This is a genomic window from Psychrobacter nivimaris, assembly GCF_043419765.1.
In the GTDB taxonomy this organism is placed as follows: domain Bacteria; phylum Pseudomonadota; class Gammaproteobacteria; order Pseudomonadales; family Moraxellaceae; genus Psychrobacter.
Genome location: NZ_JBHOFX010000001.1, coordinates 844,414 through 895,936 on the forward strand (window position 1 = coordinate 844,414; position 51,523 = coordinate 895,936).

41 protein-coding genes and 1 pseudogene (1 of these 42 cut by a window edge) are annotated in these 51,523 nt (G+C 42.5%); 18 read left to right on the forward strand and 24 right to left on the reverse strand.

The features are described from left to right. Both ACHEVO_RS03190 and ACHEVO_RS03195 read right to left on the reverse strand, forming a co-directional pair. On the reverse strand, nt 1-1,144 hold the 5' portion of the coding sequence (locus ACHEVO_RS03190; RefSeq protein WP_394123868.1) for an iron ABC transporter permease. The gene continues 539 nt to the left of window position 1, outside the view; only the first 1,144 of its 1,683 coding nucleotides appear in the window; its start codon is at nt 1,142-1,144; the stop codon falls past the left edge of the window. Nucleotides 1,145-1,200: 56 nt separating this feature from the next. Beyond that, nucleotides 1,201-2,079: an ABC transporter ATP-binding protein gene (locus tag ACHEVO_RS03195; protein WP_394123869.1), complete on the reverse strand. Its 879-nt coding sequence runs from the start codon at nt 2,077-2,079 to the stop codon at nt 1,201-1,203. Between the two features lie 251 nt (nt 2,080-2,330). On the opposite strand from ACHEVO_RS03195, the gene ACHEVO_RS03200 reads away from it, so the two are divergent. Continuing rightward, nucleotides 2,331-3,206, forward strand: a complete 876-nt coding sequence (locus ACHEVO_RS03200) for a LysR family transcriptional regulator (protein ID WP_394123870.1) — start codon at nt 2,331-2,333, stop codon at nt 3,204-3,206. Nucleotides 3,207-3,408: 202 nt separating this feature from the next. Here ACHEVO_RS03200 and ACHEVO_RS03205 read toward each other — a convergent pair whose 3' ends face one another. Further along, nucleotides 3,409-3,555, reverse strand: a complete 147-nt coding sequence (locus tag ACHEVO_RS03205; protein WP_394123871.1) for a hypothetical protein — start codon at nt 3,553-3,555, stop codon at nt 3,409-3,411. A 224-nt stretch (nt 3,556-3,779) separates the two neighbouring features. Then, complete coding sequence (locus ACHEVO_RS03210) at nt 3,780-5,972, reverse strand: heavy metal translocating P-type ATPase (protein WP_394123872.1); 2,193 nt, start codon at nt 5,970-5,972, stop codon at nt 3,780-3,782. A gap of 166 nt (nt 5,973-6,138) precedes the next feature. On the opposite strand from ACHEVO_RS03210, the gene cadR reads away from it, so the two are divergent. Then, nucleotides 6,139-6,570, forward strand: coding sequence for a Cd(II)/Pb(II)-responsive transcriptional regulator (gene cadR / locus ACHEVO_RS03215; RefSeq protein ID WP_341609737.1), 432 nt, complete (start codon nt 6,139-6,141; stop codon nt 6,568-6,570). Nucleotides 6,571-6,694: 124 nt separating this feature from the next. Here cadR and ACHEVO_RS03220 read toward each other — a convergent pair whose 3' ends face one another. Beyond that, a complete protein-coding gene (locus ACHEVO_RS03220; RefSeq protein WP_394123873.1) occupies nt 6,695-7,498 on the reverse strand; it encodes a PaaX family transcriptional regulator in 804 nt (267 codons plus the stop codon). 107 nt (nt 7,499-7,605) lie between these two features. Between ACHEVO_RS03220 and ACHEVO_RS03225 the strand changes: the two genes are divergently transcribed. After that, nucleotides 7,606-9,264 carry an isovaleryl-CoA dehydrogenase gene (locus ACHEVO_RS03225; protein WP_394123874.1) on the forward strand — a complete coding sequence of 553 codons (1,659 nt, stop codon included), beginning with the start codon at nt 7,606-7,608 and terminating at the stop codon, nt 9,262-9,264. 187 nt (nt 9,265-9,451) lie between these two features. Here ACHEVO_RS03225 and map read toward each other — a convergent pair whose 3' ends face one another. The 5 genes from map to ACHEVO_RS03250 all read right to left on the reverse strand — a co-directional run bounded on the left by map (nt 9,452) and on the right by ACHEVO_RS03250 (nt 14,274). Beyond that, nucleotides 9,452-10,225: a type I methionyl aminopeptidase gene (gene map / locus ACHEVO_RS03230; RefSeq protein WP_394123875.1), complete on the reverse strand. Its 774-nt coding sequence runs from the start codon at nt 10,223-10,225 to the stop codon at nt 9,452-9,454. Then, a complete protein-coding gene (locus tag ACHEVO_RS03235; protein WP_191113989.1) occupies nt 10,218-10,424 on the reverse strand; it encodes a ParD-like family protein in 207 nt (68 codons plus the stop codon). The genes map and ACHEVO_RS03235 overlap by 8 nt, the downstream gene beginning before the upstream one ends. Nucleotides 10,425-10,633: 209 nt before the next feature. After that, nucleotides 10,634-12,037: a YjiH family protein gene (locus ACHEVO_RS03240; protein ID WP_394123876.1), complete on the reverse strand. Its 1,404-nt coding sequence runs from the start codon at nt 12,035-12,037 to the stop codon at nt 10,634-10,636. 96 nt (nt 12,038-12,133) lie between these two features. Next, entirely contained in the window at nt 12,134-13,150 is a 1,017-nt protein-coding gene (locus tag ACHEVO_RS03245; protein WP_394123877.1) for an arginase, read from the reverse strand. 29 nt (nt 13,151-13,179) lie between these two features. Further along, nucleotides 13,180-14,274 carry an ornithine cyclodeaminase gene (locus tag ACHEVO_RS03250; RefSeq protein WP_394123878.1) on the reverse strand — a complete coding sequence of 365 codons (1,095 nt, stop codon included), beginning with the start codon at nt 14,272-14,274 and terminating at the stop codon, nt 13,180-13,182. Between the two features lie 168 nt (nt 14,275-14,442). Between ACHEVO_RS03250 and ACHEVO_RS03255 the strand changes: the two genes are divergently transcribed. Next, nucleotides 14,443-14,874, forward strand: coding sequence for an Lrp/AsnC family transcriptional regulator (locus tag ACHEVO_RS03255; RefSeq protein WP_057761040.1), 432 nt, complete (start codon nt 14,443-14,445; stop codon nt 14,872-14,874). Nucleotides 14,875-15,197: 323 nt separating this feature from the next. Here ACHEVO_RS03255 and ACHEVO_RS03260 read toward each other — a convergent pair whose 3' ends face one another. From ACHEVO_RS03260 to rutA, 9 genes and pseudogenes are all read right to left on the reverse strand, one after another. After that, nucleotides 15,198-15,794: a malonic semialdehyde reductase gene (locus ACHEVO_RS03260; RefSeq protein ID WP_394123879.1), complete on the reverse strand. Its 597-nt coding sequence runs from the start codon at nt 15,792-15,794 to the stop codon at nt 15,198-15,200. A gap of 18 nt (nt 15,795-15,812) precedes the next feature. Beyond that, nucleotides 15,813-16,589: a pyrimidine utilization protein D gene (rutD, locus tag ACHEVO_RS03265; RefSeq protein WP_394123880.1), complete on the reverse strand. Its 777-nt coding sequence runs from the start codon at nt 16,587-16,589 to the stop codon at nt 15,813-15,815. 97 nt (nt 16,590-16,686) lie between these two features. Continuing rightward, nucleotides 16,687-17,364 (reverse strand): annotated as a pseudogene (gene ribB, locus ACHEVO_RS03270) (3,4-dihydroxy-2-butanone-4-phosphate synthase); the annotation flags it as partial. A 109-nt stretch (nt 17,365-17,473) separates the two neighbouring features. Further along, on the reverse strand, nt 17,474-18,973 hold the full coding sequence (locus tag ACHEVO_RS03275; RefSeq protein ID WP_394123881.1) for a CoA-acylating methylmalonate-semialdehyde dehydrogenase: 1,500 nt from the start codon (nt 18,971-18,973) through the stop codon (nt 17,474-17,476). Between the two features lie 40 nt (nt 18,974-19,013). Beyond that, entirely contained in the window at nt 19,014-20,372 is a 1,359-nt protein-coding gene (locus ACHEVO_RS03280) for a solute carrier family 23 protein (RefSeq protein ID WP_394123882.1), read from the reverse strand. A gap of 35 nt (nt 20,373-20,407) precedes the next feature. Next, nucleotides 20,408-20,989 carry an NADH-dependent FMN reductase RutF gene (gene rutF / locus ACHEVO_RS03285; protein ID WP_191114002.1) on the reverse strand — a complete coding sequence of 194 codons (582 nt, stop codon included), beginning with the start codon at nt 20,987-20,989 and terminating at the stop codon, nt 20,408-20,410. Between the two features lie 132 nt (nt 20,990-21,121). Next, nucleotides 21,122-21,505, reverse strand: coding sequence for a pyrimidine utilization protein C (gene rutC / locus ACHEVO_RS03290; RefSeq protein ID WP_057761062.1), 384 nt, complete (start codon nt 21,503-21,505; stop codon nt 21,122-21,124). A 75-nt stretch (nt 21,506-21,580) separates the two neighbouring features. Beyond that, a complete protein-coding gene (gene rutB, locus ACHEVO_RS03295) occupies nt 21,581-22,300 on the reverse strand; it encodes a pyrimidine utilization protein B (RefSeq protein ID WP_379544848.1) in 720 nt (239 codons plus the stop codon). Nucleotides 22,301-22,314: 14 nt separating this feature from the next. Next, entirely contained in the window at nt 22,315-23,418 is a 1,104-nt protein-coding gene (gene rutA / locus ACHEVO_RS03300) for a pyrimidine utilization protein A (RefSeq protein WP_057761066.1), read from the reverse strand. 487 nt (nt 23,419-23,905) lie between these two features. On the opposite strand from rutA, the gene ACHEVO_RS03305 reads away from it, so the two are divergent. Both ACHEVO_RS03305 and ACHEVO_RS03310 read left to right on the forward strand, forming a co-directional pair. Next, nucleotides 23,906-24,541 (forward strand): TetR family transcriptional regulator C-terminal domain-containing protein, encoded by a 636-nt coding sequence (locus ACHEVO_RS03305; protein ID WP_296211356.1) that lies wholly within the window; start codon nt 23,906-23,908, stop codon nt 24,539-24,541. 273 nt (nt 24,542-24,814) lie between these two features. Beyond that, nucleotides 24,815-25,093, forward strand: coding sequence for a peptidylprolyl isomerase (locus tag ACHEVO_RS03310; protein WP_394123883.1), 279 nt, complete (start codon nt 24,815-24,817; stop codon nt 25,091-25,093). A gap of 227 nt (nt 25,094-25,320) precedes the next feature. On the opposite strand, the gene ACHEVO_RS03315 is transcribed toward ACHEVO_RS03310, so the two are convergent. Continuing rightward, nucleotides 25,321-26,259: a pirin family protein gene (locus ACHEVO_RS03315; RefSeq protein ID WP_394123884.1), complete on the reverse strand. Its 939-nt coding sequence runs from the start codon at nt 26,257-26,259 to the stop codon at nt 25,321-25,323. 268 nt (nt 26,260-26,527) lie between these two features. On the opposite strand from ACHEVO_RS03315, the gene truC reads away from it, so the two are divergent. After that, on the forward strand, nt 26,528-27,301 hold the full coding sequence (gene truC / locus ACHEVO_RS03320; protein ID WP_394123885.1) for a tRNA pseudouridine(65) synthase TruC: 774 nt from the start codon (nt 26,528-26,530) through the stop codon (nt 27,299-27,301). 157 nt (nt 27,302-27,458) lie between these two features. Continuing rightward, nucleotides 27,459-28,145 carry a hypothetical protein gene (locus tag ACHEVO_RS03325; RefSeq protein ID WP_296211351.1) on the forward strand — a complete coding sequence of 229 codons (687 nt, stop codon included), beginning with the start codon at nt 27,459-27,461 and terminating at the stop codon, nt 28,143-28,145. Nucleotides 28,146-28,286: 141 nt separating this feature from the next. On the opposite strand, the gene ACHEVO_RS03330 is transcribed toward ACHEVO_RS03325, so the two are convergent. The 3 genes from ACHEVO_RS03330 to ACHEVO_RS03340 form a co-directional block, all read right to left on the reverse strand. Continuing rightward, nucleotides 28,287-28,940: a hypothetical protein gene (locus ACHEVO_RS03330; protein ID WP_394123886.1), complete on the reverse strand. Its 654-nt coding sequence runs from the start codon at nt 28,938-28,940 to the stop codon at nt 28,287-28,289. Nucleotides 28,941-30,183: 1,243 nt separating this feature from the next. After that, a complete protein-coding gene (locus ACHEVO_RS03335) occupies nt 30,184-31,056 on the reverse strand; it encodes an alpha/beta fold hydrolase (protein WP_394123887.1) in 873 nt (290 codons plus the stop codon). Between the two features lie 7 nt (nt 31,057-31,063). Beyond that, complete coding sequence (locus tag ACHEVO_RS03340; protein WP_298809503.1) at nt 31,064-31,855, reverse strand: class II aldolase/adducin family protein; 792 nt, start codon at nt 31,853-31,855, stop codon at nt 31,064-31,066. Nucleotides 31,856-31,940: 85 nt separating this feature from the next. Between ACHEVO_RS03340 and ACHEVO_RS03345 the strand changes: the two genes are divergently transcribed. The 10 genes from ACHEVO_RS03345 (at nt 31,941) to ACHEVO_RS03390 (ending at nt 42,990) form a co-directional block, all read left to right on the forward strand. Then, a complete protein-coding gene (locus ACHEVO_RS03345) occupies nt 31,941-32,630 on the forward strand; it encodes a Crp/Fnr family transcriptional regulator (protein WP_394123888.1) in 690 nt (229 codons plus the stop codon). 141 nt (nt 32,631-32,771) lie between these two features. After that, complete coding sequence (locus tag ACHEVO_RS03350) at nt 32,772-34,484, forward strand: phosphoethanolamine transferase (protein ID WP_394123889.1); 1,713 nt, start codon at nt 32,772-32,774, stop codon at nt 34,482-34,484. 49 nt (nt 34,485-34,533) lie between these two features. Continuing rightward, nucleotides 34,534-35,229: a response regulator transcription factor gene (locus ACHEVO_RS03355; RefSeq protein WP_319051637.1), complete on the forward strand. Its 696-nt coding sequence runs from the start codon at nt 34,534-34,536 to the stop codon at nt 35,227-35,229. 112 nt (nt 35,230-35,341) lie between these two features. Continuing rightward, on the forward strand, nt 35,342-36,682 hold the full coding sequence (locus ACHEVO_RS03360) for a sensor histidine kinase (protein ID WP_394123890.1): 1,341 nt from the start codon (nt 35,342-35,344) through the stop codon (nt 36,680-36,682). A 148-nt stretch (nt 36,683-36,830) separates the two neighbouring features. Beyond that, a complete protein-coding gene (locus ACHEVO_RS03365) occupies nt 36,831-37,304 on the forward strand; it encodes a diacylglycerol kinase (RefSeq protein WP_394123891.1) in 474 nt (157 codons plus the stop codon). A gap of 114 nt (nt 37,305-37,418) precedes the next feature. Next, nucleotides 37,419-38,228: a PAP2 family lipid A phosphatase gene (locus tag ACHEVO_RS03370; protein ID WP_394123892.1), complete on the forward strand. Its 810-nt coding sequence runs from the start codon at nt 37,419-37,421 to the stop codon at nt 38,226-38,228. A 217-nt stretch (nt 38,229-38,445) separates the two neighbouring features. Then, nucleotides 38,446-39,060 carry a YceI family protein gene (locus tag ACHEVO_RS03375; protein ID WP_394123893.1) on the forward strand — a complete coding sequence of 205 codons (615 nt, stop codon included), beginning with the start codon at nt 38,446-38,448 and terminating at the stop codon, nt 39,058-39,060. Nucleotides 39,061-39,181: 121 nt separating this feature from the next. Next, nucleotides 39,182-40,555, forward strand: a complete 1,374-nt coding sequence (locus tag ACHEVO_RS03380) for a c-type cytochrome (protein WP_394123921.1) — start codon at nt 39,182-39,184, stop codon at nt 40,553-40,555. A 56-nt stretch (nt 40,556-40,611) separates the two neighbouring features. After that, nucleotides 40,612-42,213, forward strand: a complete 1,602-nt coding sequence (locus ACHEVO_RS03385; protein ID WP_394123894.1) for a flavin monoamine oxidase family protein — start codon at nt 40,612-40,614, stop codon at nt 42,211-42,213. An 87-nt stretch (nt 42,214-42,300) separates the two neighbouring features. Then, nucleotides 42,301-42,990: a c-type cytochrome gene (locus tag ACHEVO_RS03390; RefSeq protein WP_394123895.1), complete on the forward strand. Its 690-nt coding sequence runs from the start codon at nt 42,301-42,303 to the stop codon at nt 42,988-42,990. Between the two features lie 147 nt (nt 42,991-43,137). Here ACHEVO_RS03390 and ACHEVO_RS03395 read toward each other — a convergent pair whose 3' ends face one another. Next, complete coding sequence (locus ACHEVO_RS03395) at nt 43,138-51,444, reverse strand: beta strand repeat-containing protein (protein ID WP_394123896.1); 8,307 nt, start codon at nt 51,442-51,444, stop codon at nt 43,138-43,140. Nucleotides 51,445-51,523: the final 79 nt, after the last annotated feature.

The following is a 51,523-nucleotide window of genomic DNA, read 5'->3' on the forward strand; positions in this document are numbered from 1 at the left end:
TTTCTATCGTCAGCTTTCCTATCTTGAATAGCCCTGAACGCTCGTATATCAACGCGGCAACATAGGTAATAATAGTGCCAAAAACAGCCGTTAAGGTCGCGACAATAAGTGAGTTTTTATAAACTCGCATTAGGTTCGAGGACTCGATCACCTTAGTAAATGCGTCTGTACTAAACGCCATCTCGTAAGGCCATGTCTTAATCCATGGAATGATGAAGATCACAGCAAATACAAATAGCAGTGAAATTAAAATGCCGCTGGACAACACACCCAGAATCCTGTCTTTGACTTTAGAAGTGGGCAAGTCAAAATGCTCTACTGAGTCATACCTGACATTAAATCGAGCCACATACCAAAGCAGTAGAATGCTCAAAACAGAGGGGATTAGCATAAACAAAGCAACCACAGAGCCCTTTTCAAACGAGGGAGATGCACCCAGTATTTGGGTATAAAGCTCAGTGGCGATAACCTTGTACTGACCACCAATAGAGGCTGGAATACCAAAGTCAGTAAAGGCCAAAAAGAAGCATTGAATGATAGCGGCTGCAAAAGTACCAATTAAGGGACGAATAACCGTCATATCTATCTGGCGTAAGCGTGAATCGCCCATCAGTTCTGATACGATTACGAACTTCTTATCCAAATACTGAAAGGTATTGTTAAGCAGTAAAAAGGCTATTGGCAAGGTATAGATGGTGTAGCCAAGCCACATACCATAGAAACCATATATATCTTCAAACAACTGAAAGCCAATCATCTTAGTGAGCAGACCTTGCTTACCAAAGGTGTAAATAATGGCAAATCCATAAGTCACTGTTGGCAATAGCATAGGGAACAGTGATGCAAGCTTAATGGTTTGTTTAAAACCCTTTGGTAAGTTAGTCCAGTGCACCGTATAGGCAAGAATAAATGCCAAAAAGGTGGCACTCATCGCACTAACAATGGCGACAAAAAAACTATTTAACATCACTTGTCTGAAGTCATTACTGCTGATGATATCGACGTAATGGCTGAGACCTAATCCATCAGCCACATTAAATGACAGCACCAACATTTTACCCAAAGGCACAAACATAAAGACGAGAAATAGCGCACCAATGAAAAGCCACGAAGCTTTCATTAGCGGTGAGTTATTAAGTTTCATAATGACCTACGCGCGAAATAAGTAAGTTTTGAGAGACCAGCGTTGGCCTAGTGCGATTAACCTTTGGAGGTGTCTTTAGTTGATTTAGTAGCTGTGCGCTGGATTATGGAATTGATATCTTCAGTGACTGAGCTGCCATCTAGCACAGGTCTCATTTGAGTGTATTTTTCTAAAGGGTCAGTTGGCGCATTGTCCGCTTCAAATAGGCTCAAGATATTACGGCGTTTGATATTTAGCTGGTTCAAGATAAAGCTTTTAACAAAGTCATTGGCAGGATTTTGGATGATTTCTGATGGCTTAGCATATTGAGCTACTTTGCCGTCTGATAACAACAAAATGCGATCAGAGAGTGTCATTGCTTCTTCAGGATCATGTGTCACAATCAAAGTGGTTAGCTCATAACGCTCTGCAATCTCGCGAATACGTGTCTTAATGGTCTCTTTAATAACCCCGTCTAAGGCAGATAAAGGCTCATCTAATAATAAAATCTTAGGCTTCATCACTAAAGTACGTGCTAATGCAACACGCTGCTTCTGCCCACCAGAGAGCTGGCTGATTCGCTTGTTCAAATGCGGCTTAATCTCCAAAAGGTCAACTAGCTCATCAACCTCCGCTTGTGTGCTGACGTTAGGTCTATTACGTAGCCCATATTCAATATTCTGCTTTACATTCAAGTTAGGAAACAACGCATAGTCTTGGAATACAATATTGAAACCTCTGTGCTTCATAGGCACACGTGTGATGTCTTCCTTATCATAGGCAAGTCGACCAGAACTAATATCGGTTAGACCTAAAATAATATGTAGCAACGTGGTTTTCCCACAGCCAGATGGGCCCAATATTGAAACAATCTCACCCTTATTCATTTTTAGGGAGATATCCTCAAAAATAACTTTGCCATCATACTTCTTAGTCACATTTCTTAGTTCTAACATAATTCAAGCCCAAACTTATATTTTGGCATTAGCAGTGAGTGATAGCTCAAGCAAATACATTTAGGTAAATTGTTCAATGCTTTAATCGTTTACACGTAACTAATATAAGAGATGAGTATGACAATTTGGTGTCATATATAAGGTTAGCTTATATATTTAATCATTCAGTCTTATTCATCGTGTATAACTTCTCGTACTTCCCAGAGATATGCCTGACAATCTCTGAAACCGATACGAAAAACGGCGGTCATATGACGAAGAAACCTTACACCTATAATCAGCTAAACATCTTAAACTCTGTGCTTGAGGAAGGTAATTACACGCAGGCGGCTAAACGTTTGGGTGTGTCTCAACCTGCCATTAGCCAAGCATTATCTACGCTTGAAAACAATCTTGGGTTTAAGCTATTTATGCAGCGTGGCAGGCACTTTGTGCCAACAGATTACTGCTTAGAGCTTGGAACGTTAACGAGTAAAGTGCAAGCAGTTGAAGACGAACTAGATCAGCTGATTCAAAGAAGTAAAGTTTTTGAATCAGCTATATTGAAGGTAGGTCTATGCAGCCCGCTGCCGGGCACTGAAATTATTAAGCAGTTTAGTAAACGCTATCCCAAGCTACAGACTGAAATCTATTTTGGTAATTTCCATGAAACGTTTAGTAGAGTGGTTAACGGTCAGGTAGATGTTGGTATTCTTGCAAATGTTCCAAAAAGTGCCAAGTTACAGTTTAAGAAATGTGCTACCCAAAGGCTTGTTGCTTTGTGCTCACCGAACCATCCTTTTGCATCAAGAGAATCTATAAGCTTAACTGAATTAGCGACCGAAACCGTTATATTCCGCACGCACGGCTCTACCACTCAAAAACTTATAAATGAGGCACTAGCAAAAATTAATTTAGAGATAACCCCTACGTATATCGTAAACACCCAAGAAAGTGTTTACGATGCGGTTTACCAGAACTTAGGTGTCGGATTTGCATGGAGCGAAAGCGCAATCAGAAAAGGTGGTTTTGTGAAGGTGCCCATTGCGGAGCTACCTTCAGACTATGATGAGGTGGTCTTTTCACTCAAAAATGTAAACAATTTAGTGGTGACTGCTTTGATGAACTCTTTAGATACCTCTGGTTAGACTAGGTCAAAAGAGTATTTTAGTGTTTTAATATACACGCATCTTGCGAATTGGGTTTTTTGCATCAAATACATTTATTATAATTGCTCTCTTGGGAACAGTGAATGTGGTTGTGGAGTAAGTGTTTATTTCATTTGAGTACCTATCACTCTTGTTTTTACCTGTATGATTAGTGATAAGCAATAAAGGATTATTGCTAAGGCTAAAAAATAAAAGTCAGAGGTAAAAACAAGCTTTCTTGAAGCACGCCATCAGAACCAATGCCACCGTAAAACAAGCTTTCCATCAGTCCAGAAAGCGTAGCGAGGGCTAGCATAATTGAGCCACTAATAAATAATTTAGACGTCATAAAAGCTCCGTTAGATGAGAATTAGCAATAATAATTTATTTTTATTCGAAAATTATTGCAGTATTATCGGTGGCGTATGGTCGCTATGAGATTGCTATTATATTATCAATAGTTGGTTTTTTAATCTTACAGTTCTCAAAACCTTTTAAACCAAAATCTTAATGATGCCACTCTTAGTCATTAGAATAGAGAATCAAACCGCCATTTTAACAAGAACTTCATACTTACTTTGCTTTGGACAAAGTTGTTAGTGGTTGAGCTCCTTTGAACCTTAGCAAGCGTAAAGCATTGAGAGTCACTAGTACCGTTGCACCAGTGTCCGCTATCACAGCAATCCATAGTCCGGTAATACCTAGTAAAGTAGTGATTAGAAACACGGCCTTTAGTCCTAGAGCAAAAATTACATTTTGATGTATGTTGGCCATGGTTGCACGCGATAAGGCAATGAGATGAGCAACATCTGTAACACGACTTTTTAATAATGCTATATCGGCTGTTTCGATAGCGACATCCGTGCCGCCACCCATGGCGATGCCCACATCTGCGGTTGCTAGTGCTGGCGCATCGTTAATACCATCACCAATCATTGCTATCTTGCTATTATCCTTCATCTCATTGAGCAAACGTAGCTTATCTTCGGGCAATAGCTCAGCTTGCCATTCTATCTCTAAATGACTAGCAAGTGCCTGAGCGGTCAGACGGTTGTCACCTGTAAGCATCACAGAGCGCACACCCATCGCTTTGAGCTGTGCCACTCCTGCCTGAGCATCATCTCGCAACTCATCTCGTAATGCTATCAATCCAAGCACTTCACTACTTTGCTCATCATACAAAACTGAGACAGTCTTGCCTTCCTTTTGCAATACTTCAATGTCTGCCTGTTGGGCCATTGACATCAAGCTTTTTTTAGTTGCATAGACAGGTGATCCAATGGCTAAAGGGTGCCCGGCTACCGTTGCATGTACTGCTTTTCCCGCAGTAGCATAGGCATTTGAAGCTATCGGTATAGAGATATTAGCGGCTTTGGCATGATCAATGATCGCTTTTGCCAGTGGATGACTAGAGGCGGACTCGACACTAGCAAACAGCGCTAGTATCTCATTCTGACCTTCAGGCCCTATATGCTCTTGTACTGATTGCTTCTGTGTAAAGGCTATCACATCGGTCACCTGTGGCTTGCCTTTAGTCAACGTACCTGTCTTGTCAAAAGCCACGACATTCACGCGACCAATGGTTTCTAAAGCGCTGCCCCTTTTGATAAGTAAGCCGTGGCGTGTACCGACAGCCAATCCTGATGCAATGGCAGCTGGAGTAGATAGTACAAGCGCGCAAGGACAGGCGATTAGCAACAGTGCAAAACCACGATATAACCAAGTCGCCCATTCTCCTCCCATCGCTAGCGGCGGCACAACAATAACCAGTGCAGCGATAGCCATCACCGCTGGGGTATAATAACGACTAAATTTTTCAATGAAACGAGCCGTAGGGGCTTTAGAGGTTTGCGCTTGCTCTACCAAATTGATAATGCGTGCAATGGTGTTGTCAGCAGCTGTCTTTTGTACACGGATTTGCAGCGCCCCATCCATATTGATTGATCCTGCAAATACTGCATCGCCCATGTCTTTAGCAACGGGTATGGATTCGCCAGTGACAGGTGAGTCATCAAGACTAGAGCTACCTTGAACAATGACACCATCAGCAGATACTTTATCGCCAGGACGTACCAATACCAGATCATCGATCTGCAACGAAGCTGCAGGAACGTCACGCTGTCCGCCTTGTGCATCAAGCAAAATCGCATTCTTTGGCACCAATGATGCCAATGCCCTGATACCAGCACGGGCACGATCTGCTGCCACACCTTCTAACAATTCACCGACAGAGAACAAAAAGACAACCGCCGCCGCCTCTTCAGCCTCACCAATGACAAGCGCACCAATTGCCGCGATAGACATCAGCATTTCAATTGAAAACGGGGTGCCTGTCATTGCCAAGGTCATAGATTTTCGAGTGAAGGGGAAAACACCCACAATGACAGCAATAGCAAATGCCCACATGCCATAATCAGGAAAAACTAGTGCCAACGCGTAGGCGACACTCATCAAGATACCGAGACTAACGACTTGCTTACCTTTTCTGGTTTGCCACCAATACTGTTGCTGCGTCTTCAATTGATTATCACTAATGCTGTCTGCTGCGTTTGCTTGATCAGTAGTGGCAGATATGCCAAAACCCAGACGCTTGATGGTCTTTTCAATATCGCTGCACTGAGTATCTGAATCAGGGGCAAGCGATAGCTCTAACTTTTCAGTCGCAAAATTAAGCTGTATGTCAGAGACACCAGGCATACGTTCTAATGCAGTTTCAATCTTTCTGACGCAACTGGCACAGTCCATACCTTCAATACGATATTGCATAATAAATTGCCTCATTATAAGAATTCATTTAATAACGCTATTTTGAACCCTCTAGTGGCTTCAGGGTCAAGGCTATTTATATGCAATTGTATAAACTTGATTTCCTTAGGGTTAAACCTTATAGTTACTTTAATGATTTCAGTTTTGAAATGACTTTGAGATAACCATGCTAATAAAAATTGGAGAGCTCGCTAAGCGTACAGGCGCTACAGTAGAAACCATTCGCTATTATGAAAAAGAAAAGCTATTACCAGAGCCTGCGCGTAGTGAAGGGAATTATCGCTTATATCGCGAAAGTCATATCGAGCGTCTACAGTTCGTTCTGCACTGTCGTACACTAGATATGACGTTGGATGAAGTACGGACTTTACTTAAGTACTGGGAAGAACCTAGCAGAGATTGCGCTGATGTCGATACCTTGTTGGATGAACATATTCACGCTGTGGAAACACGTATAGAAGAGCTAAAGCAGTTGAAAAAACACCTAAGTGTTTTGCGGCAGAAATGCGTCAGTAGCGCACCAGCAAAGTCATGTGGCATATTGAATGCACTTGCTGATCATTCTTGTCATAAAAATTCGCCATATGGCTCACATTAAATACTATCCGAATAGATGCAAATAATTAATACTTATTCATCGCTATAGATAGCACCTCTGCTATCTGATAATTCCTGTACCGCAATTTCACTTTATTCTGTTTAAGCGCATTCTAATGACTTGATTAACTAGACTCTGATGATTTGGCCTCTTCGAAAAAGGCAAACCATAAACGCCTACCCTCCTCATTAATACGCCGCACCGTCTCAAAATACTTTTGCCGTGCTTCCTCATCTACTAAGGGAGCAGGAAGCAGAGGATCGAAAACAACACTGCGAATACCTGCATCTCCAAGGATGAATATTTCTCGCAGCGCCACATGGGACGGCAAGTCAGCCAAACCACTTAACCAGTCGGTGAGCTGCTGCGACTTTTCTTTATAATGCTTTTCAAGATGCATGTCTGACCAGAGTGCTCGTGCTTTTTTCTGCCTAACCTCATCAAAATCATTGGCTTTAAAAACCGCGGCTTCCTCTTCTAACCCCAAGTCCAATAGACGCTTACGGACGACATCAATACCACCTAATAAATTATTAGGACGCAGATAAAGCCCTTTATCTAGTTCACGAAACCCCAATAATGACAAAGCGCGATCACGAGCACGCAGCGCTTTACGGTCACTGCGAGGTAATCCACCGGTCGCTACCGCTATCCATGAGCCATCGGATTTTATCGTTCTTTTATCCGCTGTTTGCCATAAGGCCACATCGGCGCCTAATTTTTGAGCTTTCGGTCCAAGTTTGTAGATGGCAGGACCAATCGACTCAGCAAGATCCGCTTGGATCAAACGAGCAAGCGTCACACGTATACTATTTTCTGTCATACCAAAGATAGAGCCTGCCAGCACCGCTTCGGAGGCACTAAGTGTGTTTGCCTCTGCCACCATAAGTAAGCGTAAAAGCAATAAACGAGGCGTTGGTTTGTTCATATTACACCTATTGACGTAATTATTTTTTTTATGTAATACTGGTCGTGTAAGTTACTGAACTACTGTAACTTAGGGAATGACATACAAAATCAAGGAAGACAATCATCATGTCAATTGTAAATCAATTTAAGACCCACGAGGTGCAGAATCAACCCTTTGCCTTAGCCAATTATAATGCATGGGAAACAGATACAGCGCTCAAAGAAGCTGTAGCACGAGAGGGCGCTGCTTGGGCAGCAAGTCACTTGAAAGAATTTGGAGCACTGACTGGTGGAGAGCTGATCACCAGCGGGTTCTTGGCCAATGAAAACAAGCCTAAATTGCGCAGCTTTGATACCTATGGTCGGCGTATAGATGAAGTAGAGTTTCATCCGGCTTACCATGATCTGATGCATGCAGGAATGAAATACGGCATGAGCAATTTTGCTTGGCGCAATGAAGAGCGTGATAGTGCTCACGTGGCTCGGGCGGCAGTCATGTATCTCGGCTCACAGCCTGAGGCTGGGTTTGGTTGCCCTATGTCTATGAGCTATGCTGCTATCCCTGCCCTACGTCATTCGCCTGTACTGGCTGAAAAATGGCTGCCCAAGCTATTATCTGAACACTATGATCCGCGCAGCTTGCCCATGGAAGAAAAACTAGGCTGTACGATGGGCATGGGCATGACAGAAAAACAAGGTGGATCAGATTTACGTCGCAATACGACTAGGGCTATACGACAAGAAGATGGCTCTTATGAAATCATTGGGCATAAATGGTTTTTCTCAGCGCCAATGTGCGATGCTCATCTCGTCTTGGCCCAATCTGACAGTGGTCCTAGTTGCTTTTTAGTACCACGTTTCCGGCCTGATGGGACACGCAATGCAGTACAAATTCAACGCTTAAAAGACAAATTAGGAGATTGGGCAAACGCTTCCTCCGAGGTAGAGTTTCAAGGTGCATTTGGTGAGCTAGTAGGCATTGAAGGTCGCGGTATCCCTACTATTATCGAGATGGTCGCGTTAACCCGACTTGACTGTATGATTGGCTCCTCAGCTCAAATGCGCCAAGCTATCGTTCAAGCGATTCATCACACCAGTCAGCGTGAGGCCTTTGGTAAATTATTAGTCAACCAACCTATTATGCGTAATGTGTTGGCAGACTTAGCCTTAGAGTCAGAAGCGGCTTTGGCCCTAACAATGCGAATTGCGCGCGCTGTTGATAGGATAGAAACAGACCTTCATGAAGCCGCGCTTGCTCGTATTGCTACTGCGATTGGAAAGTATTGGATATGCAAACGCGCGCCCGTTTTTATTAATGAGGCACAAGAATGTTTGGGCGGTAATGGCTATGTCGAAGAGACTATTATGCCGCGTCTGTACAGGCAAGCGCCGCTAAACTCAATCTGGGAAGGCAGTGGCAATGTGCAATGTCTAGATGTGCTGCGTGCCTTAAAAAAAGAACCAGAAACTCAGCAAGCTTTATTTAAGGAATTGCAGCAGGCAGTAGGGAAAAATGCTGATTATGATGCAGAGTTAAACCTGCTGATAGAGCGATTTGAGGACACGCAAACCTTGGAGTTCCGTAGTCGCTATGTGATTGAGCGCCTAGCATTGATGCTACAGGCTTCGATACTACTGCAGACTGAACATACGGAGATCGCTCAGGCATTCTGTCGTTCTAGGATTGGGAATGAGCATGGACTGGCCTTTGGTACACTAAGTCCTGATGCTCCCGTGGATTTATTGATCGAACGGGCGGCTGGCGCGACCAAAGCAGTTCTGTAGGTATCTTTATATGTGTTAAATAGTCTTCTGCTACTGATTGGTGTCGCAGCAGAGGCTTTTGCCCTTTATCTCAGTCACTTTCTTCTCAGCCATAACTGGCTAAATAACAGTCACATAAAATCCTAAAAAAAGGCGCTTCTGAATTATAGAAACGCCTTACCAAATAGCCGTTCAAATATTAAATCTCTTAAATAAGCTCATCGTTACGCAGAGTGAGAACCTCATAGCCGTCAGAAGTAACCGCAATCGTATGCTCCCACTGAGCAGATAGCTTTTTATCATTGGTGATTACAGTCCAGCCATCTCTTTTGACTTTAACTTTGGCTTTACCTTGATTGACCATCGGTTCAATGGTAAATGTCATACCTTCTTGTAGGACTAGACCTTTTCCTTGATGTCCGTAGTGTAGCACTTGCGGTCCCTCATGCATTTCGCGTCCAATACCGTGGCCGCAATACTCTCGCACTACAGAGTAGCCGTGCTGCTCAGCGTAACTTTGGATGGCATGACCAACATCACCCAGCGTTGCTCCAGGTTTCACCACTCGTATTCCTTCCCACATGGCTTCATAGGTCTGATCAACCAAGCGTTTTGCAAGTGGTGCCACCTCACCTATCAGATACATTTTGCTAGAATCAGCGATAAAACCCCCTTGTTCTAGGGTAATATCCACATTCACAATATCACCTGATTTGAGTATTTTCTGCTCTGAAGGAATGCCATGACATACCACGTTATTCACCGAGGTATTTAATGCATATTGGTAACCATACTGACCCTTACTGGCTGGACGTGCACCTAACTGATCGACAATATAGTGCTCAGCAAGGTTATTGATGTCCATCGTAGAAGTACCAACTGTAATTTTCTCATCAAGATAATCAAAGACAGAGGCGAGAAGTCTTCCAGACTCACGCATGATTTCCAATTCTGCTGCGCTTTTAAGTATGACCTTATCCATCTATAAGGTTCCTTATATTGACATCAGCCTGTCTCATTTGCTCATTGATAATTTGGTTGTAAGACATATTTGGGTTGGCTTCAGCGAGCATACCTATCTTCATCCAATATTCAGCTTGTGCGTTGATGGAGCGCACCATGACGGCACTTGCTTTACGAATATCTTCATGCAGTTCATCATCAATTTTCACAATACCCATAAAAACACCTTAATATACGAAACGTATATGAATCGTATATCTATTTTTGTATGGTTGCAAGGCATAATATATCGCTTGAACTCGATTTCCTTATATCGAAATTATGTGAATTCAACTATGGCTTGAGACTGATAGCAAAAAACCACCTATTAAGGTGTTTCTTGCTCAGATGTGGTGACGTAGTGTAGCCAACTTTTAGAAAGTTCTATTTAAAAAATCATATGAGCACACACCGCAATGATTGGTAATGAGATGATGGTTCTCAATAGAAAAATCACTAATAGCTGAAAAAAGCTTACTGGAATTTTTGTCCCTAAAATCAATCCGCCTACTTCTGACATATAGATCAATTGAGACACTGACAAGCAAGCGATGACAAATCGCGTTAACTCTGACTCTATTGAAGAACCGATAATAGCCGGTAAGAACATATCTGCAAAACCTACCATAATCGTTTTTGACATTTCTGCAGCAAAAGGTATGTTCAATAACTCTAAGAATGGAATAAACGGCATACCTAAATAATCAAATATAGGTGTTTCTTCTGCAACGATTAAACCCATAGTGCCGATTGCCATAACGACAGGCAATATCCCAATCCACATATCCAAAATATTTTTTAGACCATCTCTTAAGAAAGTAAGAAAACTTGGACTCTTATCTGCTTTTTGAACGGCTTTATGTAAACTATGGGTAAATAATGTTTTCCCTTCGGGAATGGTTTCATGATCTCTATCACTGTTTTCGATAGTATAAGTATCTTCAATTCTAGATAAAGGCAATAACCTTGGGACTATTAGCGCACAAACAATGCCGCATAGAGCAACGACGCCAATCATATTAATAAAGTAGCTCTCAAGCTTAACCTGAGAGATGACAACCAAACAGAATGTAATCGACACTGCTGAAAAGCTTGTAGCGATAATTGCCGCTTCTTTTTTGGTATAGAACCCACCTTCCAATTGTTTATCGGTTAATAACACACCGATAGTGCCATCGCCCAACCATGACGTTAAACAATCTACAGATGACCTACCTGGTAAGCCAAATAAAGGTCTCATCACTTTGCTTAGTAGAACTCCAAAAAATTCTAATAAGCCAAAATCAAGCAATAACGGTAGCAGCAATCCAGCCAAGAAAAACACGATAAAAAGTATTGGCATTAACTCATATAATATTAAGCCGCCAATATTGTCTGAATATATTGCTTCAAACCCAAATTTAAAATAGGTCACGACAACAAAGAACGCACCAAGCATCCTAATAACAAGCCAAGGCGTTGTAACGTTTAATAAGTTATTCAAAAACGCATTATTCAGAATAAATGCAGGTTTCATGATTTTAGTATATAAGGTACAACACAAGGTAATCATGATTGAGGTGACAACCAATAACGGCAAAAGGTCACCGATATAACCCTGTATGTAATCCTTCAATACAGATATAGGAATGGTAAATCCTTCTGCATAGGTGACAAACTTACCATCCACATAGGGAATTGGAAATACGAAAAGCATCAAACCTATAATAGAGGGGATAAAGAACTTCAAAAACTGTCTGATATTGATACCGCTAATATCTCGACTTGCAGCGCTGGCTTTAATAATGTCCATATTATTTTTACTCGCAGTCCCTTTTTAACCAACCTAAAGAAGGTTTTAACAACCCCCTTTAGGCTAGATTCTGTTACTCATTTTAAATATTTAATGCTAATAGTTACTCAAAAGTGTGTGGGTCACTTTTTCTAAAATCTTAAATATTCTGGTCGAGTCATCTTTTGAGTTGTTGTACAAAGGATTTATCTCTGCCATTTCCCAGCAGCATACCTTCTTATTCTTAATTAACTCTATGTTAAGTTGCATCGCTTGTTCGTATGACAGACCATTCATTGCAGGCGTACCGGTTCCTGGCACATATAAAGGATCGACACTATCAACATCAAACGACACATAGATATGATCGCAATATTCTAGTTTTTTGAAGATTTCCTCTACGGTAGAACTGATGCCTTTTTGGGTTATCTCAGCCACGCTATATAAAGGGATTTTATGTCTTCTAATTAGATCCATCTCTTCTTCTTGATAGTCTCTAACGGCACAAAACACCACGTTTTCTGGCTTAATTGATGGCTCGCTCGATGCCATAAACTTCAACTTTTCCCAATACTCTTTTTCTTTTTCAGAAAGCTCGTTACGCTGACATTCCAAATTATCAATGGCACAAGCCATCGCCAAAGGCATGCCATGCATATTTCCTGATCCACTGGTATATGGTGAGTGAAAGTCAGCGTGTGCGTCTATATAAACCACGCCGATTTCAGCATCAGGATGTGCCATTTTTAGACCGTGCATGGTGCCTGCGCAGCTAGAATGATCGCCTGCGATAACAATCGGAAACTGATTCTCATTTCTTATATCTTTGATTTTATGAGCCAATTTAGAAATAACAGGCTCAATGACATCGGCGTATTTTGCATGCTTAAATGGCGACTCTTCTTCATGTATATATTCATTTTTTATACTATCAAGTTGCAATTTTTCATAGTAGTCTGCGTTCATTTCTTTTGATGACGCGCGCAATGCATCGATTCCTAGTGACGCGCCTTTTTTATGCCCTGCGACATCTGAATACACTTCTACTATTCGCACGTTTTTCATTAAATCATTCATTATTTTGTCTCTATTAAATAAAACAATTTTTTCATCATTTGAGTCCAAATCTGGCATTGAACTTCTATTTTCTATATTCAAATGACTTATGATGCGGCCATCGCTTCATCCGTCTCTAGGCTAAAATCTTTGCTATGAGCTTTGACTACCGAATAGAGGTTTTTAGGGTCTTGTTGCTGAGGAATCAAGTCAAGCAGCTCATATGCATCCTGCTTTTTGATCAAATCACGCAAAAATACCAAAGCCGTAAAGTCTTCTGAGGCAAAACCAACACCATCAAATACAACCAAGTTATTTTCGTTGGTGCGTACTTCTTTTTCACCGTTGACGATGCGGTGAAACTCTGTCACAGGGAAATCTTGAGAGAGCTGTTGAATATCGCCTTCAATACGGGTTTGTGGTTCAAACTCTACAATGACATGATCGGCTCTTAACAAAATGTTGGCATCTAGCTCGGTTTTACCAGGACAGTCACCGCCAATGGCGTTGATATAAACGCCTTTTTTGACCATATCATCACGAAGAATGGTGGCGTTTTTCTTATCTGCGGTACAGGTAGTGATGATATCTGCACCTTCAACCGCCTCTTCTACCGTTTTGCAAATAGTAATCTCTAGACCTGAATCGGCAAGGTTATGCGCTACTTTTTCAGATGCGGCTGGGTCGACATCATATAAACGCACTTTTGAGATACCTACGACTGCCTTCATACCCATTGCTTGGAACTCACCCTGAGCACCATTACCGATGAGCGCTAAAGTCTGGGCGTTTTTAGGCGCACAATGTTTGGCAACCAGTGCTGAAGTCGCTGCCGTGCGTAAGGCCGTTAAAATACACATTTCTGTTAATAAAATCGGATAGCCTGTATCGACATCAGACAATAAGCCAAAAGCGGCTACCGTCTGCAAATCGCGCTTGGTGTTGATCGGATGGCCATTGACATATTTGCACGCAAACATTTCACCATCGCTGACAGGCATCAACTCTATGACACCGTCTTTGGAATGAGAAGCAAAACGACTGGATTTTTCAAAACTATCCCAACGAGAAAAATCTTGTTCTAAAGCATCTACCAATTCTTTTATGGTCTGTTCTATACCATAATTACTAATGATTTCAGCCATCGCCTGTACGCTAACAAATGGCACACCCTGCTTCTGTGATACGATAAATTTAGACATTAATTTTACTCCATTCCTTGAATATTATTTGTTTAACCGACAATTAATATGCTACCAATTATAATTGTCAGTTAAAATGTTAATAATTTACCAAATATGGACATTTTTTTGACACATTGTTAGGTGCTACTTAGCATAATGTCAAAATCTAATGAAGGAAGCATTTTTATGGCGTATTACACTTATGACTCTTTAGATAGCGAACTGATATCTGAACTTCGACAAGATGGTCGAGCAACCATCTCCAACCTTGCTAAAAAACTCAAAGTCTCTCGTGCCACTGTCCAAAACAGATTGGATAGACTGATTCACAACGGTGCTATTTTAGGATTTACGATTCGAGTGCATGAGGCACTAGATAAAGAAACAGTTAAAGCGATGATGATGATTGAAGTAACAGGAAAATCTACTTCACAAGTGATTAGGAAACTACGGGGTATCCCTCAATTGATTAAGCTACATACAACCAATGGTGCATGGGACTTGGTAGGAGAGATACATACCACAAGCTTGAGGGAATTTGATGAAGTGCTGCGTCAAGTCAGAGAAATTGATGGTATTTTGAATAGTGAAACAAGTGTTTTGCTTTCGAGTTTGTAGTGTGACCTTATCCAAAGAAATATGTTCAGTACAGTCTAAGAATGCAACGCCCTATTTGGACTGTGATCTAGTGATATCAATGTTGTTGATTCATTAAAATAGTCACATTTACCATCAGCACTGAGTCTGCTTATACTTCCCAAATGTAGAAAGCCCCAATCTCAAGATTGGGGCTTTCTTAGTGCTTATAGTATAAAGGCTGTAGCGGAAAACCTTTAGTTTCAGAGATCTTTAATCAAAAATGGTTATTAAGCGTCATCATGGTTCACTTAATAACCCAGTCGAAAGCAGCTACCCTTCCACATGGTTGAATGACTTGTTTCTTATAAAATCTGACAAGCCTCATCAAAGTCCAATCTTGGAAGACGGCTATACAATTGATCTTCTTGGCCATAACCTATATTAATGAGTAGATTTGAAGTCCATTTGCTATCTTTAAGAAAGGTGTCATCCACTAATTCATTATTAAACCCAGACATTGGGCCTGTGTCCAAACCCAAGGCTCTACAAGCCAAAATCAGATAAGCGGCTTGCATAGAACTGTTTCTAAATGCTGTTTCTTTTATGAGTTCAGGGCTAGAGTTAAACCATGATCTGGCATCAGTATGTGGGAATAATTTGGGAAGTTGTTCATAAAACTCTTCATCATAAGCGACAATCACTGTGACAGGTGCTGTCATTGTTTTTTCGATATTACCTGATGATAGGGCTGGCTCTAATTTCGCTTTAGCGTCATCAGATTTAAGAAATACAAACCGCGCCGGTGAACAGTTGGCCGAGGTAGGTGCCATTTTAACTAAATGGTAGATTTCTTCAAGTAGTGCATCTGGTACGTCTTTTTTTTGCCAAGCATTAAAGGATCTGGCCTTACCAAACAGTTGGTCAAGACCTTCTGAGGTTAACGATAGGGAATCAGTCATAGTACGTCCTAATTGATATTAATTTTTGGATAAGAATTGAAGGATTTTGCTATTGGTTGAGCAGGTTTCTGTGATTGTACTGGCATGGCCACCTGTTACCATCAACTCAAATTGAGCATTTTGTATATTATCGGCTAAAGCCAGACCGCGTTGCCATGGCACCAAAACATCATCAAGATTGCTTAAAACTAGTGTTTTGTTTTTGATATGCTTGGCATTTATCAGGGGTTGATAAGCCTGCAAGGCTTTTAGTCTCGTTGAGACGTTCTCGACTGGCGCAAAGTGAGCGATGGCTTTATTTTCTTTTTGCGTGAGTGTATCTATGTTGTCTGAGATCCAGATCGGTGGGTATAAAAATATCGCTTGGGCACGTACAAATGCCTCTACCCCTGTGTCTTGTAGCAAACTGGTTCGCATGCTAAAACATTTAATAGTGTGAGGATCTAGGCTTTCCCATCCATTTAAGATGACCAGTTTATCTAACAATTCTGGCGCTTTATAAGCGACTTCCATACCGATAAATCCGCCAAGTGCGTGACCGACGAAATGACAGTTAGACAGCTCTTCTTGTTTTAAAATTTTGATTAATTGTTCTGCTAAATCTTGCATAGAATAGTTATCAGGTAAGAGAGCACTATCAGGCGATACCCCCTCTTGTTCGTAGCAAATCACATTGTAATGCTCGGTAAAACACTCAATTTGAGGTAACCAAAAATCAGCATGCCCGCCTAAACCTGAACTAAATACGATCGTTTCTGTCGTGTCGTTCTTACAAGGATATTTTTTAACTAACATAGGGTTTCATCCAATTTCAGTAAAATTCAAATTGCGGTAAAAGTATCTAATAGCTTATAAAATCAAGTTAAATCAATTCAACGGTACGCTCATCGCTTTCATCATATTCATACGCTACGGTTTCTTCGAAGTTTTCGACTTCGCTTTCACCTTTGCTTTCGATGGCCTCTTGAGACTTGATATATTTAATTAACGCGTCTATGGTGCCGACCTTTAGCTTATGAGTATCAGCGAATTTCATCAGATCATTTCTACGAGCCATTTCACCATCTTGGTTAATAATTTCTACAATAACCGCAGCAGGTTCTAAACCAGCCAGCTTCGTTAAATCGCAACCTGCCTCAGTATGCCCAGCCCGTTCTAAGACACCGCCGTCCTTAGCTACTAATGGAAAAATATGACCTGGGGTTACGACGTCATCAAAGGTAACGTCTTGAGACACGGCAGTTCTAATGGTCTGAGCTCTGTCTGCCGTTGATATACCTGTACTTACGCCTTTTGCTGCATCAATGGAAACGGTGAAATTTGTACTATAAGGTGCTTGGTTGTCTTTGCACATGAGAGGTAGTTTTAATTTTTTGCAACGCTCGGCGGTCAAGGTCAAACAAACCAAACCTCTGGCATGGGTGATCATAAAATTGATATCATCAGGTTTGGCCAAACTGGCTGCCATAATCAGGTCACCTTCATTTTCCCGATCCTCATCATCCATGATTATGACCATCTTGCCTGCTTTAATATCTTCAATGATTTCTGGTATTGTATTGATATTCATAAAATCCACCATTTGCATTTATATTTGCTTTTGTATGTTGTTATGTAGAGCCTATTGTCAATTAATCACACGCTCTACATAACGTCCTACGTTTGATACGGCCGTATAGCTACTTCATAGAAATAGTAGTATTTACGCCTTCACTAGCATCTTCATCAAACCAACGTGATATCACGGTTTTAGTCTGTGTATAAAACTGCACCGCTTGCTTACCATACGGACCTAAGTCACCGAGCTTACTGGCTCTAGACCCTGTAAACGAAAACATCGGTAGCGGTACTGGAATTGGCAAGTTAATACCGACTTGTCCAACATCGATATCTTGTTGGAACTTGTGTGCATGGGCGCCAGACTGGGTGAAAATTGCAGTGCCATTACCATTTGGATTGGTATTGATAATCTCAATGGCTTCCTCAAGCGTGTCGGCATACATAATGCATAAGACAGGACCAAAGATCTCTTCGGTATAGCAGCTCATATCAGCTGTTACGTGATCTAAGATGGTTGGGCCAACAAAGTTACCTTCTTCGTAACCTGCTACCTGACAACCACGGCCATCTAGTCTGAGGGTTGCGCCTTCATCGACTCCCGCTTGGATTAAGCGCTCAACACGGGCTTTGGCTTGCTTAGATATTAGCGGACCTAAATCTTTATCATCCTTGCCAGCAGACACTACTAGCTGTGCTGATTTTTCTACAATCTCATCAACCCACTGTTTAGACTCTCCAACCAATACCACGACAGACAGTGCCATGCATCGCTGCCCTGCTGCACCAAATGCCGCCCCTGCTAACTGATTCAGACTTTGTTCTTTATTGGCATCAGGCATGATAACGGCATGGTTTTTCGCACCCATCATACATTGCACACGTTTGCCAGCCTGACCGGCTCGATCATAGACATGCTTACCAACTGCTGTTGAACCAACGAAAGATATCGCTTTTATGTCAGGGTGATCGCACAGCGCATCCACTGTATCTTTACCACCATGAACGACACTTAATACTCCTTTCGGTATACCTGCTTCAAGGGCCAACTCGACCAACCTCATGGTAACGATTGGATTTTGCTCAGAAGGTTTTAGGATGAATGTGTTGCCTGTGGCGATGGCCATTGGAAACATCCATAGCGGTATCATGGCAGGGAAATTAAAGGGGGTAATACCTGCACAGACGCCTATTGGCTGCTGAACGGTATACATATCAACACTACTAGCGACGTTTTCAATGTAGCCCCCTTGTTGCAAGTTACCGATACCTGATGCGTGTTCTACGACCTCAAGACCTCTAAACACATCGCCTCTAGCATCTGCCAGTGTCTTACCTTGTTCTTCCGTCAGTAGCGCCGCCAGTTCATCCATATGCTCACGTATCAGTTGTTGATACTTTAGAAAAACACGCGCTCTTTTGCTAATTGGTGTGATACGCCAGCTCTTAAAAGCCTCAGCGGCCATTTTGATGGCTTGATCAATTTCCTCAGGTGTTGATTGTGGTACCTTGGCGATAACTTCTTGAGTGGCTGGATTGGTGATATCAATCCATTCTGTGGTAGTCGATTCAGTAAATTCGCCGTTTATCAATTGTTGTACGTTGCGTAGTTCTGCAGTCATGACACGATTCCTTAAGGTAATATCAAATAGGGATTAAAATTTATGGATTGAGTTTTAAGAGCGGCTCTGATGTAGCAATTTCTCTCTCAGTAGTCACGCTCATCTCTTTTTGTTTGTTTTTAAAATTGAAAACGAGGTTCATAAGAATGGCTAAGAAAGTAGCGGTACCGATACCGCCTAAATCAAAGCCTGCAATGTTTAGTGAATAGTTGCCAGTACCTAAGATTACTGGGACGGCGGCTACCAACATATTGCCATTCTTACTGAAATCAATTTTTGCATTCATCCAAATGCGCGCACCAGCGATCGTGATTAAACCAAAGACAACGATTGAAGCACCGGTCAAAATAGGCACAGGAATGGTACTTACCAAGGTTCCAAACTTAGGGGATAAACCCAATAAGATTGCAAAGACACCTGCTATGACAAAGACGACTGTAGAGTAAATTTTGGTCGCGGCCATCACGCCGATGTTTTCTGCATAAGTCGTCATACCAGTGCCGCCTACCGAGGCTGAAAGCGTGGTACAAAGGCCATCAGCGAAGAACGCTCTACCCATATAAGGCGAGATGCTTTTGCCAGTCATGGCTTCTACCGCTTTGAAATGCCCAAGGTTTTCAGCGATCAAGATGATAAAGACGGGTGCAATGACTAATATGGCACTGGTCTCAAAGACAGGAGAATAAAGGGTTGGAATACCGAACCAAGCGGCATTTGCAATTGGACTAAAATCAATAGGCGTGCCCATGCCAAATACATTGGTTAATAGGAAATAAATAAAATACGCAGCGACCAGTCCTATTAACAGTAACAGGCGTCTGATCATGCCTTTGGTAAATACGGCGACTGAACAAATACATAACACGGTGACCAACGCCATCCAAGAATCAAAGCTACTGCCGATGACGCTTTGTATGGTGACCGGCGCTAAGTTCAACCCGATAATCATAACGATGGACCCAGTGACTACAGGTGGCATCAAGTTCTCAATCCACTCTGTCCCTGTTTTCATCACCAGCAGACCCATCAATGCGTATAAAACCCCGCAGACAACGGTACCTCCCAGCGCAATACCAATATTTGGATTGATACCAGTACCACTATAGCCAGTTACTGCTGCTACCGCCCCGATAAATGCAAAACTAGAGCCCAAATAGCTTGGTACGTGACCCCCAGTAATCAGAAAGAAAAGTATCGTGCCTATACCAGTAATTAGCATGGTTAAGCTAGGATCAAAGCCCATCAGTAAGGGAGCTAAGATTGTCGCACCAAACATTGCGAATGAGTGCTGTGCGCCTAACACCACACTTTTACCCATTGGTAAGTATTCATTGATACCTACCGGTGTCGTTTCTAGGTTCCCAGTGTAGGGACGCCATTTCACAAACCATTTATCCATTTTGAATATCCTTAAAAAAAGTAGAGGTGTGATACTTAGTTTTTGCACTTACTTAATTGATGGTAGTCTCGATTGAAATAGATGAGACTTTCACAATCAGGCTTGTGTTTGATATCCAATACTTCACAAATAAGAATATCGTGGGTCCCCACCGAGCTGATGAGTTTGATTTTGCAATCAAAAGAGATGCTGGCGTCCTCTAATACAGGCGATCCGGTTGACAGCGTGGACCAGTTGCCTTGCTCAAATCTTTCTTCCAGTGCCTTTTTACCACCGAACACACCGCTTAAATCTTTATGTTCAAGACCAAGCGTGTTGACGCATAGCACCATATTTTCTTTAAAAAACTTGTATACAGAAGCGCTTCGGTTTAGACACACTAATAGGGTTGGCGGTTCGTCAGTGACACTGCATACCGCTGAGGCTGTAAATCCTGCGCGCCCTGCCGGACCCTCAGTGGTAATAATGTTCACGGCAGCCGCCAACTTGCTCATTGCATCTCTAAAAGACTGCTGCATGTCGGTTAAGTTTCCTGCCGTAGAGGTGAATGATTCTTTAGACTTATGTTTCATTAATGAGGATTGCGTTACTTGGCTTTCTTTAATTACTGTATTCATCTGTCATTTCCTTTTAAACAATATTCCGCCATATGTGTAGTCAACTAAAGCGCCCTACTACAGTCCAATGCTAGTGGGTTCAATGTCAGGTAACTTTAAATTCACTAACTGCAGTTATTTTTAAACAGGTTTTTATCCAATGTGCGCTATGGATGCGATTTCGACCAAAGCATCTGGTTTAACCAATCCACATTGAATACAAAATCTTGCTGGCTTTTCATTGGGAAAAAATTCTGCATAGACTTGATTGACCGCGTCATAATCTGCCCAATCTTTTACAAAGATCGAATTAAAGGTCACATCATCCATATCGCCACCAGCAGTTTGAATAACGTTTTGAATCGTTGTTAACACATGGCGGGTTTGAGCAGCGGCATCACCCACATGTACGACATCGTTGTTTTCATCAAAGGGCAAGGTGCCCGAGACATAAACGATGTTGTCGGCCTTGGTAGCGGGTACATAAGGGGCTAATGGTTTGCTAGTACCTTCAGGGATAATCACTTGTTTAGACATATCTACATTCCTATTGCGGTTAGGTTAAGTATGAAAATCGTGGTTTAGGTTGCTAAAAACTGGCTAGGTAAAATATTAGCTATCTGAAAAACACTGCTGCATGCTGGCAACATCAGAGACCCAACCAAAAAAGGTTTTTACGTTATATAGTGTGGCGTCATGAGCCTCTACTGGCCCTGCTTGATAACAAGCGTCATCTAATAACACCCCAAAATACTCAAGAAAAAATCCATCTCGAAGCGTAGATTCAACACAGACGTTAGTCGCGATACCTGTGAGCAATAAATTACGTATGCCACGTGACCGCAATACACTATCGAAGTTGGTGTTCGCAAAGCCGCTATATCGAGGTTTATCTATAACGATGTCTTGAGGCGCAGGGCTAAGCTCGTCGACCAACTCATAATCCCAGCCACCTTTTGCCAATAGCGTTCCTTCAATTTCAGGATTCTTACGCATGGTTTTTAGGGCATTTGACTTGTGATAATTGGGCGATCCACTACCACCAGCCTCTACATATTTATTGTCCCAGCCATTTCTAAAGTAGATAACTTGTATGCCAGATTGATGGGCAATAGCCACGGCTTGCTTGATTTTATCGATGACAGGTTTGGTCGCTGTGACATCAAACCCAGCCAAATCTAGATAACCACCTTGGCTGGCATACGCGTTTTGCATGTCCACGACGATCAATGCCGTCTGGGATGGATCTAACTTGATAGGTTCAGGCAACGACTCTAAAACAGGAGAGGATTCCTTGGTAAAGTCTGCACAAATTGTATTAACCGAATTCATATTTGCTCCTTTTATTAGGCTTCGCTGACAGCTTGGCTGGCAACTGGTGTATCAACATTGATGCGGCTCTGCATCAGCGGTTGAATTCTGCTACCAAAATCTTCCACGCCTTGCACGAAATCATCAAAGGTCAGTAGAACGCCATCCGTACCTTGTACTTCAGCGACTTCGTCTAACATACTGGCGACATTTTCAAAAGAGCCGACAAGCGTACCCATATTGATATTGACTGGTGAAACGCTTGAGGCCATATGGCGAACGTTGGTATCTTTGCCTGAGGTTTTGTCCTTACCGCCTTGCGACTGCAACCAATCAATGGCTTCGAAATCCGCACCATCATTGTATGATTGCCACTTTGCTTGGGCTTTTTCATCGGTCTCATCTGCAATGACCATAAAGAGGACATAGGTCGGAACATTACGACCCGTCTTATCCGTGTGTACCTTTAAGCGATCATTGATACCGGCATAGGCAGTTGGCGTGTTCAGACCTTTACCAAAGACAAAGTTATAGTCAGCGTATTTTGCAGAGAACGCCAAGCCTGTATCTGATTGGCCCGCACAGATAATCTTCATATCCGCTTTTGGAATAGGCTTCACCTGACAATCATTCATCTGAAAGAACTCACCCTTCAAATCAGATTGGCCTGTCGCCCAAAGATCTCTTAAAATTTGTACATATTCAGATAGGTAGTCATAGCGCTTACCAAAATAATCATCACCTGGCCACATGCCCATCTGTCCATATTCTGCTTCTTGCCAGCCAGTCACGACATTCAATCCAAAACGCCCGTTTGAGATGCTATCAAGCGTTGATGCCATTCTCGCTACGATTGCCGGTGGCATGACCAACGTTGCCGATGTGGCATAGATTTTTATCTTGGACGTAACTGCGGCCAATCCCGCCATCAAGGTAAAGCTCTCGAGGTTGTAATCCCAAAACTCAGTTTCCCCGCCAAAGCCGCGCAGCTTGATCATCGAGAGCGCAAAATCAAAACCATAGTGCTCGGCACGTTGCACAATCTGTTTATTTAGCTCAAATGTTGGCTTGTATTGCGGCGCGTTTTTCGAGATTAACCAACCGTTATTACCAATCGGACAAAAAATACCTATTTCCATGATTTCACCTATACGTTTGAGGAAAAAAAGAGCGATAAAAGAAATAAAGATTATTTCATATTTTTTATGTAGCATAATTTATGCCAAATTAATTAGTTTTTATTTATCAATAACTTATATTATTTTCATACAAAAATTATTAAACCATATGGTCTAAAAATATGCAGAAAAATAGTGCGGGCTGTTATAAATTGGTGCAAAGTGTTATAAAATAGTGCACAAATGTATAAATTGTTTATAAGTACATTTTGATGATGGTTTGAATGAAGATAAGGTGGAATAAGCAGCAGAAAATACTGGTCAACAGCAGGTTGCTTTAGTCGGTGAACCTGTAAACCGATATGGTATTGCTCGCTGTTGGAGTAGTTGGCATACCTGTTTTGACTAACCAGTAGCATCTGCCTTTGGTTGCTTCGACCCTTTTTTAAATTGAATCAACTATCATTTAAAATTAGGTTCATATGGCTTTACGATGAGGGAAAATATAGTGAAAGAATACGCACTAAAAGAAGAGACAGAGACGAGTGCAAAGATATTAAAAAAGAAAGAACATATCATTAATGCTGCATTGATCGTATTTTCCCAAGAGGGATTGAATGGCGCGCGCATGGAGCAAATTGCCGAAGAGGCTGATATATCTAAATCGAATATATTTTATTACTTCCAAAGTAAAGAAGTTCTGTATGTTGCTGTTTTAGAAAAGGTGCTGAGTAAGTGGTTATCGCCTTTAAGTGAGATTAACGCCAACCAAGACCCAAGGGTTGCCCTTAAGACCTATATTGAAGAAAAGTATAAAATCTCAAAAAAATCACCTGCAGCATCGAGACTGTATGCGTTAGAGATTATACAAGGGGCACCTCATTTGATGGCTGTATTAAAAGGCCCTTTGAAATCTTTGGTTCGTGAAAAGGTGGCAGTGATTGATGGCTGGATTGCAGATAACAAGATTAAGTCCGTGTCTGCCATCCATTTGATTTTCCATATTTGGGCAGTCACTCAGCACTATTCTGATTTTTCTACGCAAACTGAAGCGGTGTGTAATCATAGCTTGAGAAATAAGAAGTTCGCTAATGAGGCATTAAATACTAGCATTCAACTTCTGGTAGATAGTTTGATTCCGTGATTTGACATGAGTAAAGTACAGATCCCCAATTCGAAAAGCCCCAATCTAAAGATTGAGGCTTTTTTTATGTCCGTCATTTAAGGGCTGTAGTTTAAATAAAGACTGTAGTTTAAATAAAGCATTACATGACTAAAACTTCTTTTCTTCAACCCCTATAGTCACGATTGTATAAGGATGACTTGGGAGAAATCAGCACCTGCAAGTGAGGTTAGCAACCAAGGTAAGTAGTGATATAATGTCCTGATAATCGATATTTTATAAAAGGGTTACATTATGGCTCGTACCGCTAGCGCATTGCACATTTTAGTAAAACATAAAGAACAAGCTGAGGACATTATTGCCAAGCTTAAAAAAGGCGCTAAGTTTGATGTACTGGCCAAGCGATACTCAACCTGCCCATCAGGTAAAAAAGGTGGCAGCTTAGGTGAGTTTGGCAAAGGTGATATGGTAGGGCCATTCGATAAGGTTTGCTTTACCGGCGAACTATTTATCCCGCATTTAGTAAAGACCAAATTTGGCTGGCATGTCGTAAAAGTCCTTTATAGAACTTAAGCGTTGAAGCTCTGATTGTAAGCCACCTGAGCTATATCTCAAATATCGTCCTGATTCGCATATGCTTTAATATCGTGGTAATTATGTGCGAATCAGGATTTGATGTTTGGTCGACCTCCCCCTTCTAATCCTTACGTCAAACGCCCCTTGTTTTATTTAAGCAGTATTTTACTTAAGCAGTTTTCTACGAGTTAAGGTCAAATAGTGAGGGGCGAGATAGGTTGTAATCAACCTTTAAAACCTTTAGGTAATTCAGGCGCGGGCAAGCGCTTCATATCAGAGTCAACATTACCGAAACGCTCATGGCCATTATTCCAATCAATAATAGACTGCTCAATCTCAGCTTTGTTATCAGCAACGAAGTTCCACCACATTAGCACTTGGTTATTCAGCGGTTCGCCGCCGATGAACATGATACGTGTGCCCTTTTTGGCAACCAGCTTAATACTTTTGTTATTAGCGACATCGCTATCATGAAAACGGAATAACTGGTCTTGCTGACAAACCTTGCCTTCGGACGCTACCTCTCCTTCTGAAACCAAAATACCGTACTCAAAGTCTGGCTCTAAATTCAATGTCGCTTCGCCATCTTGCTTGAAGTACACATCTATACCGACCAGTTTAGAATACTGAATGGTAGGCGCTTCAAATATCTCACCTGATGTATTGGTATAGCTACCTGTCGTCAGTATCATCTCTACGTTGCCCTCGCTCCATGTCGGTAGTTCAGGATAATGATGAAAACTGCGCTCGATTTTCTGATCGGTGGGAAGCGCAATCCATAGCTGTACCATACTGATACCACGTGCGGCATTTTCTGAACCACCCGTATCTGGAAAGACACTTTGTTCTGTATGACTGATGCCTTGGTGCAGACCCGTACCTGCGGTCATGACATTGACTTGGTTTTTGGTAATGACCTGATGATTGCCCAAACTGTCTTTGTGTAGCACCTCACCATTTAGCATCCAGCTGAAAGTCTGCAAGTTAGTATGCGGATGGCGACCCACTTGCATCCCTGCATCATCTACACCAAAATCAGCAGGACCTGCATGATCTAAAAAGCACCACGCACCGATAGGTTTTTTGCCTTTGTTAGGTAGTAAACGTGCGATTGGAATACCGCCGACAGTAGCCAGTTTTGGCTCAAACGTTTGAATACTCATGAATCTACTCCTTTCTTGATACTTTATATATTACAAATAATGAGCGTAGAAAAGTATTGAATGGTTGTTGGTACTTCCATGCTCAATACATCTGCAGCTGACGTCTTATCATTTAGCGTTTTACCATTTGTATTAACGCTGCTGCTAATGGCAAAGATATAAATAACGGTGCGGTAGTTTTACTGCTTACTTTCTCTGCAGTACTATCTAAATTTATTATGCCACTACAGGTACAATAAAAAGTATATATAATTGACGCATCTAAAATATGAGCAATGAAAACATGGATATCGAAAGCAATACTGCTGATCAAATAGAAATTATCTATGAAGATGAGTATATAGTAGCGATTAATAAAGAAGCTGGTCTGTTGGTGCATCGCAGTTGGTTGGACAAAGGTGAGACACGCTTTGCCATGCAGCTCACCCGTGATGCGGTAGGCTGCCATGTGTTTCCAGTACATAGGTTAGACAAACCTACATCAGGTGTGTTGTTATTTGCCAAGAGCTCAGCCGTGGCACGTAGCCTTACCGAAGCGTTTACTGAACGCAAAGTGACTAAGCAATATTTGGCCGTGGTGCGTGGCTTTATGTCTGAGCAAGGTACTGTTGACTATGCGTTGAGCTTTAAGCCTGACGCCATTGCCAATAAATTTGCCAACTTAGATAAACCTGCTCAAGAAGCGGTCACCCACTGGCAGAGTTTGGCACAAGTTGAACTGCCATTTGCAGTATCAAAAAAGCATACCACTAGCCGCTATAGTCTGGTGCGCTTAACGCCTGAAACTGGCCGCAAACATCAGCTGCGTCGGCATATGAGACATGTATTCCATCACATCGTGGGTGATACCAGTCACGGCGATATACGTCATACACGATTTTTTCGTACTCACTATGATTGCACGCGTATGTTGCTGCATGCTCAGACTTTGGCGCTCAGCCACCCCATCACTGGTGAGCCACTAGTACTAAAAGCTGGATTAGACGATCAATGGATGCGTATCTTAGAAGAGTTCTCTTGGACAGATAGTGTTAAGGTTTAAGTTCCTAGTGGGGACTTGAATTTTCGGCTTTAGATTAATGATAGCAATAATTTGAGTTATTGAAATAACATCGGTGTACTTCGTTGTGTACACGCAGTCAGCTTTTCGTGGGCACATAAAATTACCCTTAATAGTTGTGACAACCAGGACAGCTGCAATGACATTTTATTTAAAAGATAGCGACCAAGAGTATTTCAGCAAGTTTTGGGTGCAAGAAAGACAATATCTAAGCGAAGTTGGGGGAAGGTTATTAACCGTAGATGAAGCAAATGCTCACCCATTTAATGATCTATTAATTACAGGGTCTAAAGGAATCATGGGGAGTGATGCTATGAAGCCTAGGCTAACTCATAGCTACCATTACTTTTGTATTCCCTATGAGCTAGGGGAAGAAATAGAAGAAGGTTTAGTAACTGAAACTATAATATCTCAATTAATTAATGATAATTTAAAGAGTGCTATTTTTATAGCATCAACCGATGCCAGTTTTGGTTGTTTTTGTGAGTGCTTTCACACAAACGAGGAAGTAATTTGGAATTTTTCATCATCACACCTAAATACACCGTTTCTTATATTTGATAATGAAAAGAAAGTGTTTGCGCTAATAGACTATGACTTACCCTTACAAATCATTGGCTATAAAACCCATGTTTTAGACAGCAAGGACTATATTAAAAGTGAAGTAGGTCAAAATGGATGGGATACTGTATTTGAAAGGTATTCCCATTATACGAACATACCACACCTCTTTAATGAGTATTTTAAGTTTCTATTGCCCGATAAAGTAGTTAATTTTTTAGATTCTATGGTGATACCTCCTCCAACGAACTGCACTCAAAAATAGAGTTTTATGGACACTATCATAGTCAGATATAACTCCTAGAGTGGATATTCAAAGAATTGTGTTTGGTGCGCTATACAGGAATCGAACTGGCAGATGTATGCAGCACCTCGGAATTTCCATACTCTCTCAGATTGTTGAATATTAGACAATCCCAATGTGGCTCAGCATGCGCATACGCATCAACCATACAGCGTCAAAGAAATACTTTTTGTGGTATTCATCGGCCCAATAGTGATATTGATAATATCGCAAACCTAGGGAGCACAAGAAGCTTACTACCAATGCCAATATAAACCATGAAACATGCGGTGTTCTTTTAACAAAGAAACGATAAAGTATTAAAAAAGACATGGCACACAAACTAAAATACCAAGCAAAAGCACCATATCCCCATGCCACTATATGCCCGTTTGAAGTGTAGTTGACAGGAAAAACATCATAAAAACTTAAAGCTATCGAACATAATAACAAGATGGCTAAAACGACTGAAAATTTGGTCGAATAGTTTGGTATGGTAAGTAATCGAATAACAAGGTAGAAGAATATATAGTTTCCACAAACAGCTAATATCCCATAGTCTCCATACATCAGACCAAAAGGTAAGTATAACGTACCCAGTATTAAAGTACCCATACCTCCGCCATCTTCACCACTCCCTACCATTATACTTAGCTTATAAGCAGGCAATAATAAACAAAGAACATAAGTTATTATTAGAAATGAAGTTACTAACTTGAGGTTTTGGTCTGATACAAGCAGATCTGGTCTTTTATTCATAATATTTATGGCTTGCATACGATTTTGTAAGTGGATGAGGAACAGTACAATTCGAGCTTTCTAAATAGTCAGTGATAGCTTTTGATTCAAGGCTGTTCAATAAAGAGTATACCCAAATTACTATTACCTTTTAAAAAAGCCACTCTCCGATATATTTGGGGTAGTTCATAATCTCTTTGTGGCAAACCTAATATTATTCAGTGGTCATCGTAAATGTCATTCGATGACAATGTGAGATAATAATGACTGGCAGTTCTGATGTAATTCTTTGGCAAAACTAATGCAATTATCCATAAGTTGCTGATTCGCTTGCCTACCAATTATTCATTTTTGAAAATTCAGATTAAGTAGAACATTTCATTACATTATTCACGCTAGTATTTAACTAAGTTACAACCAATATAATTAGCTTGATATGCGTTAAGCGACATTGAATACATGTAAATTAATGGATTAGATATGACCGAAAGAGTAACCAACAAAGCAATTTTCAGTAGTAGAATTTTTTCAATTAATTATGTTACCTACCCTACTAGCCACAGCGTTATGAAGCACTGTGACCCTGTGCAAAAAGGCCGTTATTACAAATTAAACTTTGTTTTAATTCAGCCTAAAGTTGGTGGTGTGTTCGAGTGTTCAAACTGCATTATAAACCTGTTCGACAGAGTTTATTTATTTCGTCCCGATAAATATGAGCACAGTGTTTCACGAATTCAGTCTGGTAAACGCGTGTTATTGAGTTTTGCTTTGAATATTTAGCCAAAGCTTACTAAAGCTGGGCAAACTGTCGAGTTATTTTCCTTTGATTGGTTTGCCCTAGGTATATCCCCCAACGGAACTAGCTATTTCACCCTTTAAGTCTATTAACAGACTACTTAAGACAGACTGATATAATAGAACCACTTATAACAGTTTTTAAGAATAGTTATATCTGTTAGGCTTTATTCGAGTACTTTATATTCTCATAATACACTTAAAAGATAATCTCTTATACTACGCTCCAAAACCTCAAACTTTTCAAAATATCTTTTTTATCAAATCATCAGTATCTTGTAGCACCACGAATATAGACCACTCAATCATAATTAGCCATTTATTAGTGATCATCTTATCAAAAACCTTTTCCACAGCTACGTGACTACGCTCACGGATGTTAGTCTCATTTAAACTTACACATTTTTCTTGAAAGCTAAAAGATAACAAGAGAATAAAAAACGCAGAGCACCATTTGATGCTCTGCGTTTGTTAAATTGAACTGTATTTACAGAATACTGCGTCTAAATTGTAGATAGGCCGCTGTGATCGCTGCCGCATCCTCTATCTGCGGATAATGTCCTAACATAGGCATATTGGTTATATCAGCATTGGGTATCAGTTGACGATAACGATCAATCATATGCTGACCTGAGATAGGATCTTTGGCACCTGCGATCAATTTCACCGGTACAGTACTGTCGATAATCGCACCTACCCATCGCTCGCGGTATTGCTGACGCTGTGGTATATAGTTAATCAGCTTATGCATCACACCCAATCCATCATTGTGATTTAACAGCTGCCATAGCGTATCTATCACCTCTACTGTGGGCTGCGTGTCGGGGCCAAATATCCGTTGTAGACTGCCCGCAAATTTCTGCTTATTAATTAGCTTTGATACCAGAGGACCCAATGGCGATAGCAGTAGCTTCTGTACCAAGATAGGTTTGTGCGTCTCAGGAAACAGACCACCGTTTAAAAAGCATACGCTAGCAATGTGTCGCTCAGCGCTACCCTCAACTTGTCTGGCTAGCAACTCTTGAGCCACTGTATCACCATAGTCATGCGCCAATATATGATAATCACTGACGTCCAGTTTTTCTAAAACCGCTTGATAAATATCAGCCTGTTCACTGATTAGATAGCGCGCGTTTTTGGGTTTATCTGACAACCCAAACCCCAGCATATCAAGCGTGATGACATAATAGTGCTCGGTTAGCGCGTCCCACATGCCTTCCCAGTCCCAACTGGCACTAGGATAACCATGAATCAATAGCAATACAGGTGCACTTTTACCCCCTGCATACCGAGTAAAGATTTGATGCCCGTTAATGGATTCATATTGCCCCTGCCGTTGCCACTCATCAAGAGTTATCATTAAAGACTTACTCCTCAAACGATGGATCAGTGCGGCGCAATTTTCTCAACAATGCAGGCCAGGCGATATCGCCATTCGCGCCACGGGTGACTTGCTCTGATGCAGCTTGGATACCTGCCAATATTTGTGCTGGTATCGGCGTCAAGGCACCTCCTCCGCTCTGCGCTTTGATCTGAATCTCGCAAGCTCTTTGCATGATATACATGTATAAGAACGCATTGGCAACCGTATCGGCACAAGTGAGCAGACCATGGTTACGCAAAATCATAAAGTGAGCATCACCTAAATCAGCAACCAAACGAACCTTTTCTTCAGGGTTTAATGCGACACCTTCGTAGTCGTGGTATGCCAAGTTGGATAGCGGAAATAATGATTGTTGCGAGATAGGTAGCAGGCCTTTTTCTTGCGCTGAGACGGCAACGCCATCATTTGTATGTAGATGGATGACGCAATGCGCATCATCACGAGCCTCGTGCACAGCACTATGAATGATAAATCCAGCTGGATTTACGTCAAACTCTGATGGTGCTACTTTCTCGCCTGCTTTATTGACCTTAACCAGACTGGATGCGGTAATCTCTTCAAATAGCATCCCGTACGGATTGATTAAAAACTCATCCTCGGTACCTGGTACGCGCGCAGAGATATGAGTGAATACCAAATCGTCCCAGCCATAAGAGGCAATCATTCGATAACAGGCTGCAAGATTTACTCGCATCTGCCACTCTTGTTCGCTCATATTATGGTGTACACTCGATGTTGAATCCATTGATGTCGCGGTTTGCATAGCTGTTTGCATGGTGTATTCCTTTACTGTTTTAGATATCCCGAATGATTACTTTACACCATTTCATAAAACCAAATCTGTCAAAAATATTACACTTATGAATATTAATCATTATTTAAATAACGATCCATGGTTTAGTCAACTACCAGCCATTGTGCAGCCGCTACTGGCAGGCGATGCGGTGCTAAAGGTATACCAAAAAGGTCAAATGATTCATGCCATCGGTGACAACGATGATGCCGCTTTACACTTTGTCGTGTCGGGTACGATCAGAGTCTGTAATGTGAGCGCTAGTGGACATGCCATGACACTGGCGCATCTATCTAGTGGCGAGTGGTTTGGTGAAATATCTATCATAGATAACAATCCTCGCACCCATGATGCGTGGACGATTAACAAAGTGACGCTAATCTCTATCCCTAGAAATCTAGTGATTCAAACAGCGCAGTTGCATCCGATTTTATACAAGCACCTCGCGCTTATAACCTGCGAGCGAATCCGACGAGCATTTGACTGGATTGATGATGCTACCTCACTCAACACTTCAGCGCGACTGGCTAGCATGCTGATTGGACTGATCGACACTTATGGTAAGCAAATAGGAGACGATATCAAAATAGATCTGCGCTTATCGCAAGAAGATCTGGGCTTTATGCTTGGCACCACCAGACAAACCATCAATAAAATTATTCAATCGTGGCAAAAGCAGCATCTTATCGATATGCACTATGGTTTTATCACCATAAAGGACAAGCCCCAGTTAATGGCAATGATGAACCCTGCCTAATTCGAATATATAAAATCATCTCAGAAAACACCTCATCATCTAACTTATTAGAGTTAGCATCAACCGCCTTAACATCTTCTTAACAGACCACTTGCTATGGTAAGGAATGACGTTTCCTACCATCTGTTGAGAAGTATCTGTATGTCCATACCTCAAGCCATCAAGATCAATGTGCTAAAAATCAAAGCACCCAACGCCAATACAAAGACTAGCTACCTTAGTAAGCTCTATAATCGTGAGATAAATCTCAGTTATCTTATTTTCATTGTGGCTTTATATTTGGTAGCGACTGCAAATATTGCGTTCTTTGAGCAGGTGCTAAATGTCTATCCATTTAGCAAAAACGTCGGATTTATCCTGTCTATTACAGGCTTGTTATTCGGACTGATGTGGCTGGTATTACAGCTGCTTTGCTATCGCCCAATTGCCAAACCCGTACTAGCTACGTTGCTGATTATCGCTGCCATCTGTGGTTATTTTACTAGCGCCTATGGAACGATATTTGATACCAACATGTTGATTAACAGTCTGGAGACCGATCAAGCAGAGGCGATGGGATTGTTTGCCCCCAGCATGGTCATTCGTGTGCTGCTACTGGGCGTGTTGCCAGCATTTATCATTAGCAAAATTCGTTTAAAACGCTTTACTTGGCAACGCAGTATTCTACAAAAAACAGTCACCTTGATACTGTCGATAGCGCTAATCGTCGTTTGTATTTTGCCATTTGGTGATCAATACGCCAGTTTCTTCCGTCAGCATAAACAAGTCCGTTCTTATGCCAACCCAATCACGCCTATTTACTCTACGATCAAACTTGGTGAAAACTATGTCGATGAGCTACGCCGTCCTGATACTTTGACGCTGCATGCGACAGATGCGAAACGCGTGGCACCTGCTAATAGTGTGAGTGGCAGCGGCAAACCAAAACTAATGGTGTTTGTGGTTGGGGAAACGGCTCGCGCAGATCACTTCGGCTTGAACGGTTATACACGCAACACCACACCGCTGCTCTCAAAGCAGTCAGACCTTTATAGCTTTAAAGATGCCGTCTCCTGCGGAACCTCTACGGCCTACTCCGTACCTTGCATGTTCAGCTATGCAAATCGAACAGACTACGATATCGATACCGCTAAGTATAATGAAAACGTACTAGATACGCTCAGCAAGCAAGGGGTCAATGTCATTTGGCGCGACAATAACTCTAGCTCAAAAGGCGTGGCTGATCGCGTTACTTTTGAAGACTACAAAATAGCTGACACAAACCCCAACTGTGATGTCGAATGCCGAGATATCGGTATGCTTGATGGGTTTGATGCACTTGTAAAGTCAGGCAGCTCACAGAAAGAGATGCCGAAAGACACGCTTATTCTGCTGCATCAAATGGGCAATCATGGCCCCGCCTATTATCAGCGCTATCCCAAAGCATTTGAAACTTATAACCCTGTCTGTATGACCAATGAGCTGTCTAAATGTGATGCTCAGTCTGTGATAAATGGCTATGATAATGCGATTCGCTATACCGATTACTTTTTGAACAATGTGATTGATAAGCTAAAGCCTTATGAGCAAGATTATGATGTGGTAATGGTATATATTAGTGATCATGGGGAGAGTTTGGGTGAAAATAATATCTATCTTCACGGCTTGCCCTATAAGTTCGCACCAGATACCCAAAAACACGTGCCTACGATAGTTTGGTCGCCCAATAGCAATAGTATCGATACTGAGAGTCTTTCTAGTATGATCAATCAGCCAGTGTCGCATGATTTTATTACCCCGACGTTGCTTAACTTTTTTGGTATTACGACCGATGAAGTTAAAGGTGCGCCAACCTTTTTTAAAGTAAATAACTAAATCCGTTTCTATATTGTTTTAGGTCACCACTATTCTCTAGGTTAACACCATGTACAAGATACTCGTTATTGAAGACAACCCCGATATCGTGGCCAATATTTATGCTTTCTTTGAGCCAAAAGGGTTTGAATTGGACAACGCGCATAACGGCTATAGCGGGCTAACACTTGCCTCAAACAATCGCTATGATGTAATCCTGCTAGATGTAATGCTACCAGGTATGGATGGCACGCAGCTGTGCAAAAAGCTCAGAGAAGAGTTGCATGATAAAACGCCCGTGCTAATGCTCACGGCTCGCGATACAATCTTGGATAAAGTCGCTGGTTTTGATAGCGGCGCTGATGATTATTTGGTCAAGCCGTTTTCGTTGGTTGAGTTGGAATGTCGTATCAAAGCGCTCATACGTCGCCATGAAGACGATCATTTTGCCCACAGTATTGCCGTCGGAGCGTTGTCCTTAAACAATAGTGAGCATACTATTATGCGTGAGGGACAATCACTGAAGCTTACTCCCACTGGCTTTAAAATATTGCACATTCTAATGAGTGCAGCGCCTAGAGTCGTCAGTAAAACTGAGATTGAAGAAAAAGTATGGGGACTAGACGTACCCAGTAGTGATGCACTGCGCACCCATATGCATAGCGTACGGGCGCAGGTTGATAAGCCATTTGACACACCCATGATAGTCACAGTACCTGGCGTGGGCTACCAAATTGTTGACCCTAATAAATCAGCAAGCGCGTAGTCGTGATTGCAGCATGAATTAAATAAACCTCATGTGACCTACTAACCGACTTACCATATCGTATTTATCGCTCTGTTATATATCGTCCCTTTCTATTAAGTTGTCCCACACCATGCTCAATATAGACTCGATAGCCAATAAGTTCAGACTGTCTTACTTCATATTCGCGTTATTACTGTGCGCAGCTTTTGTCAGTATTTTCTTGTACGCAGAGAATAGAATAGAGCAAGATTTGGTCAAGGCTCGCCTGTTGCAGCAGCTAGAGCTTAGCCAAGAAAAGCATGGTGATCAGCCTATTTATGCCGCTGAACCAGGTATCAAGATTTATCACTATGACAAAGCACCTGCTAGTTTGCAAGCGATAGCCAATGACACGGTGCAAGAGACCTCTGTCACTGTTAATAAAGAATCTGGAGCAGGTCATTCCAACCTACATCTTTTCGCCTACACCCAAGACGGTCAAACCTATATTTTGACTTACCTAGAAAACACCGAAATGGTGATGGGAAATTACCCAGTCTTGGCGATATTTGAGCACCTAGAAGACATATTTGCAGATACGCTAAAAGTAGCCGTGATTCTAAGCTTACTTATCGCCGCTATCTTTTCCCAATTGTCTTCTAAACAAATCATCAAGCCTTTATTAGATTTGAAACGAGCCGTCGAGACTGACCATCATAACTTAAGCGATTTGACACACTTGCCATCTGAAGTTGGTGTCTTGGCAAGGGCTATCGATGAAAAAAACCACAAGTTAGAGCAATATCTCAAGCGCGAGCAACTGTTTACTGGTGATGTCAGCCATGAGTTACGCACACCGTTGACTATCATCATGGGGGCTTCCGAGGTATTGGCCTCGCAATTAGACGCTGACAGCCACTTAAATGAATTTACCAACCGCATCAGCACTACTGCCAAAGAAACTTCTGAGATTATCACCGCCCTGCTTCTACTATCGCGCGCGCCTGAAAAGTTAGACGCCCCGCAAACCTCTATTAACAGTATCGCTTTAGCGGAAATGCAGCGCCTAAAATACTTGCTGCGGTATAAATCTGTTACTTGTCAGATAATCGCCGAGCAGGAATACAGCGCTTATGTACGCCCCGAACTTCTAAAAATGGCACTAGGCAATCTTATAAAAAATGCGTTTCAATATACCGATAATGGTGAAGTAGCCATTACTATCGATGACGAAAAAATAACGGTGACTGATACTGGCTTAGGTATTCCTGAGGCGATGATGCCTTTACTCTATGAACGGTTTGAGCGATTAGAGTCTCAGTATAAAGACGAGCAAACAATCCTGTTGTCAGAGCATGAGACAAAACATAAGGTTGAAGGATCAGGTCTAGGGCTCAGTATCGTCCAGCGTATCATGTCGCATATGGGCTGGCAGCTCACTCACCAAGCCAATCGCTCAGGTGGTAGCACCTTTAGTATTTATTATAAGTAACCCTTTATTATAAATAACCACCACGTTTCTTTATATGTGGCGATTATCGTCATTTATCTCACTTGTTTTTGATCTCTTAACGCTTTCTTAATCTCTGTCCTCTTATACTCAGGCTATCTTAATTTTAATAGACCATTAAGAGTGCCCTATGAAGCAAATTACTCATACCAACCTTTTAGACCCATCAGCCGAGCATATTTCTATCAATCAGACGACGCATGATAGTGCACTCGCAGCTGATAGCTTTGCAGGTCATGCCAAAGGTAAAACGGGAATCCTTCGCATTATAAAAGCCACTAGTTACTCTATAGATGGCTTTAAAGCCGCATATAAATTGGAAGCGGCTTTTAGACAAGTTTTGTGGCTCAATCTTATACTGCTAGCTGCTGTCATCGTTATGCCTTTTGCGCTTGGTATAAAAATGATGCTGGTCGTCGCTTCTTTTTTATCTTTGATTGTTGAGCTAATCAACACAGGTATCGAAGCCTGCGTTGACCATACTTCAACCGCCAAACACCCGCTCGCAAAAATCGCAAAAGATGTCGGCTCTGCAGCACAGTTTTTGTCTTTATGTTTGTTAATGGTTTTATGGGTAATGGCATTGTCTGCTCTATTTTATTAAAGCATGGCGAGCACTCGCTTAACAGCGCAACACGCTGCTAGCACTATCTTAAATAATAAAACGAAGGACGTATTAGGATCTATCAACATCGCATATACGTTATCAGGTGTAGTCATGACTTCAGAAAACAACGCAGTGACTTGGGACTGGCTAAAACTACTGTGCGTGACCATCATGGCCACCTTGGTTTTTGAGCATAGCCAATTAGATGTACGCATCAGTGAGCTTTTTTATAACAATGGTCACTGGCTACTTGAAAAAGGCGCGCAGCCTTATGCATTTATCTTTTATGATTTGCCCAAAGCATTATTGATTCTATTGGCTGTCTACCTCATAGCGGTTTTAATCATCAAGTATAGACAGTCAAGGCTTAATGCTACTGCCTTAAACCGTAATAAGTATAATCGTAATAAACTTGATAAATTTCTGCTTCCTTTACCTATGCGCGAGATTGGCTACCTACTGATTATATTGGCGATTGTACCTGCTACCATTGCCACGCTCAAAAGCGTCACCCATGTTAGTTGCCCAAATGACTTGGTTATTTTTAATGGGGATTTGTCTTACCTCAACCTATGGCAAAACATCGTAGCAGCAACGCCTGCCAGATGCTTCCCAGCAGCTCACGCCAGCGCAGGATTTTCTTTATATGGACTGGCTTTTCTACCGACATTAAGAAAATACCGCTATCAGATAGTCATATCAGTAACTATTTTGGGCTGGACAATGGGACTGTATAAAATGCTGTTTGGCGATCATTTCTTTAGCCATACTTTGGTCTCGATGCTAATGTCATTAACCATAGCCTGTGCGCTCGCAGCCCTATTTTTCAAACAATCGATTAAAAATAAAGCACACAGCACCAACGATGATAAAAGACATACTGGTCTTAGCTTGTCTAGCATTGAGCACTCTAACACTTAAAGTCAACGCTTAGGTTCATTACCTATGCATCAATATTTGGAATTGACGTTCAGACATGACAGAGTCGTTCGTTATCTCTTTACTAAAATAGCACTACTAAGTATTTGAAAAACCCTGTATAAATAATAAACAATCACTGGCTTATTGTTAAGCAAACGCAAGGATAGCGCTTGTGAATAAGCTCCTCTATTTCAGTAACTTGCAAAGGAATGTAGCTATGCGCTTGTTGTCTATTGGACCAAAACCTTCGCATATCTATTCTTTTTTGACCATTTTATTATTGCTCGTGGGCGCTGCAAATAGCAGTCAAGCTGCCAATTACGCTATTAATCCTGCCAGCACTCATATCCGATTTGCTATTGAACGCTTTAAGAGTTCAGCCACGACTGGGGGTTTTTACAATATCAAAGGTCAGTTGCAATACGATCCAAACCGAAGAACAGGCGATATCTCATTAATCATACCGATAAACTCCTTAAATACGGGCAACCCTTCTTTTAATAATAGTCTAACGGGGCCTGAATTTTTTGATATACAGAGATTTCCTTCAGCATATTTCGAATCGACAAAATGGCATTTTAATCAAGATAAAAAAAGCCCGCAGGTCACTCGGGTAGATGGACAACTGACCCTACATGGCGAGACCCACCCAATTAGCTTAACCGCGACTAAGTTCGATTGTTATCTAAACACGAGCATCAGAAAAGATGTTTGCGGTGGTGAGTTCACTGCTACGATTAATCGTACAAAATGGAATATCAATAAATTCGCTTGGTTCGGACTGACCAAAAACCTTGACTTAAGTATCAAGGTCGAAGCCGCCAGACAGTAGTATTTTTAATGTTTCGCCATTGTCTGAATGGATACTGGTAGTGATTTGCAAAAAGTTTAAAAAGGAATTAGACATGATTCATCGGTATTATAAGAGTATTGCGAAACCACTTTCTGCCGTCATGCCAGCATTGTCATTTTCTTCGATAATAACACTGACATTGGGATTCAGCTTAGTGTCTACCGTCGTGATGGCAGGCACGGTCAGCCTGCCAATAGACACTTTGCCCAGTAGAATAACCCTACCAAATGTCAGCCCTGCTAATAGTGCACTTGCCAATCGCGGCGCTTACGTGGCGCGTACCTCTGACTGTATGGCTTGCCATCGTGAGGACTATAGTGGCGGTATACCGATTGAGACGCCCATTGGCAATATTTACTCGACCAATATTACACCATCAACACGCTATGGCATCGGCAACTATACCGAAGCCAGTTTTAAAAAGGCTTTGCGAAAAGGTCGTGCACCCAATCATCAGCTTTATCCTGCGATGCCTTACCCGTCTTATCATGGCATGACAGATGAGGATATCAGCGCCTTGTTCGCGTACTTTCAGACCGTTCCTATCGTAGATAAACCACCTGAAAAGACCACTCATTTGCCTTTTCCATTAAATATCCGTAGCTTGATGCTGGCATGGAATGTGATTAACGTGCCCTCTACCGAAAACCGCTCAGGGCTGACGACAACTCAGCAGCGCGGTGAATATTTGGTCAATAACTTAGAGCACTGCGGTACCTGTCATACGCCGCGCAACTTAACTCAAGGCCTTGATAAAGATCGTTATTTATCTGGCGCACCACTTGGTAAATGGTTTGCACCAAATATCACCCCTGACAACGATACGGGTATCGGACTTTGGAGCGAAATGGATATCGTAACTTACCTACGTACAGGAACTCTTGATAAGCGTGCTTATGCGGGCGGCCCGATGGCGGAAGCCGTGGTGCATAGTACGCGTTATCTCACTAATGAAGACCTGATAGCGATGGCTGACTACTTAAAAGTCGTCCCAGCCATTAAGACTGATGATTATCTGAGACCAGTCAATGTGTCTCGTCTACCGCAACCAGTCAGCGATTCTACTACTTATGACTTGCTAGAGCAGAAAGACTATCTGGCACAGACTAAAACGAATACTGTCAACAGTGCTAACAACAGCGGTCTGAACAGCAACTCGCCAAAAGACTTATATTTAGCAAATTGCGCCAGCTGTCATGGCGTCGATGGTTACGCTCAGCCCGATGCACGCTATGCCTCCATCGTTGGTTTGAGTAGTATTCGCCGCGTAAAACCTGATGCACTCATTGGTGTCATTGCATTTGGGGCAAAAGGTGCATTTAACACGGCGCCCAGAATGCCTGGTTTTTCAGAAGACTTAAGTCCTGCGCAGATTGCTGATATTACTAACTACGTACGAGTCAAATTTGGTGGTTTACCAAATAGCGATGTTAGCGCCGCTGACGTCACGCGCGTGATAAAAGAAAAAAGTTAACCCTAAAACTGGTAATTTATAATACCGCAAAAACTCAGCACGATAAGGATACTCATATGAATGACCTGCTCCAATCCCCTACTCGGCGACAATTGCTCTCCATGATAGGCAAAACGGCAGGCGCGACCGCTATGTATCAAGCGATGACCACGTTGGGGTTTGCATCTGAGTCGAGCTTTAAAGAAGAAATAAATCTTAAGGGCGCACCGGCTGGCGCCAGCATCGTGATTTTAGGCGCAGGGTTGGGTGGCCTGACTGCTGCTTACGAGCTACGTAAAGCGGGTTATAAAGTCACCGTGCTAGAGTACCAAAATCGTGGCGGCGGACGTAGTTGGACACTTAATAGTGGTGACAAATATACTGAGCTTGGCGATGCTGAGGTCACTTGCGACTTCGAAAAAGGCAATTACTTCAATGGTGGGCCTTGGCGATTGCCAATACATCATTACGCGGTCTTTCATTATTGCAAAAAGTTCGATGTGGCATTGCAGCCCTTTATACAGACCAATGATCGCGCTTATCTGCATCGTACCAATCACTTCGATGGGGCGCCGCAGCGCTTGGGCGAAGTACAAAGCGATATTCGCGGTTATGTGTCAGAGTTATTGTCCAAAGCCGTCAATAAAGGCAGTCTCGATAGTACGGTCAATAAAGAGGACAAAGAAAAATTACTCGAAGATCTCAAGGGCTGGGGTGTTCTGGATAACAATTATCGCTATGTCAAAAGCCATGAGACGGGTAAGCATCGCGGCTATAGTGTGTATCCGGGTGGTGGATTGATGCCGGATGCCAAGCCATCAACGCCAATACCGATGGATAAGCTACTAGACTCAGGCATGTGGTCGGACATTTATAGCAACTATACCGTGCATGTGCATCAACCTACTATGTTTCAACCTGTCGGCGGTATGGGAAAAATCGGTGATGCATTCACGCGCGAGTGTCGCGAGATGATTACGTTCAATGCCAAAGTCACCAAAATCAATCAAGACGAAACTGGGGTCACCGTTGACTATGTCGATAGCAATAGCCCTGACGGTGCAGCCAAAACAGTGCGCGCAGATTGGTGCATTTGTACGATTCCTTTATCCATACTGACGCAGATTGATATCAATGTCTCCGCGCCAATGAAGCAAGCAATGGCAGCCGTTCCTTATGATAGCTCTTACAAAGTGGGCTTGGAGTTCAAACGACGGTTTTGGGAAGAAGATGAATGGATATATGGCGGCATCACCTATACCGACATGCCCATCTCACAAATCTCCTACCCGTCACAAGATATGTTTACCACAGGCTCTGGTGTCCTACTGGGTGCATATGGATTTGGGGAAGCCTCGTACAAATTTAACTCATTGACACCCAAAGAACGTATCAATGCCGCACTCGCCTATGGCAAACAGATTCATCCGCAATATACCAAAGAGTTCCGTTCGGGCACGTCCGTCGCATGGCACCGTATCCCTTGGTCGCTTGGCTGCTACGGTATTTGGAGCGAATCAAGTCGTGAGCAGTACTATGAAACATTATGCGAGATAGATCATCGTATCGTACTGGCAGGTGAGCACTGTTCGCACATTCCTGCGTGGCAAGAGGGCGCGATATTATCCGGTATGGATGCTGCCAAACGCTTACATCAAAAGACCAAGAAACTTGGATAGCCAGCTTTTGAGTAATGAGCTTTGAATAACAACTCTGCCGTTGAAGCAAGGATGATAACAATGAGACTAAGCACATTAGGAACAATCATGAACGTGGTGACATCAAACTCAATCAAACCATTTAGCCCACTCAGCTCAGGCAAAGCAATGATGATGCTCATGGTTGGTGGGTCGATAGCGTTAATAACGTTGTCAGGCTGTAGTCAGAATAGAACCAAAAACGCAGCTACTATCGCCAACCCGCAGACAGTAACAATGGTATTCGACAACAATTTTGAAAATCAGGCCAGTCGCAATCAAGGCGCATGGGGCGGCGTATATATGTCCAAAGCAGAATTAACTGAACCCGCTAGCAATATTGTCGATATTAACTCAATACCAAAAATGAGCGAAGATGCCAACCTGCAAAAATGGCTCGCAAAGTTTGAAGGCAGTACACAAGGCAAAACGGGGTTTTTTACTATCAACGGTAAAAAGCTCTACGATGACTCCTGTGCAGGTTGTCATATGCAAAAAGGTGAAGGTGCACAAGGCGCAGGCTACTATCCACCACTGGCAAATAATAGCAAGATGCAATCGAAGTATTATATTATTAGTGTCGTTATCAATGGTCTACGCGGCATGCCATCATTCCACCGCATGATGAGCGATGAGCAAATAGCAGCTGTCACACAATACGTGCATAGCGATCTAAATAACTTCACAGATACAGTGACTCCTGCCAATGTCGCACAGCTACGCCATGACTTCCCACCAGGATCAGATCCTAGTGAGTGAGTAATGGAATAAGCAACTGAGTAAGGAGAGCTAGCCAGTTATTAAAGTATGCTATTTCGTAGAGAACACTCTACAAAACGCCACTGGATTTGATCCAATGGCGTTTTGTAGAAGATAAAAGTCACATCTTGTACTAGGTGAATAAACCTATAGAATAGTAGTATTCACATCAGTCTGAATCAACAGATCATGGTTACCATTGGTATCAGAGAAGCTATAAACATTATAATTGATACCGTCTTGAGTGGTAGTACCGCTATTTGTCCAACCTGTCGCAGTAAGACTCACGCTATCATCACCGTCACCATTGATAATTAGGTCCTTATCGGTCATGACCGTATCATTGATGATATCAAGCACATCACTGGTCGACAGATTGGTAAGTGACTGAGCACCATTACCCGTCATATCGATAACCTCAATACTTTCAAACTTAGATGAATCGAAAGTTCCAAAGTTAATTGTGGTATTTTCTTCATTAATGAGTAACGTATCAATACCGTCACCACCATTGATAACTAAGTCAGCAGCATCAAATATTATCGTGTCATTACCCGTTCCACCATTTAACGTATCGGCACCAGCACCACCATCTATCGTGTCGTCATCGGCTCCACCGCTAAGGATGTCATCGCCCGTACCACCGTTAATGGTATCGTTACCGGCATTGCCAGTTAAAACATCATCTCCCGCATCGCCATTGAGGGTATCTTTGCCGCTGCCACCGATAAAGGTATCATTCCCATCACCACCAGAGTACTTAACAGGGGCTGTTTGATTGACTAAAATCAAGACATCATCTTCAGTCGTGCCGTTGAAAATCAACGTTGGGGCAACATTAACAGGAAGGTCTTTTGCAGCTATGGTCAGATTATTACCGTTTGCCGATTCAACCGTTTGCAAGCTAATCTGCAACGTACCCGTATACGGTGCGGCTGATTTGACAAGCAAATCGTTCAGTTGCGATGGTGTGACGCCTATAATAGTATAAGTGCCAGTAGCCGCATCAAACGTAACATTGTTTATAGCAGTGCCACTTTTAGTTTTTACATCGAGCACATCACCATATAGGTTAGTGCCCGTCAGTATCACATTGACCGTTTCACTACCATCAATATCGACCATAGCCGCGTTTAAGTTAAGTGATGTCCACTTGCCTTGAGAGCCAATCACAGAGCTAGGACTGAACTCGATAGCATCAGCAACTGGCGTCACATCAAGCGTAACGCTAAGCGGAGTACTCACTAGGCCACTATCACTAATCACACTCATTTCAATACCCGTAACGACACCGCTTTCATTTTCTGGCGCCGAAATAAAGATATTATCCGTGCCAGCTTGCAGTTTACTCGCATCGATTGACCATGAATTATTATCAGCGTTAGTTGGTGACACACCATTATTACTGGCTAAAACTAGATTTCCTGACGCATTGGCATAATACACCAAGTAACCATTAGGTACGTTATCTAGGCTGATAGCAGCGGCGCTATCCTCCACAACACCTCCACTGCCATCGCTGTCACCTTGAATATCACTTAAACTAATCTCATAAGGTATGGCTATTAGGGTATCTTCATTACCTGTAGCAGTCACTGTTAAAGGGTCATTATCTCCATCATTATTACCGACCCCAGCGATACTAAGCGCATCTGGCTGCGCAGCAACGCTAACATCATAGCTGTGCTGATACGTGATGATATTACCATCGCCCGTTCCAGAAACATTGGTCACTTCTTTGTGATCAGCATTTACAGTAATGGTAGCACTACCATCAGCATTCTCAGCAGGGGTATATTGAACGATAACGCTATCAGGAGGATTAACTAAGTCTCCTGCACCATTGTTTAGATCAACTATATACTCACCGTTATTATCTGGTGTCAACGTTATACCGTTATATGTTAATACGCCAGCAGTGCCTAATCCTGTCGTTAATCCTGTTTCATCGATCTTAATATACAACTTACCATCAACTAGCGACACATAATCGCCATCCGCAGTATTGGTTAAATTGATATTAATCGCGATCGGCGCGTCTTCATCGGTTGACACGATTGAAGTCTGACCATCGTTATCAAAAGCATCGGTGACAGGTTTGATTTCAACTTTAACATCATCAATTTTGAGATTATCGTCTAAGCCTTCATCATTCAAGGCTGTAAACCCAACATCGAAGACAAGCTCTTGACCGACTTCATTGGTGCTAAAATCAGTAGGCGGCGTCAGTGTTATTGCTGCTAGTGCTTCATTAGGCGTTAAGTTAGCGCTCGCCTCTACACTGATAATCCATTGGCCTGCAATCTTCTGCACCTGCACGTCTGGATTGCTACTGGTCAATACCGTGTCGTCTGGTAAGTCGGTCAATGTGAAACTATAAGCACTCACTGTACTTTCAGCTTCAGAGTTTAGCGTCGCATTGATTAAAGTAGACAATACAATAGCGGCATCTTCTGGCTGAGGTACCGAGGTGACTGTCAGCGTATTGATCAAGTCTGGATCTACAGGGTCTATACCACCAGTACCGTTTCTTGCTAGCGTAAGTTTAAAGATTTGGCTATCACGTGCTTCATTACCGTCAATACCCTGCCCGTTAATATCTTGGTTAAAACCAACCACCGTAATGTCATAGATATCTGGACGTATGTTGACTATGTTGGTATCTCTGATGAATACCAACTCATACTCTGGTGCTGGTGCCGCACCTGTTATCGCCGTATCTGGTACATCGACATACCAAGTATTACCAGCCAATATACCGCCTTCTACTCGAATACCGGCCGGCACGTTGCTGATTTCTAGACGGGTAAAGCTTTCTGAGCCATCTTGATCGGGTGAGGTTAATGAAACTGTGACCGAGGCTGTATCATTTGAGCCACTATTGTCGATAGTGCTATTAGGAGCCGTGTCCCCTGGCAATGTTATAGCCGTCAATGTTAGAGTCGGTTGGTCAGTGACAGCTTGGAAAGTAACATCTACTGATTTGCCAGTAATGACTGGTGATGTTGTGGTGATGGTTGAACCATCTGTTAATGTAGCCGTGTCGGTATATGTGTAATCAAAAGGTATGCTGACATCATCATCACTATGACGCTTGTCATCATCGTACATAATCTCAATGCGCTGATCTGGTGTATAGATATATGTCTCACCTGCCACTAGCGTAACTTCAATATTATCAACACGCAATGCTACTTCCCTGCTGATTAAGTCATCAGCTTTTAGAATTATGGTTTCTAATGCCTCATAACCAGTCGCAATATTTACCAGTGCTGTCGTGTCTGTACTAGTGTAAACAGAAAGGAAATTGACAGTCGTCCAAACATCCTCTGTCGCTAGCACTTGTGGGTTAGCCACTACACTGTCAGTCGCATCTGGTGTTATTAGCACCGACACATTTTGAGTATTATGCGTGGCACTATTACCAGAGACGGTTTCAGTGGTTGTACCAGTGATAGTAAAATCGACTTCACCAGCGAAGTTGCTAGGCGTTACCAGTTCCGCTGTACCATTTTTTAGTGCATCTAAAGATACAGACCAACTGCGTGTGAGGCCGCTACCACCTAAAAATACGGCACCTGTAATATCAAACCCTGTTGGCAACCCGGTCACTTTATAAGTGACTTGTTCGGCAGTGGGTACATTGCTGTCGTAAGCAGCAATATTGGCCGAATCAGAGAAGAACTCTGATAACGCGATATTACCAGCATCTTCAGCACCTACGTAGGTGTAATCCTTAGTGGTTTCTTGACCATCAGTAGCTGTTACTGTAGCGGTTTCAGTGGCTAACGTATCATTCAATATAAGATCTGCCTTGCCAATAACGGCAACAGGTAAATTGAGTATGGCGCTAGATGCACTGATATCACCATCACTTTCTTCACTCACTGCAGACACTTTCAGATTGACTGTACCACTGTAGTTTTCAGCAGGAACAAAATAAAGGCTAGTCACGTCATTGGTATAGTTATTAATAATGGCTGTCTCGGTGACTTTACCAGTAGCGGTGTCAGTAACTGTGTTAGTAGGTACCAACGTTGAAACACCTGATGCATTAACAACATATAGCTGCGCGCCTACTGGAATATCTGTGATGGTTACGTTATAAATCTCAGAGCCATCATCATCACGCGAGCTTGGGCGAATTTGCAGCGCAATACCATTCGTCGGATTAACTACAGCAGTCGATGACCCGTCACGCATATTGCCACCCGCGAGTGCTTGATCTTCATTACCGTAAGCTGGGTCAACGCCTAGTGAGACACTATCAGCCACACCTGCTACTTTAAATGTCAAATAGCTTTCACCACTGATGGCCTCGACATCCATGCCTGTATCTTCATCATAATCTATAGTTTTGGCTTCTACTTTGACCGCGGTCTCGGTACCACTAGCAAGGTTGAAGTCACTATAATCTTCTGGCGAGATAACAGTCACACTATTAAGATAGGCAGCTGGAATATCAACACCAGTACCACTATCAGTTAAAGTAATAGTGCTAGTACCGTCACTATAAGTGAAGACCGCGCCTTCAACTGCCTCAAAGCCGCTAGCATTTTTATAACCAAACGTTAGGTGAGCATAAGTCTGCTCAGAATCCTGAGGATTATTCGTATGACTTGCTTGTCCAAAGTCGACCGTATCATCTTGGTTGGCCCAACCAGTGAGTAATCTAAATGCACCATCAACACCAAGACTAAAGGCAATTTCTTCTTGTGCAACATTTGTGTATGCATGGTCTGGATTGATGGTTAGATCGGCTGTGCCATCACCATCAGTATCTGAAATAACACCGTCACCAACCTTTTCAGCGACTGGTGTAATCGTGACCGTCTGGGTCAATTCTGTTGTTGTACTAATCGAAACGGCACCTAAACCTCCGTCATCATCCAAATCTACACTAGTTACTTCAAAAACAATGTCAGTATCTGTTGAAGATTGCGCAAGTGGCGTGAGCGATAAACCACTTAAGTTGGAAGTGTCTGTAATAGTAATAATAGACGTAGGAGTGCCATCACCTACTTTCGTAGTGGTACCGTCGCTATAAGTCCAACCTACTGGCAAGGTAAACCGAATCGCAGTGATGACTTCTTGAGTAAGGCTACCACTCGACTGATTATCCAGCACTTGGAAGTTGAATTCATCTAGCGTGATAGCCGTGTCTTCAATAGTTGCAACATCGTTCGCAGTCACTTGTCCCGCGACAGGCGTCACAGTCATATCTACTGTCACCGTACTGATCAGTTCAACCGTTTTGTTTCTTGGGGTCGAGTCAGTATCATGGTCTTGGGTGTATAGAGATACCTCGATATTCTTCATATCGAGTGAATTATAGATTGCTGACTTAATACTGATCTTAGGTTCTGAGCCGCTACTCACAGCCAGTGTAGTCGATGTAGGTGAAGTGGCATTTACACCGATCAATACTTCACCGCTACTGTTAGCAGTGTACTCAGTGACGGTGTTACTGCCCGCAGGAGTAAACGATATGACCGCATCTGGCTGTAAGCCACTAATAACAAACCCGTAAGTCTCGCGGTTATTGCCGCCGCCTACCAAATCACCAAATGCAGTGGTAATCGGTAAATCAACAGAGTCGCCCTCTTGAGCGCTGACCGTATAAGTGTTACTAGCCACAACCCCTGTATCACCTGCCACTATAGTATAACCAAAGCTACTGGCATCATCACCAGTACCATTTTTGCTGGTGCTATCGGTCACTGCTTGCACGTCCACCTTTATCGTTGTGTTAGATGCAGCGCCTGCTACCCCTGAAACTATCGTACCTGTGCTATCGACCTCATATTCTGTCACTGACATGCCAAACGAGATATTAATAGCACTGTCTCTAGGTGGCGTTAGCGTCATCGCTTCAAACTCAGCAGTAGTCATGGTAATGGTTGGTGTACCAGGGCTACTAATGACATTCGCATCACTCAATAAAACCGTGATCGTCTGATTGGCAGTGGTTGTCGTAATACTGCTACTACCATAGTCTAAGGTCACACCTCTAGGTATGCCAGTTAGGGTAATCAAGCCGATACGTTCAGGGCTGTCATCTGTATTTGTTGTGAGATCAGTGGCATCGTTAATGATAGGTGCTTTTAGCCCTAGTACCACAGCGGTGTCTTCGTTCGTTGTCACTGATACGGCTGATAAAGTGGGCGCATCTGAGACTGGCGTCACGGTAATATCAAGCGTTTCAGAACCTGATGATCGGTTAGCATTACCAATTGGCAAGCCGTTCGACACATTAGCTGTAATGGTAGGGACAGTACCACTATAATTGGCAGTTGGCGTAAAGACGTAGCTGCCGTCACTATTCATAGTTATCTGCCCCACTATATTTCCATCTATAGTCACAGGCATTGCGGTATTTGTACCTGCCGTTACAGGTACTACCGTGCCATTAACCTCATAACTCTCTATCGTCAGCATCTCTCCAATATCAGGATCATCATTATCATTGGTAAAGATATTGCCAGTTAGGGTGCCGTCTTCGAGCATTGTCTCACTATCATTAACTAGAGCAATGCCGTCGTTTGTACCTGTGATCGTAACTTGGATATAACGAATTGCACTGGCACTGAGTTGATTGCCATTAGCGGCAGTCGTGATCCCTTCATTATCATTGACCTGTACAGCATAGCGAATCGTTACCGTCTCGCCAGGCGGGATAAAGTCAAGCGCAGTAGAGGAAGCATTAATATTCCAACTCGCCTCATTAGTAGACGTTGATGGTTGATTTACGCTAAATATATTTTCTAGTGCCACTTGTTGGTCTGCTGTTAATGACGTCAATGCAGTATTCGAACCAAAGGTAAAAAGGTTTTGGTTCGTTAGATAACTGAGAGTTAGCTCATTGCTAGTGTCCACATCAGTAAAGTTGATGGTACCTGTTTGCGTAATAACAGAGGTATCTGTTTGCTCTGTTATTTGTCTACTGTCTATGACACCGTTTGTACTGGCACCATTGGTGATTTTTGGTTGGTCATTGGTACCGGTAATGGTGATGGTCAGCGTTGAGTTTGCTAACTCACCATCTTGGTCTCTAAAGCTATAGGTAAACGTCTCCGTCAACGTCTCACCTATTGCCAGTGCTTGTACGTCCGTATTGCCGTTGCTGAGCGCGTAGTTGTAAGTACCGTCTGGGTTTTTAGTGATACTACCGTAGCTTGCAAACTCTGTACCCCAAGTGAAGCTTTGAGTCGGTGTGTTGCCCAAATTATCATTGGTTAATACGTTACCAGAATTTGAATCAACGCTCACATTTTCGATTAAGCTTAATGTGTCTGCTACTGCTACTGGCACGATGTTGTCGTTCACCCCGCCTGGAGTCGTACCATCAGTCGTACCATCATCATAGATCGTAGTGTTTACAGTATTGTTTACAGGATCAATAGTTACGTTACCTGTCGATACTGGTGCAATACTCGAAATGCTGACAGTAAAGTTCTCAGGGCCTTCAAAATTTGTGTCATCAATTAATGGCACTGTAATGTTGACTGATGTTTGGCCAGCTGGAATAGTGACCTCTTGGGTAACAGGAGCGATGTAATCTGTGCCATTACCGGTTGCAGAGCCTGCAGCAATACTGACGACCACACTAGTATCAAGGGCGCTTGGATTACTTAAACTGACCGTATAAGTAGCCGTATTGGCCGACCCATTGGCGGCTGTTTCACTTAGGTTTTCTGTACCTGTGATGCTGACCACTGGCTTATCACCATCAGTGGTGCTGCCGTCATTGGGGTTCCCGTTATCTTCATCAAACACGGTGCCTGTGGCACTGGCATTACTGCCAAAAGTGGCATTGGACGCATTGCTGATCGTAAGTACGATGTTTTCTGATTGCTCATAAATATTGTCATTAATCACAGTGACTGTAATAGCAGGGGCGCTCGTGCTACCTGCTGGTATCTTGACACTATCGCCATTCGTGAGAAAGTTTTGAATATCGGCAGTATTGTTCAGCGTGATCACTGCACCAGTGGCATCGGTATAGCTGATGCTGGCAATGTCAGCAGCGACTAGTGTACTACTGCCTAAACTAACCTTGACGGTGGTATCAAAATTACTGAGGTTGTTTTGAGCCACAGTAAATACTAAGGTATTGTCTACCCCTTCAATTGCTTGACCATCAGTGGCAGTAATACCAACCACTGGCTTATCGCCATCGACTTCATCAGTAACATCATCTGGGTTATTGGGGTTGTTGGTGTTGACGCGTTGGTCTTCATCTAGGATGACGCCGGTGGTACTGCCTGTGCCAATCGTGGCGGCCGTTGGGCTGCTTGTCGGTATGGCAATATTAAGAACCAAGTCTTCTGAGCGCTCATATACAACATCATCAATCACAGTGACCGTAATCGCAGGTGCACTCGTGCTGCCTGCAGGTATGTTGACCGTGGCACCATTTGTCAGGAAGGCTTGGATGTCAGTCAGGTTATCCAACGTGACCACCACCCCTGTGGCATTGGTATAGCTGATGCTAGCAATGTCCGCGGCTTCGACGGTGTTGTTGCCACCTAAG

Bases quoted from the DNA above. Each gene is read 5' to 3' on its own strand.
- ACHEVO_RS03360 (WP_394123890.1), top strand. From the start codon at position 35,342: ATGCTCAATATAGACTCGATAGCCAATAAGTTCAGACTGTCTTACTTC.
- ACHEVO_RS03205 (WP_394123871.1), bottom strand. From the start codon at position 3,555: ATGACGTCTAAATTATTTATTAGTGGCTCAATTATGCTAGCCCTCGCT.
- ACHEVO_RS03350 (WP_394123889.1), top strand. From the start codon at position 32,772: ATGTCCATACCTCAAGCCATCAAGATCAATGTGCTAAAAATCAAAGCA.
- rutF (WP_191114002.1), bottom strand. From the start codon at position 20,989: ATGAATACAGTAATTAAAGAAAGCCAAGTAACGCAATCCTCATTAATG.
- ACHEVO_RS03275 (WP_394123881.1), bottom strand. From the start codon at position 18,973: ATGACTGCAGAACTACGCAACGTACAACAATTGATAAACGGCGAATTT.
- ACHEVO_RS03250 (WP_394123878.1), bottom strand. From the start codon at position 14,274: ATGTCTAAATTTATCGTATCACAGAAGCAGGGTGTGCCATTTGTTAGC.
- ACHEVO_RS03375 (WP_394123893.1), top strand. From the start codon at position 38,446: ATGCGCTTGTTGTCTATTGGACCAAAACCTTCGCATATCTATTCTTTT.
- ACHEVO_RS03365 (WP_394123891.1), top strand. From the start codon at position 36,831: ATGAAGCAAATTACTCATACCAACCTTTTAGACCCATCAGCCGAGCAT.
- ACHEVO_RS03330 (WP_394123886.1), bottom strand. From the start codon at position 28,940: ATGCAAGCCATAAATATTATGAATAAAAGACCAGATCTGCTTGTATCA.
- map (WP_394123875.1), bottom strand. From the start codon at position 10,225: ATGGATAAGGTCATACTTAAAAGCGCAGCAGAATTGGAAATCATGCGT.
- ACHEVO_RS03335 (WP_394123887.1), bottom strand. From the start codon at position 31,056: ATGATAACTCTTGATGAGTGGCAACGGCAGGGGCAATATGAATCCATT.
- ACHEVO_RS03370 (WP_394123892.1), top strand. From the start codon at position 37,419: ATGACTTCAGAAAACAACGCAGTGACTTGGGACTGGCTAAAACTACTG.
- ACHEVO_RS03325 (WP_296211351.1), top strand. From the start codon at position 27,459: ATGACATTTTATTTAAAAGATAGCGACCAAGAGTATTTCAGCAAGTTT.
- rutA (WP_057761066.1), bottom strand. From the start codon at position 23,418: ATGGAAATAGGTATTTTTTGTCCGATTGGTAATAACGGTTGGTTAATC.
- cadR (WP_341609737.1), top strand. From the start codon at position 6,139: ATGCTAATAAAAATTGGAGAGCTCGCTAAGCGTACAGGCGCTACAGTA.
- ACHEVO_RS03340 (WP_298809503.1), bottom strand. From the start codon at position 31,855: ATGCAAACAGCTATGCAAACCGCGACATCAATGGATTCAACATCGAGT.
- ACHEVO_RS03315 (WP_394123884.1), bottom strand. From the start codon at position 26,259: ATGAGTATTCAAACGTTTGAGCCAAAACTGGCTACTGTCGGCGGTATT.
- rutD (WP_394123880.1), bottom strand. From the start codon at position 16,589: ATGTTAGTTAAAAAATATCCTTGTAAGAACGACACGACAGAAACGATC.
- ACHEVO_RS03390 (WP_394123895.1), top strand. From the start codon at position 42,301: ATGAACGTGGTGACATCAAACTCAATCAAACCATTTAGCCCACTCAGC.
- ACHEVO_RS03240 (WP_394123876.1), bottom strand. From the start codon at position 12,037: ATGGACATTATTAAAGCCAGCGCTGCAAGTCGAGATATTAGCGGTATC.
- ACHEVO_RS03255 (WP_057761040.1), top strand. From the start codon at position 14,443: ATGGCGTATTACACTTATGACTCTTTAGATAGCGAACTGATATCTGAA.
- rutB (WP_379544848.1), bottom strand. From the start codon at position 22,300: ATGAATTCGGTTAATACAATTTGTGCAGACTTTACCAAGGAATCCTCT.
- ACHEVO_RS03225 (WP_394123874.1), top strand. From the start codon at position 7,606: ATGTCAATTGTAAATCAATTTAAGACCCACGAGGTGCAGAATCAACCC.
- ACHEVO_RS03280 (WP_394123882.1), bottom strand. From the start codon at position 20,372: ATGGATAAATGGTTTGTGAAATGGCGTCCCTACACTGGGAACCTAGAA.
- ACHEVO_RS03245 (WP_394123877.1), bottom strand. From the start codon at position 13,150: ATGCCAGATTTGGACTCAAATGATGAAAAAATTGTTTTATTTAATAGA.
- ACHEVO_RS03200 (WP_394123870.1), top strand. From the start codon at position 2,331: ATGACGAAGAAACCTTACACCTATAATCAGCTAAACATCTTAAACTCT.
- ACHEVO_RS03380 (WP_394123921.1), top strand. From the start codon at position 39,182: ATGCCAGCATTGTCATTTTCTTCGATAATAACACTGACATTGGGATTC.
- ACHEVO_RS03260 (WP_394123879.1), bottom strand. From the start codon at position 15,794: ATGACTGATTCCCTATCGTTAACCTCAGAAGGTCTTGACCAACTGTTT.
- ACHEVO_RS03310 (WP_394123883.1), top strand. From the start codon at position 24,815: ATGGCTCGTACCGCTAGCGCATTGCACATTTTAGTAAAACATAAAGAA.
- ACHEVO_RS03220 (WP_394123873.1), bottom strand. From the start codon at position 7,498: ATGAACAAACCAACGCCTCGTTTATTGCTTTTACGCTTACTTATGGTG.
- ACHEVO_RS03235 (WP_191113989.1), bottom strand. From the start codon at position 10,424: ATGGGTATTGTGAAAATTGATGATGAACTGCATGAAGATATTCGTAAA.
- ACHEVO_RS03210 (WP_394123872.1), bottom strand. From the start codon at position 5,972: ATGCAATATCGTATTGAAGGTATGGACTGTGCCAGTTGCGTCAGAAAG.
- ACHEVO_RS03345 (WP_394123888.1), top strand. From the start codon at position 31,941: ATGAATATTAATCATTATTTAAATAACGATCCATGGTTTAGTCAACTA.
- truC (WP_394123885.1), top strand. From the start codon at position 26,528: ATGAGCAATGAAAACATGGATATCGAAAGCAATACTGCTGATCAAATA.
- ACHEVO_RS03385 (WP_394123894.1), top strand. From the start codon at position 40,612: ATGAATGACCTGCTCCAATCCCCTACTCGGCGACAATTGCTCTCCATG.
- ACHEVO_RS03195 (WP_394123869.1), bottom strand. From the start codon at position 2,079: ATGTTAGAACTAAGAAATGTGACTAAGAAGTATGATGGCAAAGTTATT.
- rutC (WP_057761062.1), bottom strand. From the start codon at position 21,505: ATGTCTAAACAAGTGATTATCCCTGAAGGTACTAGCAAACCATTAGCC.
- ACHEVO_RS03355 (WP_319051637.1), top strand. From the start codon at position 34,534: ATGTACAAGATACTCGTTATTGAAGACAACCCCGATATCGTGGCCAAT.